The organism is Bradyrhizobium sp. STM 3561, assembly GCF_045571455.1.
Lineage (GTDB): Bacteria > Pseudomonadota > Alphaproteobacteria > Rhizobiales > Xanthobacteraceae > Bradyrhizobium > Bradyrhizobium vignae.
Window position 1 is genome coordinate 284,682 of the sequence record NZ_CP120696.1, and the last position, 41,548, is coordinate 326,229.

Here is a 41,548-nt window from a genome sequence, read left to right on the forward strand (position 1 = left end):
AGGAAGGAGTCGCCGCGCCAATAGTCTTCGGTCAAATATTGCGACAGCTGGCGATGAGACGTGTCCGTGCCGTCACGGCTGACGGCGACCACCAGTGACGCAGATTCCTTGGTGATGCTGGACAACGAGCAGTGTTGCGCATCGCATGCCACGGCAAGCAGCCCGAGCAGCTCCTGCCCGAATTGCGCCTTACCGATCGCGGAGATCACGTGGGGCAGCTGGTTCAAGGTTACGGTCAACAGTTCCTGGTGCGCCAGGGTAGCATCGCGCCGGACCATCGCATCTCCATCCCGACGGGTCGCAATCTAAATCACGTCCCCCCAGATGGGGACATGGCGTCGGACTCCGCCCTGGTATCCTAGCCAAGCCGCCGGTTTCGCTCAAGCGGGCGACAGGTTTTGGCGCTGTGCACCCCCTAGCGGCAACGGGGACGCTCCTGACATGCCGAACGGTCGCTCCATCGTGCTGGAACGTCGACAGGGAGGGGCCGCAGCGGAGGGCTTTTGGTTCGAATCTCAGCGGCTTCTCGAGATCGAAAAAGGCGATAGGACGATCGTGGATTGAGCGAGTTTTCCCGAGCAGCCCAATGGGGCGGCCCGAACTTGAACCCGGCACGCCGTGCCGGGTTCACTTTTTTACGCTGATGGACGCGGGGGGATCGATCTCTTGCTCGCAAGCCCGGCCCTTTAGGGACCGCTTTAGGCCATCACCGATGCCGGCCATACAAGCGCGTGATTAACCGAACGCGCCTCGTGGGCCGTATTAGATGTTATCCCATCGGATCTTAGGAAGGGTTTTGGTGATCGGGCGCCACGGGTAGATTAGGCGCAGGTCTCGCCACGATATTTTAATGAACCAGCCAGCTCAGGTGTCTCAACCGGAGCAGATCAGATGTGGCGATAGGCGACGATCCAGATCAGGGAATCCAAGACGGCCGGCCCGCTGCCGACGAGACCGCTACAATTCGTGTCTAGTTCCTCGCGAAACCCGTTAGCGAAGCTTGGCTGCAAACGTCCATCAAAGTTTGGCTCCCGAGTTTCACCGCGATGCCGATCATGGTGATCGGACCGGACCACGTCGCGACGGTGCTCTTCCCGCGATCCTGGCGCACAAATTTCCATTGAAACTATTGCGGGCAGCGGTGCGGATCCCGGGATACCGAGAGAGCCTGCATGGCCTGCGTCGTTTCACTTGGACCCTGTTTGCGGGAGATAGTCTCGGAAGTCCGAGATCGATCGCACGCAGCCCTCGCGGATGATGTTTGAGTAGCGCGGCCATCCCGGGACGGGACGGCTTTACGCCATTGCCAATGGCGCCCGCAGAGATCAGCCGTCGTGGCCGATCACCGCAAGGATTTCGCACTCGATTAGCTTTCCCTGTTCAAGAGGGCGGTTGAGTGTCAGGCGTGCCGGCCTTGCATCGGGATCGGGGAACATCGCAACCCACACCTTGTTGATCTTTTCGCGGAGCATGCGATCCTCGACCCAAATCGTAATCCTCACGATGTCGCCGAGATGCCCGCCGGCCGCTTCGACGACCGCCTTGACGCCCGCAAACATGATGTTGCATTGCGCATCGAAAGATGGGGGGAAAGAGCCGGTCGCCGGATCACGCCCCGTGATCAGACTGGATGCCAGCAAATTTCCCACGATGCTTGCGGAAGGGATAGGGTTGGTGTGCGCGGCGTCCGGAGCGTGAATGCTTCGACTCATGAAAGTACTCCTTGTCTTCTACTGAGGCATAATTAACCTGTTAACAAACTGAGACCAAGAGGACTGGTGCCACAGGCGATGTTTGTAAGGATGGCGATCGATCCGGAGGCCGCCAAGACAGGTGTCGGTAGAGTAGAGCTTGCACAGCAAGTGTTAGGTCTTTTCCTCGTCGGGGGGCACAAGGTCTTCTAGAAGATTGAGGAGCAGCTCGACTTTCTGACGTCCCAGTCGGCGGTCGAGCTCTCGATCGGTGGCGCGGCCCTCGGTTGAACCTGGTGGATAAGATCGTGTCACTTTTTTGGGGTGATCGAGCGTAGCGAGACTCTGCATTATACGGGGCAGACTAGGAGCGGGAGCAGAACCGCCGAATCCACTGAAGGCTTCTTCCTGCTGGTCCCTGGTCCCGATAAGGCCCGCGATACACCGCAGCGTAAGCTCGGTGGGAGCCGGGCGAGTTATATTTGATGGTTGAGATGCTCGGGGAAGCCCTAATAGTCGCGGACCATCCCGGGAAGGCGCCGAAAATTCCCTCGTCTGCGGTGAGGCGTTGCTAAGGCGATCCGACGTCGGCCAGAAGGCCGCCGCTGACACAGCGAACTATGCGTTGGGGGACTAACCCTTTTTCATTGCGCCCGCTCCAAGCGACAGTGCTTCCATAAGCGCTTGAGCATAGATTGCCTCCTGCGTGCTTCCGCCAAGCATTTGGCGCGACGCGGCGGCTTGGTGACACTTTCGTAGCGATCAATAGCAAAATTGGCGGACGGCGGCCGCTCGGCTATGTTTGATCGCGCGCCGGCTGCTCGGAACTGACCCAACTCCGCAGACCCTGCACAGTACGAAATCCATCGGCTGCGTAGCAGCGGAGGTCCGGAAGAAAGGCCTGCGTCATCTCGGCGAGCGCATGTCCCGGACCGAGGTCCAGGACCCTGCTGACGCCCAGCTCCGCCAGGGTCTCCAGCGTCGCCGACCAGTCGATGGGGTGCGCGACCTGGCGGGCGAGCTTCGCTGTTGCACCGTTCGCGGAGAAGATGCGCTCGCCGTCACCTCCGGCGAGCAGGACTCGCTGGCTTCCGACCGGAAAGCGCCTGCTGGCGTCGAGCGCGTGTTGCAACGGTTTGCAGGCGCCCGCAAGCCGTGAGGTGTGCGAGGCGATTTTCACGGCGAGAAGGCCGCTGCGCGCGGCGCCTTGTCGCATGGCCTCCTGGCAGAGGTCGATCACGTCCTGCTCCGAGCCTCCGAGCACGACAAGACGTTCGGGGTTCCTGATCGCGATCTCGCAGCGGTATGTTTCGAGCAGGCGTTCGAGGGTGCTCTGATCGAGGCCGCGGACATAGCCGAGGCGACCATCCGGTCCCGCGGCGTCTTCCATCAGGCGGGCGCGCACATCCGTGAGACGCAAGGCTTCATCGGCTGCCCATATTCCTGCAACGCTCCAGGCCGCCATCTCGCCGACGCTGTAGCCCGCGACGGCGGTTTGCTCCGTCAGCAGGTCGGCAATGCAGGCGTGAATCGCGAGGGCCGATGTGACGGTCAGGATCTGGCTGGAATGATTCGCGGTCAGTTCGTCCGCACTGCGAGACCTGACGAACTCCCGGGGATCTTCACCGAGACAAGCCGTCGCCGCTACGAAAACCGGCTCTGCGGCCGGCTGGTCCGCGACAACATCAAAAATCTTGTCCGACAGCGTACCTTGTCCGCCGCAGAGCAGGGCAAGCATCAGAAATCCAGTCGATCGATGAACAGGGTCATGGCAAGCAGGTCAGCCGAGCCGCCGGGGCTCAGATTGCGCGCCACGAACGCGTGATGAATGTCCGCCGCGCGCCTGCGCCATTCCGGATGCCCGACGCTGCCCGCAGCGAGGAAGGCTGCCGCGCTGTCTTGCGCAAAGCGCAAGCCCTCCGCGCCGCCCCGGTGCAGCAGGTTGGTGTCGGTGACCTCAGTGATCAGCCTCATGCAGGTCTGAACGCGCACGGCTTCCTCGTCATGGGAGGCAAGCTTGCGCGCCGCATGTAGCGCGGGCAGGGCGATGTCATAGACCGACCGAAAGCCATCGGCAGCTTCCGCCCTGGCGCCGCCGGCGCCATAGCGCCGCGCGGCCACGGCGCCGTGGCTGCGAAGTGATGCCGGGCCGGAAAGGATGTCTTCGCCCCAACGTTCCGAAACCAGCCTGCCCAGCGGTTTGCTGATGCCGACGACGTTGCGATATCCGGCCGCGGCGCAGAGCAAACCCAGTCCGAAGATCGCGCCGCGATGGGTGTTCACACCTGAGGTCGCCGCCAGCATCGCGCGCTCCGCCGCAACCCCGATCGCGCGCAACCGCTCCATGCCGGCGCCCTCCGCGCCCGCGGCGGCGAGCTCGCCGAAGAACGGCGCCAGCGTTTCGGCGCTCCGGCGGAGGAGGGGGGCGTCCATGTCGCGATGCGAGCCGTTATCGACATGGCTGACCAGCCCCGGCTTCGGATAGGTCTCGACTTCGAGCTTGAGACAAAGCGATGCAAGATGACCGAGCTGCTCCGCACGGAGCGCGCGTTGCCGCGGCGCCTGCCATCTCAGCGCAAGGTTCATGATGCGGCGCCCGACAGAAACGCCGCGCGCGTGATGTTCGCGACGCCGGCCGGACTCTTTACAAGGACTTCGTCCTCGTCGGCGCCGGTCAGCTCCCGCCATTGCACGCCGCCGGCGGGCCCGGTGATCTCGCCGTCCACCCGCATCGGCGCCTGCTTGGCAATCCCGGCAATGTCGAACGGCAGAGCGTTCGCTTCTCTCGCTGATGACAGCGGCCACAGCAGGTCGAGGTCCGACCCCTCAGTCAGATAGGGAAGGCCGGTGAGGTGCTGCCAGGCCAGGCTGCCGAACGTGCGCGTCTCCGGCATAAGCTGAAGCAGCAGGTCGATCGTTGTGCGCCAGTGCGCAGGCGCTGCCGCGGCGGCGTCGGCCAACAAGGGGGGCGGGGCGGATGCGACGATGTCGGTTGCGGCGAGCGAGACCGCAATGCGTCGTTTGCCGTGGCTGGGCGGCAGTGGCAGGCCGAGCGGAATTAGTCCGGCGACGTCGCTGCATCCAGGCCGGCGCACGATGAGGGGACGGCCGGCGTGAACCCAGCCTGCGACCATCGGCTCGCCGGCAAGCTCAGGATAGCGGTTCATCACCGCGGTCCATCCGGATGCCGAAGCCTTCACCATGCTGTGGCGCGCGAGGGTTTTATCCATGTTGCGCGTCCTGATGTGCGGCCGCCGCGAGAGCGACCACGCGATCGGCGATCTCGGCTGCCTTGCGCCGGCCGCCACGCGCGGCGCCGAGACGGCTGCGATCGTCCTGTCTCTGCGGCCGACGCAGCACGGCGGCAAGCTGCGGCGCCAAGGGAGCGCTGTCGTCCCAGACGACATGAATGCCGCCCGTCATCACCATGTTGTCGAGCCCGGGCGCGAACACCGGCGTCGCTTCGGCCTTAGCCTTCAGCACATCGATCGACAGCTTGGTGACCCGCGCCATCGACGGCAGATCCATCACCGCGGGATGCGCGCCGGGAAGGGCCACCAGCGTGCCGGTGGCAAGCGCGGTGGCGATAAACGCGCCGGCCGCGCTGCCGCCATAGAGCAGGCCGACGGTGCGGTGTCCTTCGGCTTCCGCCAGCAGCAGCGCCTTGGCGAGATGCGACAGATACTCGCTGAGGCCAAGCAACTCATCGCGCTTGCTCATGCGCTGACTGGCGGAATCGACCAGAACCAGGATCGGCGCCCGATCGCCTGATTTCACGATCTCGATCACACGGCCCGCGAGCACGATCGCTTCGTCCACGCCGAGCGGCTCCCCTTGCGTGATGCCGAGCACATGGATCGGACCGCCGTCAGGCAGCGTCGCCTGTCCCGCGATCAGCACGCCCGTGGTTTCGATCTTGCGACCGTTCGGGAACAGGCTCGCCAGGATGTCATCGAGCGTCATCGGCGTTCTCCCTGTCGTTGGCGGCGCGAAGAAAGGCGCCGGTCGGAAGTGCGGGAACATCGGTCGGATCGTCGATGCCGAGCGTCTGCCAGATCTCGACGGCGTCCTCGGCCTCGCCGAAGCGCTGCAACCGTCGCTCGAGGCGCTTCTGTTCTGCTTCGAGAGTCGCCGCGTTGCAGCTTCGCTTGGTCCCAAGCGCTTCGATCGCGGCTTGCCGAAACGCCAGCGCCTCGTCGTCGACGAAAATGTCGGCGCCGCCGATCAAATAGCGGTGCTTGCCGCCCATGGTGCGCCAGACCAGCGCGCGGTCGCGCGAGTCGAATTCCTCGATACCCCTGTTGGTCTCGATCACTTCGGGGCCGCTGACGCTGAGCCGGCCCTGTTCGGAGATGATCAGGCGCGAGCAGGTGCCGGCGATCAGGCTGCCGCCGCCATAGCAGCCGGCGCGGCCGCCAATCAGGCCGACGACGTTAACCCCGGCGCGGCGCGCCTCGATCACGGCGCGCATGATCTCCGCGATCGCGAGCTCGCCCGCATTGGCTTCCTGAAGCCGCACGCCCCCGGTGTCGAACAGGATCACCACGTCCTGCCTGAGCGCGCGCGCCGCGCGCAACAGCCCGGTGAGCTTGGCGCCGTGGACTTCGCCGAAAGCGCCGCCCATGAAGCGTCCCTCCTGCGCGGCGACGAGCACCGGCGCGCCGTCCAGGCGCCCGCATCCGACGACGATGCCGTCATCGAACTGCTCCGGCAGGTCGAAGATCGCCAGATGCGGGCTGATCTCGCGTAGCTCAGGGCCGATGAATTCGGCAAAGCTGCCGGTGTCGACCAGCGCGTCGATGCGCTGCCGGGCGCTCGCCTCGTACCAGCTCAGCGCGACAGTGTTGGCTGTAACGGCTGTCATCGTTCCGGCTCCTCGATCTTGCGGACGCCTTGTGCGAGGCGGAGCGCAACCGTGTCGGGCCGGGCCCCGCCGTCATTGACGGAGATGCGCAAGCCGCCGGCCGAGCGGCGCGCGACGAAGTCGCGGACCACGGCGTCCCACACCGTGCCGAAGCCATGGGCCGCCGTTGCGATGTCGATGGTACAGACATCCGCCGGGAGGCTGCGCTCCAGCAGGACTTCGAGATTGCCTGACGCGACCACGCCTACGATCGCCTGCGTGCGGCTGCCGGCGGCGCGACTGGGCGCAGACAGTTTGAAGCTGAGCTTTTCCATGCAAACCTCACCAATTGCGGAAACGGCTGGGCGGGCGGTAGAGGCCGCCGGAGGCCAGCATGAGATCCTTGATCGAGCGGGCCGCGAGCAGATTGCGGTCGGCGTCGAGCGGATCGATGCCGAGATCTTCGGGACGCTGGATCACGCCGCGTTGCCTGAGCTGCTCGACCAGCTTCGTATCGCGCGCGCGGCCGATCTCGGTGTAGCCGGCAACGCCGCGGATGGCCTGCTCGCGCTCGTCCTTGCTGCGGCACATCAGGAGGTTGGCGATGCCTTCCTCGGTCACGAGGTGGGTGACGTCGTCCGAGTAGACCATCACCGGTGCCAGATCGAGCTTGAGCTCTCGCGCCAGATCGAGCGCATCGAGCCGCTCGACGAACAAAGGCGTGTTGCGCTCGCCAAAAGTCTCGCCGATCTGCACGACCAGCTTGCGGCCGCGGCGCAGCGCGGCGTTGGTATCAGGATCAGCTTCTGCGCCGGCCTTGAGCCAGGGCTCGCTCGGATGGCGGCGGCCGCGCGGATCGGATCCCATGTTGGGCGCACCACCGAAGCCGGCGATGCGGCTGGTCGTCACGGTCGAGCTGTGGCCTTCGAGATCGATCTGCAGCGTCGATCCGATGAACATGTCGCAGGCATAGAGACCGGCGGTCTGGCAGAACGCGCGGTTCGAGCGCAGCGATCCGTCGGGTCCGGTGAAGAAGACGTCGGAGCGCGCCGCGACGTAGTCCTCCATGCCGACCTCCGATCCAAAGCAATGGATCTGCTCGACCCAGCCGGCTTCGATCGCCGGAATCATCGTGGGATGCGGGTTGAGCGCGAAATGGGTGCAGACCTTGCCCTTGAGGCCGAGCTTCTCGCCATAGGTCGGCAGCAGCAGCTCGATCGCGGCGGTGTTGAAGCCGATGCCGTGATTGAGCCGGCGCACGCCGTAGGGCGCATAGATGCCCTTGATCGCGAGCATCGCCGTCAGGATCTGGGTTTCGGTGATGGCGGCGGGATCGCGGGTGAACAGCGGCTCGACATAGAAGGGCCTGTTAGCCTCGACCACGAAATGCACGAGGTCGCCGGGAATGTCGACGCGCGGCACCTTGTCGACGATCTCGGTGACCTGCGCCACGACCAGACCGTTCTTGTAGCTGGTCGCCTCGACCACCGTCGGCGTGTCCTCGGTGTTCGGCCCCGTGTAGAGATTGCCGTCCTTGTCGGCGCTGACCGCCGCGATCAGCGCGACGTTCGGCGTGAGATCGATGAAGTAGCGCGCGAACAGCTCGAGATAGGTATGGACGGCACCGAGCTCGATCTTGCCGCCGAACAGCATGCGCGCGATGCGCGCCGATTGTGGGCCCGAATACGAGAAGTCAAGTCGCCGCGCGATGCCCTTCTCAAAGATATCGAGATGAGTGGGCAGCACCACGCCCGACTGAACCATGTGCAGGTCATGAACATCCGCCTGATCGAGGCTGGCGAGCGCCGAGGCGAGGATGTCGGCCTGCTTCTGGTTGTCACCCTCCAGGCACACCCGGTCGCCTGACCGGATCACTGCCTTCAGAAATGCGGGGAGGCGGGGGATTGGGACGACCTTCCCCTCTGCGAACTGTCGGCCGGCCACAAGGCGCTCGCCGAGCGCGGCCTTTTGCATACCCCAATCGCTCATCCTGGCTCCTTGGCATGCCAAATTGGCTTTTACGCCTCCAAATGTATGCGTATTGCCTTCTGATGTCAATTAGTGTATGCATTTCCTACAAAGCGATCGAAATTCGCATACACAGGAGGGAATTTGACATGCGAATGCATACAGCTCGCCCACGCTTAGAAAGCCTTGGCCTCTCCCTTCTCGGGAGGCGCCCGTGACCGTTTCCGGCGTAGCGCTGCTCTCGATCTGCACGCTGTTGGGTGTCTTCCTGGGTGACCTGCTGGGCGTCGCCTTAGGCGTGAAGGCCAATGTCGGCGGCGTCGGCATTGCGATGATCTTTCTGATCGCGGCCCGGCTCTGGCTGGTGCGATGGAAGCTGCTTAGTCATGGTCTTAAGACCGGTGTTGAGTTTTGGGGCAGCTTCTACATCCCGATCGTCGTCGCCATGGCCGCACAGCAGAACGTAGTGGCTGCAGCAAAAGGCGGCCCAATCGTGATCATCGCAGGGATCGGTGCAGTTGCGGTGTGTTTTGCCCAGGTAGCCTTGATTGGCCGGCTCAGCGGCCGTGTCGAGACCATGGACGAAATCGAGGCGCGAGAGGCGCTCGAGGCAAATGAGCCCCATTTCAAGTCCGGGAGGATCGGATGACCATGTTATCTCACGTGCTCGCCGCAAACGCGCTGATCACCGCATTCGCCGCCGTCGGCATCCTGATGTGGATCTCCGGGGCGATCTCGAAATACCTCACCTTCGGCCGCATCCACGGCTCGGCGATCGCGATCATGCTGGGTCTCGTGCTGGCTTTTTTTGGAGGAGTTGTCACCGGCGGCGAAAAGGGCGTCGCCGACCTGCCGGCGCTGACCGGGATCGCTTTAATGGGAGGCGCGATGCTGCGGGACTTCGCCATCGTCGCCACCGCGTTCGAGGTCGACGTTGTTCACGCGCGCAAGGCCGGATTGATTGGTGCGGTCGCGCTCGGACTGGGAACGGTCGTTCCGTTCATTCTGGGCGTTTTCGTCGCGGCCGCCTTTGGCTACACCGACGCCGAATCGCTGACCACGATTGGCGCCGGAGCGGTCACCTACATCGTCGGGCCGGTCACTGGGGCCGCGATCGGCGCATCGTCGCCTGTCATTGCACTCTCGATCGCCACCGGTGTATTCAAGGCAGTGATCGTGATGATTGGCACCCCCTTCGTCGCGAAGATGATCGGCCTCAACAATCCGCGCAGCGCAATGGTCTTCGGCGGCTTGATGGGAACGGTCAGCGGCGTCTCCGGAGGGCTTGCGGCGACCGATCGGCGCCTGGTGCCATACGGCGCGCTGACTGCGACGTTTCACACGGGCCTTGGATGCCTGGTCGCGCCGTCCATCCTCTACTTCACGGTGCGCGCAATCATAGGAAGCTGAATGACAGGTCTGTTCAAAGTCGCAGCCGAAGCCGAAGACGATGGCGGCCTCCTCTCCGATCGCATCCGCAATGCGCTCACCGACGAGATTACGTCCGGTGCGCTCGTTGCCGGTTCGGCCTTGGAAGAGCAGCAGCTTGCCGACCGCTTCGGAGCTTCCCGCACGCCGGTGCGGGAGGCTCTACGGCAGCTCTCCGTTAGCGGATTGGTGGAGGTTCGGGGGCGTCGCGGGGTCGTGGTGGCTCGGATGACCCCCGAACGGATCATGGACATGTTCGAAACGAGCGCTGAGGTAGAGGCCATGTGTGTCCGCCTCGCGACCTATCGCATGACGCCGCTGGAGCGCAGCCGCCTGATCGAGCTGCACGAAGGTTCGCGGGCCATGGTCGAGGCTGGTGACGTCGATGCCTATGATGCCTTCAACCGAGTGTTCCACGAATGCATCTATAGCGCGACGCACAATTCGTTCATGGCCGAGCAGGCCCAGGACGTCCGTGCGCGGCTAAGCGCCTTCCGCCGCACGCAGTTGCGGCAGGGTGATCGCATCCGGAAGTCTCGCGACGAGCATGATGCCATCATGCAGGCAATCGCCGAAGGCGACGGCGAGACGGCCTCACGTCGGATGCGTGCGCATATGCTAAACGCCGCCGCAGCGCTGCGGCGTTATATCGAAGATCGCATCAGACCCGTTGAAGGGCCTGAGCCCGACAATCCCTAACAGTGGCAGTCTCGCGCATCGCTTGAAGCAATCAGGGCAGGTGCACGCCAAGGCGCATTTTCTCAATTCTACAATCTTAAGGAGATACAGATGGCTGATAGCAATTCCGCCGTGGCTGTCTATGACGTCCCGACCGAGTGGTCAAAGCGCGCTCCCGATTCCGGAAGAGATAATTGCACTTCTAAGGCGGGCGGTTTAGACGTGAGATGCGCAGGCAACTCCGTGAGCGCTGCCACGCGCGCCCCAGCGGGCTTGCATCAGCTCCGCCGATCCCTCCTTCGCATTTGGCCAGACTCGCGAATACGACCAGGTGACTTTTCGCCCGAGTCCGCATTTCTCAGCTTCAGGAAATCGATTAAGGCACGCAGTGCCCCAGACATGTGCCGCTGTCTCGGGTAGTAGAGGAAGAATCCGGAGAGTGGCTGGCACCACTCGCCTAGTACGCGCACCAGGCGCCGGTTGCCGATATACTTCATCACCAAGCTCTCTGGAAGACAGGCGAGGCCCGCGCCCGCCAGACATGCCTTGAGCATCAGGTCGGTGTCGTTCAACGTAAGGGAACTCGCCACATCAACGTCAAACGGGCCCTGAGGCCCGTCAAAATGCCAGCGGTGAAGGGCCCCACTATTACTCCAGCGGTAGTTTATACACGAGTGATGTCGGTGGTCCTGCGGACTCTGCGGCCGCTCGCGGCCGGCGAAATATGAAGGCGCACCGACCACCGCGAAACGCAGGTGCGGCGTCAGCGGTACAGCAATCATGTCCCGCTGAACGTGTTCGCCGATACGCACTCCGGCGTCATAACCTGCCGCAACTACATCCGTCAGCGCGTCGTCGGTTCGAGATGAATATCTGGGTAGGCTTTGACTAAGCGCCCGAATACCGGCGCCAGCACGATCTCCGCCGCGAATCGGGACAGGTTCAGGCGAACCCTTCCTGAGGGTCTGGAGTGGAAGGCCCCGACTTCGGTGACCGCAGTCTCGATCTCCCCAACCGCCGGAAACAGCCGATCGAAAAGGGCCTGCCCGGCTTGGGTCGGTGAAACGCTGCGCGTCGTGCGATTGAGGAGTCGTGCTCCGAGCCGGTGCTCCAATTCGCGAATGGTGTGGCTAAGGGCGGACGGTGACAGGCCGAGCCGCCTGGCGGCGCGCCGAAAGCTGCGTTCCTGCGCAACGGCCATGAAAGCGGTCAACTCTTGCCGTCCCGAACATGGCCTGCCAGATCGTCGACGGGCGATTCAGGCCCATGGCGGCGGAGGCACCAGTAACGATTTCGGGCTAGCGGCGGCCTATGCGACGGCGCGTCTGCTGCGGTTGGCAGACGGCCCCGACGAAGTTCATCGTAATCAGATTGCTAGGCTGGAACTACGCAAGTAGAGCGCCGTTCGATAGACGAGTGGTCCGATCCATAAAACGCCGCGCCGCTCGACGTGAAGAGAGAATGTGTGATGTGAAGAGAGAATGTGTGGAGACACCTCATCTCATGCGTTCGGCACGGACCTGAAAATCGGACTCTCAGGCGCCTTGTGTTCGCATGCGTTTCGCTTCTTCGAGCACGACCTTCCGCAGCCAGATGCTGCCGGGATCACTGTTGTGTAGCGCCGGACATTGGATCGCTTCGGTGAAGGCGGGAAGTGACATTGGCAATCCGACAATGCGCAGCGCCGTTGTCTTGGCGAAATATTGCGCCAAACGTCTGTGCATAGTTGCGATACGCTCGGTTCCCAGCAGGATCTGCGGGATCATGCTGAAGTTCTGCACGCCGACCTCTATCCAGCGTTTAATGCCGTGCTCGAGCAACAGCCGCTGCGAGGATCACAATAGGTGCCTGGCTCACGTCTGCCGCTCAGGTACGTTAATCACGATCTGGTCTAGATCGGCGCTCATTCTGATCTGACAGGAAAGGCGGCTGTTGGGCTTCCTTTCTGTCGCGGTGCATTCGAGCATCTCGTCCTCCACCGCGTCAACCGGAGGTAATCGATGAACGAAATCCTCGGCGACGTACACGTGGCAAGTTGCACACATGGCCGAACCACCACACTCGGCAACGATGCCATCGACGCCATTTGCTTTCGCGGCATGCATGACGCTCATACCCACAGGGGCCTCCACGTCGACAACTGAGCCATCGTAGGCATGATAGATGATTTTCGGCATGATCCCTCAAGCAGGAATGATACGTACTGGCAGACTGGAAAGGGAGCGGAGAGTGTTGTTGAGACGGCGAACTGGTTCGCCAATGATTTCGATCGCCTTGATGCGTTTGATCATCGCCGTCAGGACGACCTCGGCCTCCATTCGAGCGACCATCTGCCCGACACAGCCGTGGATGCCCGTTCCGAAACCCACATGGCCCGCCGTGGAGCGGGTGATGTCAAAATGCTCCGGTTTCTCCCATTTACGCGGATCCCGATTGGCCGAACCGAGGAAGAGCAGCACCTTGGATCCGTCTGGGATTGTGGTCCCTCCGATTTGCACGTCCCGAGTCGTCGTGCGGAAAAATGTTTGAACGGGAGATGCCCAACGCAGCAATTCGTCGAACGAAGGACGAATGAGTGTTGGGTTCGCTCGCAACTTTTGCCATTGCTCTGGATAGAGCGCGAAACCGTGAATGGATGAGCCGATACCAATGACCGTGGTGTCCAACCCTGCCGTTAGCATGGCGCGCACGAGCACTGGCGCCTCGTCAGGCTGAATCTCGCCGCGATCGAGGGCTTCATAGACTTGGGCGCCGAAGCTGCCTGGAGCCAGCAGATCGCGTGCACATTGAGCGTATATCCAGGAGACGACCGGTTCCGCCTCTTTGATCGACTCCAAAAATATCTCGTTGCGCGGTCCGAACGAGTTGAAGACCATGTTGCCGAAGGGCAGGAGGTTTTCACGCCCTTCCTGACCGATCCCAATGGCGTCCGGGAACGCCCAGACCGGGAATACACTCGCCAAGTCCTTGACAGCGTCGAACGTCTCTCGCTCCACGAGCTTGTCGACCAGCGTATCCGCTCTCTTCTGCCAGTCCTCACGAAGACGCCGCATGTTCGCGGGACTAAGTATCTTGCTCATCACTGCGCGGGTGCGCGTGTGGAGAGGGGGATCGACCTCGAGGAGCAGGCTGGGGGGACGCCAGGCCTTCTTCTTCCGAAAGTCATCTATGCCTACGCCCGCGGCGGACGAATAGGTCTGCCAGTCCTGCATGGCAGCGTACACCTCGGCGTAGCGTGCCATACCCCAGACTTGGTAGCGCTCGAGCCAGACTACTGGTCCGGCATCGCGAAGCTCTTCATGGAAGGGATACGGGTCGGTCAAAAACTCGCGCTCGAACGGGTCCACCCGAGAGACTGGGCACCTGACGCCTTGTTCTGAGCTGAGTTCGGCTTGCAACTGGGCCGTCGACATGCTCGTCCTCCCTTTTTCCTTCATCTTCATTAGGGAGGTGGCGCGGACAGCAGACGGCGAGAGCCGTTCCAGCTCGATGGCACTTCCTTCCCCGTCGCTGGCTTCTTGCCCAGCTGACGAGCAAATGCTACTGTCAGTCAGTTGGCATGTCAACTCACTTTGAGTGCACGTATGAAGAATGGCGTGGTTGACAGGGGACAGGGGAGTTGTCGCAGCCGTCCGGGGGCTCAGGATTCGGGCGGGATTTCGACATCCCCGTTCACGATGTCGATGCGCATAAGCATTTTCTTGAGCGCCCGGATGAGCACTTCGCGCTCTTCGGGGACGAGGTCAGCAGTCAGCCGTCTTTCTCTTTCAAATGCGACTTGAACCATCCTATCGTGCAGTGCGGATCCCTTATCCGTGAGAGCGACTTCCAAAAAGCGGCTGCGCAGTTTGCTGGAGCGAACGCGTAGCAATCCGCTGTCCTCGAGTGTTCGGATCGCGCGGCTGACGGCCGCCTTGTCGATCGCGATGACTTGGCAAATACGGTTCGGCGAGATCCAGGGCTGAACTGCGAGAAGAGCCATGCAACGCCATTCAATCACTCCGACTCCGAAGTGCTTCCGATAGATCTGCGACGAACCATTTGTGAATTTGTTCGAAAGCCACACCAGCAGGACCGGTATGTGTCGATCGAGGTCCAGCGTCAGCCGTCCGTCCACTCGACGGGATCCCTCCGGATCGCGAAGCTTCCTCACTTGTCCGCTCAGCCTCTTTTCAGGCCTTTCGATCTGCATTGCTGGTTTTCTTGCCATCTGGCCGCCTCGTCGAACGTCGACGCAATATTGCACGCCAGGTCGTAAGTCTCCCTGCGTTGTTTGACAACTCCCGGCATTGAGTTGATAATTCAACTCACAATCACGAGCACCGTAGAGTGCGCAGGAGGAAACAGATGTTGCAGTTCACCGGATTCGTTAGACCGATACTACCTTTGTGCATAGCGTTTGGATTGATTTCGCTACCTCACGTTGCGCCGGCCGCGGAAACTACAGTCAAGATTGGGGCGTTTTTGACGACTACAGGGCCCGCCGCCTACCTCGGCGAGCCTGCAAAAAAGACGATGGAGGCCGAGATCGCCCGCATCAATTCAGGCGGGGGGCTTCTCGGAAAGCAGCTCGAACTCGTTCTCTATGATGATGGAGGAGCTGCCGACAAGGCGGTCGGTCTCGCCAAGCGTCTTATCGACAACGATAAGGTAGATGCTTTGATTGCGGGAAGCACGACCGCAACCACCATGGCAGTCGCACCGCTCGCGGAAAAGATGGGGATGCCCTTTATTTCATTCGCGGGTGCCAGCGTAATCGTCAATCCCGTGCGAAAATGGGTATTCAAAGTCTCTCACACTGACAGAATGGCGGCCGAGAAGATCTTCGCCGATCTCAAGCGGCGTGGCCTGACCAAGGTCGCGCTTCTCTCGGAGGATTCAGGTTTCGGCAAAGCCGGACGCGATCAAATACTGGATGCAGCTTCAAAGTCCGGAATTCAGATCGTTGCCGACGAGATCTATGGAGCCAAGGATACGGACACCACGGTCCAGCTCACCAAGATCCGGGGCAATCCCGAAGCGCAAGCCTTATTGATCTGGGGGTTTGGTTCGGGAGCCGTAATCGCCGTCCGCAATTACAGGCAGCTCGATCTGCGGCTGCCAATGTATCAGTCGCACGGCGTCGCCTCTAAGGAGTTCATAACTATGACTGGCGCTGCTGGCGAAGGCATTCGCATTCCCGCAGCCGCCGGCATTGTAGCCGACAAGGTGGCTGCCACCGATCGTCAGAAATCCGTGGTAATGGATTATCAGCAGCGGTACGAAGCGCAATACAAGGAGCCCGTATCTGCGTTCGGCGTCAATGCGCTCGATGGGGTTCTTTTGTATGTCGATGCGGTTAAGCGTGCTGGGAGCTTCGATAAGGAAAAGGTCCGGGACGCGCTTGAGCAGACGCACGATCTTGTGGGAGCAAATGGCATCTTCAATATGAGCGAGAAAGACCACAATGGTCTGTCGTACAATTCTCTCAGACTTCTCGAAATCGAGAAGGGCGACTGGAAGATCGTCGATTGAGGCGCCGACCAACCCACACATAAATTCCTCCCGAGCGACCCAGTAGGGCCGCCGGAACTTAAACCCGGCACACACTGTGCCGGGTTTTCTTTTCCCGCAAGAGACCTTCAGATTTCAAATGAGCGACTTGCTCGGGAGCTCTCTGGCCTCTTTGACTATTTATGCAATCGCGGCATGACCGGCGCGGCCGGTTCGTCGGGGGCCCATATCCGGTAGTTCAGCTGAGCGAAAATCGAAAATCCTTTAGGCGCCATGGCGGAGTCAAATCCAGGAGGGCCCGCTGTGCCGCCTGACGCGGTCGACGAAGGCTCCTGAGTGCCCCAGACGTTTACGCTAACGGGCCCGAAGTCGTGGCCAACCAAACCGCCGACGGCCCAAACATTGTACCGGCTCACATTTGTAGCGAAGTTGTAGAACGAACTTGACCGATCGTTGGTCACCTGCTCGACGTAATAGGCGACAGGACCAATTGTCCATTTTCCGATTCTCTTCGTTGCAGTGAACTCCGCATGGAAAACGTCGCCGCTGCGATAATTTGTAATGCTGTTTGCCGTGTTGATTTCTTGGAATACGTTTGGCGGTTAGGTTCCAGCCATCCTTCAGGTAGGAGAAAACCAGATTGGGTTGGAAGGTCCACCATTGATTGCCGACGTTGGTGAGCCCGGCAGGTCCCTGTTGCGTACCCGTTGGCGCGTAAATTCCGAGACCTGCTTTGACGAAGAACCCGCTATCGCCGAGCCGCCAACTCATTCGCAAAGAATGCGTTATGCATTCCGGCAGGCGCGGCATTGAATGGGCTTCCAACGCTTTCCGATAAGAACGGAATAACGGCGACGGCATCGTACGTTGCGCCAAGAAACGTCATCCAGCCACGTACAGGAAGCCCTGCGCGGCAAGGTCGGCCTTTAAGCCCGTCTGCGCGCCGCCAATATTGGGCGCACCCGGACCACCCAGCTTCGATTGGTAGGTCAGCAGTTGCGTAAAGCCGTACAAACCTGGCGGAGGTGCCGCTGCGGCAGCTCCCACTGCTCCGGGATCTCCGAATTCATGTGCATGCGAACTGCTCGTGATTGCCGAAGCCTTCAGCAAGCCTGCGACTACCGACTTTGTATTTTGCGTTCATGTATTTCCATCCCCTCTATGACCGCGTGGTCGGTAGGTCCGCCAACGCTACGTGGTTGTTTGTTGAAGCAATTGGATTGGAGAGCAATTCAGTTCACGTATCAACTCGCTGGGGCAGAGCTATTCTTTAAAACTCTGCGAAGAGTTAGAAAAGAAACATGGATACAAGAATTTGTATTCTAGATACTACTTTGCATTAACTTAGAATTACATGAGTCAGTTCGAGCGTGCGCTTGCGACGGCCGTAGACACACACCAGGTCCAGGCTCGCTCATGAACTCACAATGCCGGCGCTCTCAAATGCCTTGCGGATTTTTTCGACCGTATCGAAGTGTGCACAAATCGGTCCGCCTAATCCCTCGAGGCGCCTTATGGTCGAGATCGCTACACCAGCGTTGCATGCGTCTTCGGCGGCTTCTCGCCGGACTCGCTTGCGGGCCGTATCGAAGGCTGCGGGTCGAAGGTCGTCATCACGGCGGATGAGGGACTGCGCGGCGGTCGCAAAGTTGCATTGAAGTCCAATGTGGACGAAGCCATCGAAAAGTCCGGCGACGCCGTCAAGTCGCTGATCGTCGTCAAGCGCACCGGCGGAAACGTTGCGTGGAACGCCGGCCGCGACGTCTGGTATCACGAGGAGACAGCCAAGGCGTCCGCGCATTGCCTGCCCGCGGAGATGAAGGCGGAGGACCCGCTGTTCATCCTCTACACCTCGGGCTCGACCGGCGCTCCCAAGGGAGTTGTGCATGCGACGGGCGGCTATCTCGTGTTCGCCTCGATGACGCATCAATACGTCTTCGATTATCACGACGGCGACATCTACTGGTGCACCGCCGATGTCGGCTGGGTCACCGGCCACAGCTATATTTTCTACGGGCCGCTGGCGAAGGCGCGACCACGCTGATGTTCGAGGGCGTGCCGAACTACCCGGATAACTCCCGCTTCTGGAACGTCATCGACAAGCACAAGGTCAACATCTTCTACACCGCGCCGACCGCGATCCGCGCGCTGATGCAGTCGGGCGACGAGCCCGTGAAGAAAGACATCGCGCGCAAGCTTGCGCCTGCTCGGCTCGGTCGGCGAGCCCATCAATCCCGAAGCCTGGGAATGGTATCACCGCGTCGTCGGCGAGGGGCGATGCCCCATTGTCGACACCTGGTGGCAGACCGAGACCGGCGGCATCCTGATCACGCCCTTGCCCGGCGCGACCAAGCTCAAGCCGGGCTCGGCGACGCGGCCGTTCTTCGGCGTGGTCCCCGAGATCGTCGATGCCGAGGGCAAGACGCTGGACGGCGCGACCGAAGGCAATCTGTGCATCGCCAAATCCTGGCCGGGCCAGATGCGCACGGTCTATGGCGACCACGCCCGTTTCGAGCAGACCTATTTCTCGACCTACAAGGGCAAGTACTTCACCGGCAACGGCTGCCGGCGCGACGCCGACGGCTATTACTGGATCACCGGCCGCGTCGACGACGTCATCAACGTCTCCGGCCACCGCATGGGCACCGCCGAAGTCGAGAGCGCGCTGGTGGCACATGAGAAGGTGTCGGAAGCGGCCGCCGTCGGCTTCCCGCACGACATCAAGGGTCAGGGCATCTACGCCTATGTCACTTTGATGCAGGGCCAGGGGCGAGCGAAGCGTTGCGCAAGGAGCTCGTCGCCTGGGTGCGCAAGGACATAGGCCCGATCGCCTCGCCCGACCTGATCCAGTTCGCGCCGGGCCTGCCGAAAACCCGCTCCGGCAAGATCATGCGCCGCATCTTGCGCAAGATCGCCGAAGACGAGCCGGGCAGCCTCGGCGATACCTCGACGCTCGCCGATCCCGCTGTCGTCGACGATCTCGTCAAGAACCGGCAGAACAGGAAGAGCGGGCCGGCTTAATCGGCGACGAACATCGGTGCGATTGTGATCCGGCATGCGCCACTGACCCGCGCAGCCATTCGAAGCCGACTTGACGGAGGAATGATGAGGCTTGTTGTCCTAGGACCACCTGGCGCCGGTAAGGGAACGCAGGCGGGCAGGCTGTCTCAAACACTCGGGATCCCACAGCTCTCCACTGGTGACATGCTGCGCGCAGCCGTATCTGAGGGAACCGCGATCGGGCGACACGTGGCGGAGATCATGGAGCGGCGACCTCGTCCCGGATGGTCTCGTGGTCCGGCTGATCGCCGAGCGCATTACAAAGCCTGACGCGCAGCGTGGTTTCGTCCTGGACGGATTTCCGCGCACGGTGCCCAAGCTGAAAGTCTTGACCATCTCCTAAAGGGTCAGGAATTGAGCCACGTCCTCGAGTTGAAGGTCTGCGAGAAGCACTTGCTGGATCGGATCCTGGGACGAGCCATGCAGGCCCGCGAAAGTGGGAAGGCGGTGCGGGCCGACGACAATGAAGAGGCGCTCAGCGCGCGTCTGACAGCGTACGCGAACGAGATCAGGCTGCTGACCGACTATTACGCTGCCAAGGGATTGCTCAGAACGGTCGACGCGTCGCAGCCAGTTGATCATGTTACGGCGGCGCTTGTTCGAGTAATTGAGTGAGCGAAGTTGCCGCAACCCGGGGCGACAAATCTCCGGATAAGTTCAAGCAGGTCGGGCGCGGAGCTCTCTCACAGGCGCCGACCATCTGGTGTTGACGGCGGACGGGAGCGGGGTGAATTTCCAGGTGACGGTGCCGAAGATCCTGGTGAGCAACCCGGACGGACTTGCCGCGATGGCCTATCTCAAACGCGACATGGCGATCCTGGCGATAGCGGTCGAGAGTGGTCCGATCATACCAAGCGGTTGGCTGCGCGCGTTCCGGACCTTGACATCTTTTCGCATGGTCTGGTCGAGCGTGAAAACGGTAGCTGGGAGATCACTGCGAAGGGGCGAGCCGTGTCATAGAGGCCCGTCCTGGCATCGATCCGGCGGAGCCCGTTCAAGACTGTCGGATCCACTGCCGTAGCTTATACGGCAAACGGGACGATTCAGCTGCTCGCTATGGTTTTATTTCCGTTTGCAACGCTTGAACAAGGCATGCGCTCATTCCGCGGAACGCGTGTTATCCTCAAGCTGCGCAATGACCCAATCTGCAAAGGCTCGTACCGCAGATCTCTGTCGACTGGCGCGCGGGTAGATTAGACGGTGACCGACGTAGCGGATGTCGTTTGCGCGCCCTGCCAAAGGAGCGACCAATCGTCCGCTCGCCAGCTCGCGTTCAGCAAGAAGCGTTGATTCCAGCGCCACTCCCAATCCCTCTGCAGCCGTCGCGATCGCGAGAAAGCTGCGATCGAACCTCATGCCGTGGAGCGCAGGTGCTTCCAATCCGTTCGCAGTGAACCATTGGTGCCACTGAACCTGCTTCACGTCAGAGCGGATCAGCGTCTGATCGAGGAGATCGGCAGGCTTCCTGATCGATTTCGCGAGGGTAGGCGAGCAGAGCGGGGTGACCGTCTCCTCCGGGAGCGGAACAACCTCCACACCCTCCGCGCGCGGCGGACCGTAAACAATGTCGATATCAAAATCATCGTTGCTGAAGCGAGCGTAATCCGTGCTCGCAGCTAGGCGGACTTCGAGCTTCGGATAAGCGGCGAGAAACTGTGCAAGTCGCGGGGCAAGCCATTGCGCGGCAAAGCTCGGCGCGGAATGGACGCGCACCAATTGCGGCCCGCGCGCGGCGACTTCCTCGAGACCGCGGCGGAGCTGATCGAACGCCGCTCCGGTATGGCGCATCAGGTTTTCGCCGGCCGGCGTGAGCCGTACGGATCGCGCGCTCCGCTCAAACAATACCGTCCGAAGCGTGTCCTCCAGCTTGCGGATGGCATGACTGACCGCACTCGGTGTCAGGTGAAGCTCATTCGCCGCATCGCGAAACGATCCTGTGCGAGCAGCAGCTTCAAAGGCGCGAATTGCCGATATCGGGACGTTTGACAGCATCCCATAAGTGAACCAGATTCATCCATCCGTGACAACTGTGCGTTTGTCTGTTGCCCGTCCGCGGTGCATTCCTAGCCTTGCCAAGGAAAAACAAGGAGTGGAGGGAACTGATGCTGCTCAGCGGTAAGACGGCTATCATTTCGGGCGCAGCCTCGCCCCGCGGCATCGGGCTTGCCACGGCGCGCCGGTTCGCTACCGAGGGCGCGCGGGTTGCCATTCTCGATATCGATGCTGCAGCTGCAGCGGGTGCAGCGAGCACTCTTGGTACAGAGCATATCGGGCTGCCGTGCGACGTCGCTGACAAGTCATCATGCGAGCGGGCGGTCGCTCGCGTAGTGGAAGCATTCGGCGGCATTGACATCTTGATCAACAATGCCGGCATCACCCAGCCCGTCAAGCTTTTGGAGATTTCGGCGGCCGACTGGGATCGCATTCAGGACGTCAATCTGAAAGGGGTTCTTTTCCTCTCCCAGGCCGTGATCCCGCATATGCGTGCACGGAAGTCTGGATCAATCGCGTGTATGTCGTCCGTCTCGGCTCAGCGCGGCGGCGGAATCTTTGGAGGACCGCACTATTCGGCTGCGAAGGCAGGCGTGCTGGGTCTCGCCAAGGCGATGGCGCGCGAGTTCGGCCCCGACGGCATCCGCGTCAATTGCGTCACGCCCGGTCTGATCGGCACCGATATCACCGCCGGGAAGCTGACGGACGAAATGAGGGCGAAAATCCTGGAAGGCATTCCGCTCAATCGTCTCGGCACGGCAGAAGATGTCGCCGGCATCTACACTTTCCTGGCTTCGGATCTCTCCGCCTACGTCACTGGCGCCGTGATCGACGTCAATGGCGGCATGCTGATCCACTGAGGCGGAACAAGGTCCAGATCGATGGAAACCTCTACCAAGACGCTAACTAATACGCCGACGCTCGCGGATCGGGCCTACAACGTTCGACGCAATGCGTTGCGCATGGGGGAGGTTCAGGGCCAGGGCTATATCGCACAGGCGCTGGACATCTCTGACGTTCTCGCCGTGGCTTACTTTCACGCGATGCGCTACCGTCCTGAAGATCCATCATGGGAGGGGCGGGACCGCTTTCTGCTCTCCAACGGGCATTATGCCATTGCGCTCTATGCGGCTTTGATCGAGGCAGGAATCGTCCCCGAGGAAGAACTCGAAACCTATGGCAGCGATGAAAGCCGTCTGCCGATGTCGGGCATGGCCTCCTATACGCCGGGAATGGAAATCTCGGGCGGCTCGCTCGGGCTTGGGCTCAGCATCGCTGTCGGCATGGGCCTCGGCCTCAAGCGCAAGAAATCCGACGCGCGGGTTTATACGCTGTTCTCGGACGGCGAGTTGGACGAAGGCTCCGTCTGGGAAGCCATCCAGTCGGCGGGCCACTACAAGCTCGACAATCTGATCGGCATTGTCGATGTCAATAACCAGCAGGCGGACGGCCCGTCGACGCAGGTGATGGCGTTCGAACCGCTGGTCGACAAGCTTGAGGCCTTCGGCTGGTTCGTGCAGCGGATCGACGGCAACGATCTCGATGCCGTGATTGCCGCATTCGATGCCGCCAAGTCCCATCCTGAGCCCAAGCCGCGGATGATCATCGCCGACACGCTGATGGGCAAGGGCGTTCCCTTCCTCGAGCAGCGCGAAAAGAACCATTTCATCCGCGTCGAGCAGCACGAATGGCAGCTCGCGCTGGCCGCGCTGGAAGCCGGGAGGCAGGCATGAAGACCGTCAGATCAGCGCCCCTGCCGGGCAAGCCGCGCCTGACCACCTCAGCCATGATCGCCTCGATCGCGGCCGAGGGACAGAAAACGAAGCCAGCGCCGTTTGGCCATGCGCTGGTCGAGCTCGCGCGCAGCCGTCCCGATGTGGTCGGCATGACGGCCGATCTCGGCAAATACACCGACCTGCACATCTTTGCGAAGGAATTTCCGGACCGCTATTACCAGATGGGCATGGCGGAGCAGCTTCTGTTCGGCGCCGCTTCAGGCCTTGCTGCCGAAGGTTTCATGCCGTTCGCGACCACTTACGCCGTGTTCGCATCCCGCCGTGCCTACGATTTCATACATCAGACGATTGCGGAGGAAGACCGCAACGTGAAGATCGTGTGCGCATTGCCCGGCCTGACCTCTGGCTATGGCCCGAGCCATCAAGCCGCGGAGGATCTCGCGCTCTTTCGCGCCATGCCGAACATGACTGTCATCGACCCATGCGATGCGCATGAAATCGAGCAGCTGGTGCCTGCGATCGCGGCGCATGAGGGGCCCGTCTACATGCGCCTTCTGCGTGGCCAGGTGCCGGTGGTGCTGGACGAGTACGACTACAAGTTCGAGCTTGGCAAAGCCAAGCTGATCCGTGACGGGAAGGACGTTCTGATCATCTCATCCGGCATCATGACCATGCGTGCGCTCGAGGCATTGCAAACTCTGAAGAACGACTGTGTCGATGCTGCGGTACTCCACGTTCCGACCATCAAGCCGCTCGACGCCGAGACGATATTGCGTGAAGCCGGCAAGTCAGGCCGCCTGGCCGTCGTTGCCGAAAACCACACGATGATTGGCGGTCTCGGCGAGGCGGTCGCCGCACTCCTGATGCGTTCAGGCGTCCATCCGCCTTTCCGCCAGATTGGATTGCCGGACGAATTTCTTGACGCCGGCGCACTTCCGACACTGCACGACCGCTACGGCATTTCCACTGCCGAAGTCGCAAGGCAGATCAAGCAGTGGCTTTAGCGCACAGGCACTAAGCACCAGTCAGGCCAAATCCGAGTGAAAAGTTGCGACCGCTGCATGTTGCGGCGGACGAGCGATCGCTGTTGCGCAAACGCGGGCGGTCGAAGAGCCCGGACAGCTGAAAACCAGCAGCGGCTCATGCAGCCGGCACAACGTTAATACAGGATCAGGAGGAAAACATGACTGTTTCGAAGCCCGGAAGCATCAGCCGCCGTTCGCTCTTGATGGCGGCTACGGCCGTACCTCTCTGCGGGATTCTGACCCGCCCGGCATCCGCCGCAGAGTTCGTGTACAAGTTCGCGACAGGACAGGATCCGACGCATCCGGTGAATATCCGGGCGCAGGAAGCGATCGACCGCATCAAGGAAGCGACCAGCGGCCGGTTGGAAATCAGGTTGTTTCCAGCCAACCAGCTCGGCTCCGACACCGAGCTCATGACGCAAGTCCGCAGCGGCGGCGTCGAGTTCTTCAATCAATCCTCTTCGATCCTTGCCACCCTGGTGCCTAGCGCCGGCATCGTGAACACGGGCTTCGCTTTTGCCGACTACGGCAGCGTGTGGAAGGCGATGGACGGCGATCTCGGCACTTACATTCGGGCGCAGATTGCGAAGACGCCGATCATGGCGGTCTCGAAGGCCTGGGACAACGGCTTCCGCCAGGTGACGTCGTCGGGTCGCGAGGTGCGGGCGCCGGATGATCTGAAGAATTTCCAGATCCGCGTTCCGCCCGCGCCGCTGCTGACCTCGCTTTTCAAGGCGCTCGGCGCCGGGCCGACGCCGATCAATTTCAACGAGGTCTATTCCGCGTTGCAGACCAAGGTCGTCGACGGCCAGGAGAATCCGTTGCCGATCATCGCAACCGCGCGTCTCTATGAAGTGCAGAGCACGTGCAGTCTGACCGGACATGTCTGGGACGGCTACTGGATCCTCGGCAACAAGCGGGCCTTCGAGCGCCTGCCCAAGGACGTGCAGGAGATCGTGACACGCGAGCTCGACCGCTCTGCCCTTGATCAGCGCGCCGACATCGCCAAGCTCAGCCAGTCCCTGCGCACCGATCTCGCGGCCAAGGGCCTCAAATTCATCGACGTCGATCGTGCCGCCTTCCGCCAGGCCTTGTCCAAAACTAGCTTTTATGCCGACTGGAAGGGCAAGTTTGGCGAGGAGGCATGGTCGCAGCTCGAAAAAGCCGCGGGCCAGCTATCATGACCAGCATGAGTCATACGCCGCATGTCGATGCCGGTGCGGCGGCCGGCAAGTCTCAAGCGGCCTCGCGGAGCTGGGTGGTGACGGCGAACACCGTGCTCGGCCATGTCGTCGCCGTCCCGGCGGCACTGCTCGTGCTGGCGGAGATCGCGGTGTTGTCCGCGGCGATCGTGGGCAGATACGTATTCCGCTCGCCGATCGTCTGGTCCGACGAACTCGCCGGCATTCTCTTCCTATGGCTTGCGATGCTCGGATCGGTGATTGCGTTCCAGCGCGGCGAGCACATGCGGATGACCGCGGTCGTCGGCGTTCTCAGTATGGAAGCTCGTGCATTCCTGGATGTCGTCGCGGCCGCGGCATCGCTGGCGTTCCTCGTCCTCGTCGTCTGGCCGGCCTATGAGTTCGCCGCCGACGAGGCATTCGTCACGACGCCGGCACTCGAGATCGTCAACAGTTGGCGTGCGGCGGCCTTGCCAATCGGGATCGCGCTGATGCTGATCGCAGCGGTCCTCCGGCTTATTCGAATCGCGAGCCTGCGCAGCTTGCTGGGTTCCCTGGCGATCGTCGCCGGCATTATCGGGACTTTCGTTCTGCTGGGGCCGGTCTTGAAGCCGCTCGGCAATCTGAACCTTTTGATCTTCTTCGTCTTCGTGGTCGGCGCGATGGTCTTTGCGGCCGTACCGATCGCGTTCGCATTCGGCCTTGCTACCGTCGGCTATCTCGCCCTGACAACCAGCACGCCCGACGTGGTGATGATCGGGCGCATGGACGAAGGCATGAGCCACTTGATCCTGCTCGCCGTGCCGCTGTTCGTCTTTCTCGGTCTGCTGATCGAAATGACGGGAATGGCGCGCGCAATGGTCAGCTTCCTGGCTAGCCTGCTCGGCCACGTTCGGGGCGGACTGCACTATGTGCTGGTGGGAGCGATGTATCTGGTCTCGGGCATCTCGGGCTCCAAGGCTGCGGATATGGCGGCGGTAGCTCCGGTATTATTTCCCGAGATGCGGCAGCGCGGGGCCAAGCCGGGCGATCTCGTGGCGCTCCTGGCCGCGACCGGCGCCCAGACCGAAACAATCCCACCCTCACTCGTCCTGATTACGATTGGCTCGGTGACAGGTGTGTCGATCTCAGCGCTGTTCACCGGCGGGTTGCTTCCGGGTGTGGTGCTCGCAGTCATGCTCGCGGCCGTAGTGTGGGGGCGATACCGCCGCGAGGACCTGTCTCACGTCAGAAGAGCGACAGGGCGGGAGATCGGCCGCGCCTTCGTCATCGCGATGCCGGCCCTCGCCCTGCCATTCGTGATCCGGACGGCTGTCGTCGAGGGCGTCGCGACCGCAACGGAGGTTTCGACGATTGGCATCCTATATTCGACCTGCGCGGGCCTCTTCATCTACCGCCAGTTCGACTGGCGCCGCATCTATCCGATGTTGGTCGAAACGGCTTCGCTGTCGGGAGCAATCCTGCTCATCATTGGCGCCGCCACCGGGATGGCCTGGGCGCTGACCCAGTCGGGATTTTCTGCCTCTCTTGCCAAGTTCATGACTAGCCTTCCCGGCGGCGTCCCCGTCTTCCTGGCTGTCACGATCGCGACGTTCGTAATCCTGGGCAGCGTCTTGGAAGGTATTCCGGCCATCGTTCTGTTTGGCCCGCTGCTGTTCCCGATCGCGCGGCAGGTCGGGGTGCACGATGTCCACTACGCAATGGTGGTCGTCCTCGCCATGGGCATCGGTCTGTTCGCGCCGCCATTCGGGGTCGGTTACTACGCAGCCTGTGCCATCAGCCGCATCAACCCGGATGAGGGCATGAAGCCCATCGTCGGCTACATGATCGCGCTTCTGATTGGAACACTTGTCGTCGCCGCCGTGCCCTGGCTATCGATAGGTTATATTTAATGAATAGGCGACAATCCTCCGGAGCCCACTCGCGCCTCGGCCCTGCAGCTTCTCACGGTGCGGCTTCTCTGCAATCGTAACTCTCTGCCACGCTGCTATTGCCTCCGACATAATGTGGGTAGTTGGGATAGCGGCACATCGGACGGGAGGCCTTCAGCGCAAAGGGCGGCGTAGCCCCCTTAACGGTTTGGATCAACGCGTCGGCCGGAGCGATGCCGTCGCTGGCCCAATGGTCGAGTGGCTCAAGCAAATCGACCATGGTGGGGATCGCGACGCCATCCGGTACGGTGGCGCCATTGCCGGTGTGGGTCGAGCCAGGCGAAAGATAAAGGCGCGCCGAGGCATCGACTGTGGTCCGACCGAGTTTAGTCACGACTGACTGGAAATAGTTGATACCCGCAAGTGGGCTCTGCGCGAGGTCGGCCAAGTTCTCTCGCATGATCAGCTTGCCGCCATGGGCAAAGAACGCAGACAGATCAGGATCGGTGGAATCGAGCAACTTCGAGACCTCCTCGAGGCGGGCGCGAAACTTTTCCGGGCGATAGCTTCGCACATCGAATTTTTCGTCCCGCGCGACCACGAAACGCAGAGCGTTCGCGGCATAGATCCACTGTTGCGAAGCCGTGACCACGTCAAGTGGCTCGGTTGGCGGCGCAGTGCCGACCACCCAGCGCGCCATGGTCGATCGGTCGGGGTCGGGTGTTGTCTCGTTGCCATAGAGCCATTGCGGATAGATGGTGATGCTGTTCGCCATCGCGAACGGGAAGCGGTGCGGTGTATGAACCGCCTGGATGGAGGCGATCTGCGGGTCCGACAGGCAGTTGTCGCCCTTATCCATTCCATCAGGGCAGCGCAATGCCACGAGATTCACCTTGGGCTGGCAGGCGAATGCATTGCTGACGATACCATCGCGAAGGCCGTCAAGCTCGTCGCAAGCCTTCATCACGAACTTTGCCAGCATGTCGGTCTTCGCTGGATTGAGCCAGCCCCCCTCGAACTGCGGCAGCACGTGCGGGATGTAGGACTGGAAGAGCATCGACAACTGCACCACCGGCACGACACTGACGACGCCGTCATAGTCGGCCGGGAAGCGCTGAGCCATGGTGAGTCCTTCGCGGCCACCCTCGGATCCGCCGAAATAGTAGATCCGCACCGGCCGCCTGCGATAAAGCGCTTGGCTCAGCACGACGGCCACATCGCGCACCTTCTTGTAGGATGCATAAGCATAGTTGGTTAGCATTTCGTCGTTGAGCGCGAACTTGCCGATCGAGTCGCGAGGAAAGCTCGAAGATTGATGGCCGGAATCGGTGCCGACCGTCGCATAGCCACGCGCAAGCGGCAGGATGTCGTCGGGCGCAGCATCGCGGAGGGGCGCCAGACCGGTGATGAGGCTGCCATTGTAGCCGCCGCCCCCATATTGCACCAACTTACCGTTCCAGGCTGCCGGCAGGTTAAGCTCGAAGTTGATCAATTGGGCCGTCGGGTCAACCGGGGCTATGGTGCCCAGTACTTTGCAGAAATCGGGTGTCTTCGCCTGCGCTGCTGCTGGCACGAAGCTTACAGAGGCGACGACGGCATTCCCGCTGGGAAGCCCGATCAATGTGGCAGGAATGGTCCGATCGGCAAGTCCTTTGCAGCCGTCCTGAAAGGACTCGCCGGCGACCGAGCGTCCGCCGGCCAGGAGCACAATCATCGCGCCAAGCGCCAGACCGAAAGCGGGGGGCGATCGGAGCCGCCTTGCTTGAGCAGAGAGGCCATTGTTTCTGCAGATCATGATTTCACTTCCTAGCGATGTTTCTGTTGCGCAGAGCCGGGACGCACGCATGACTTGTCCCGCGAAGACACCGAGCTGTCAAATGTCTGATACGGACGCAGGATGGTTTTTGTCGAAACGCTCAACGCTTGGCAGCCACGGCGAATCAAACTCTTGACACCGCACCGTGACGATCGTGCTGCAGGCGCTGGCACGGCGCGTGGCTCGCATCAAGCCCGCAGGTGAGGCTACACCACATCTGAACAATACCTTGAGAGGATGGAAGACGCTGCCCGCCCGGCTCATCGCGCGTAACCGATTAGCCGTCACATCAGGACATAACTTCCGCGTGCTTTCGTGAATATCACTTCCTCGCAACTGTAGCGACGGACTGATCGACTTTGCTAGCGGCCGCTGCCCCCGCACACGTCGAGCGGTATTCCGGATATCAAGTCGATCGGGCGCCGGCGTATGGTGTTGGTGTCAGCCGCGCACGCGCCCGATCTGTGTCAGACGTCGCTCAGAGAGCGCCTTTTCTGCTGCCTGGCAAATGCGATTGCTCAGCGTTCCGATGCCCTCGATTTCGACTTTGCATATGTCACCGGCTTCGAGAAACAGGGGTGGATTGCGTGTGGCGCCAATGCCAGCGGGGGTGCCGGTTGCAATCAGATCACCAGGTTCAAGCGTCATCGTGGACGACAGATCTGCAATGATGCGAGCGACGTCAAATATGAGGTCTCCAGGGCTTCGATCTTGCACGACTTCACCATTGACGCGGGTAGCGATCCGCAAATCCTTGGCCCCCAACTCATCCGCAGTCGCAACGACCGGGCCGACCGGGCCGGTCCCACCGAAATTCGATAGTCCACTGAGGGGTACGCAACTGGAAGTCCCGGTAGCTCAGGTCGTGGAACGCCGAGTAGCCGAATACGTAATCGAGTGCCGTCTCTCTACAGAGGCATTTCGGACTTGCCTGCCGACGACAACGATCAGTTCGCCTTCGTGGCGGAGCTTGCTCGAGAGTGGACTGAGGGGAAACGCCTGGTTGTGCGAGGCTAAGGAAGCGGCGGTCGGCAGAAATACCACTGGATGCTCCGGTACGGGAGCGCCGGTCTCCTTCGCGCGACCATGAGTAATTCAAGCCAAGACACAAGATTTTAGAAGGCCTTTCAATGGGCAGCCGATAGATCTGCTAAAAGGAAAGACGGGCAGCGCGCCGCCCACTGCGGCCGCGACGACCATGGGCGAACTCATCAAAAAGGGTGATCGAGCCGGCGCTGTGGCGGTCTCGAAGTTGCGGTTCGACGTCAATGCACAGCGCCTTCCGCAGCCGACGATATCTGGGCCGAACGAGGTGCCGAGGGAGCCAGGGCCAACAGTGTTTGCCGGTTCAGACCGGGACGTTGCGGACTTCGCGGCGAACAGCAATGGAGCGCACAAGGCAATCGCGGTCGAGGATCTGGATCGATGCAGCGAAATAGGCCAAATACATTCTCGAATTCAGACCGCTTCCCGAAGGGCATTTACATTGAAAACCAGGACATCAGGAACAGCGTGGCGGCATGCCAATGTTGGCCGCCTGCTCAACAACGCCGTGCGGCGCTTCGAAGGCCGCGTGCTCGAATTGATGGGCGAGCGGGGCCATGGCGAGACGCGCATCGCTCACGTCAGCCTGACCCGCAATCTCGACGTGGAGGGGACACGCCTCACCGAACTTGCCCGCCGCGCCTCCATGAGCAAGCAGGCGATGGGCGAACTGGTGGATCAGTGCGCCGAGCTCGGTCTCGTCGATCGTATCGCCGACCCCACGGACCGGCGCGCGCGCATCGTCATGTTTACACCGGCCGGGCGCAAATGGCTGGATGCCTTTCGCGATGCCGTCGATATTGCCGAGCAGGAGATGCGCGCCGAGCTTGGCAAGGCCGCAATGGACGCGATCCTGAAGGGCTTGGCGGCCTATGGCGAAAGCTTCGATACGCTCGATGAGCCCGATTAGTCAGGCTGCTTGACGACTTAGTCAGGTTACCTTACCATGCAGGATAATGCTGGTAGGGAGAAGCGTCTTGGAAACACGTCTGACGGCCGCGGTGCTCATCGTCGGCGGAGGGCCATGCGGGCTGATGCTGGCCAACGAGCTTGGCCGGCGCGGCGTCACCGCGATCCTGATCGATGAAAAGCCGGGGACCGCGTTCAATCCGCAAGCCAATGCGACGCAGGCGCGCTCGATGGAGCACTACCGGCGGCTGGGTTTTGCCGAGGAGGTCAGGCGCGAAGGGTTGCCGGCCGATTATCCGACGGACGTCGCGTATTTCACGCGCTACACAGGCTACGAGCTGGCGCGCTTTGCATTGCCGTCATCCTCGCGCGCGGGCGAGCTTATCAAGGGCATGTCGGGCTCCTGGAGCGCAGCGGAGCTGCCGCACCGGGTCTCGCAGAAATATGTCGAGGCGGTGCTGAGGCGTCACGCTGAACGGCTTCCCGGCATCAAGCTCAACTACGGCCACCGGCTGGTCAGCTACGTCGAAAGCGATGACGGCATCGTCGGCGATATCGAGTGTCTCGACGACGGCGGCCGCTTTCAGGTTCGCGCCGACTTCCTCGTCGGCGCCGACGGACCGCGCTCAATGGTGCGGCAGTCGCTCGGCATCGTCTACGGCGGCGAGACCGGCACGCAGCGCGATTTCATGGGCGGCCGCATGTTGGCCGTCTATCTCCGCTCGCCGGAGTTCTACGCAAGCGTCCCCCATGCCAAGGCGTGGATGTACAATTGCTTCAACGGCGACCGCCGCGCCTTCATGGCGTCCGTGAACGGGCAGGACGAATTCGCCTTTCACACCCAGCTCCGGCCGGGCGAAGACGAGAGCGCGATCACGGGCAACGAGGCCAAAGCCGCGTTCCAGCGCGCCTGCGGCGCGCCGATCCCGTGCGAGGTCCTGTCCTTCTTGACCTGGACCGCAGGTCACGCGCTGGTCGCGAACGGGATGCAGCGGGGCAGGGTGTTCCTCGGCGGCGACGCCGCGCATCTGTTCACGCCGACCGGCGGGCTCGGGTACAACACCGCGATCGAGGATGCAGTCAATCTCGGCTGGAAGCTTGCCAGCGTGGTGAAGGGCGCGAGCCCTGTCTCGCTGCTCGACAGCTACGAAATCGAGCGGCGCCCGGTGGCGCTGCGCAATACCGACTATGCCCGGCGCTTTGCGGACTCGCTCGGTCTCTTCGCACCTGCGCCGGAGATCGAGGATGCCACGGACGAGGGCAGCGAGGCGCGACGGATCGCCGGCGCTTATCTCGAGCAGCATGCCCGTGCCGAGTTCAACATCCCTGGCGTCACCTTCGGCGGGCGCTACGATGGCTCGCCGATCATCGTCTCGGATGGTAGCCGGCCGCCGGCGGATGCCGCGAATGTCTACGTGCCCAGCGCTTGTCCCGGCGGTCGCGCGCCGCACGCCTGGCTGGACGACGGCGTGTCTCTGTACGACCTGTTCGGATTCGAATGGACGCTGCTCCAATTCGGCGAAGGCGCCTCGGCGCGCGCGGCGGTCGCGGATGCCGTCCGCAACCTCGGCATCGACGTGAAGCTCGTCACGCTGCCGGCGTCCTTGCGCGACCTCTATGAGGCGGACCTCGTCCTGATACGTCCGGATCAGATCGTTGCGTGGCGCGGTAGCGCGTCTCAAGCGGGAACGATCGGACACGTCCTTGCCCGCGCGCTCGGGCGTAGAGCAAGCAAGGTCGCCCGACTGGCAAGCTGATCGGTTTTGCGCATCCAATCTGCGGACGCGCGGCAATAACAACAAGACGACAATAACACCGGAGGAGGAAACATGACCACTGGAGCATTCGAGGACTACGACGACGATCGTGCAGCCGCCCTCCGCGCCGGGCAGACGGCCGGCAGCCGCCGGCGCATCCTGATCGCTGGCACCATCGGCACCGCCATCGAATGGTACGACTTCTTCATTTATGGCCTTATCGCGCCGCTGGTGTTTGACCAGCTGTTCTTTCCGAAGTTCGACCAGCTCACGGCGAGCATTGCAGTCTTCGCGACGTTCGCCGTCGGATTTCTGGCGCGTCCGCTCGGCGGGCTGGTGTTCGGCCATTTCGGAGATCGCCTGGGCCGCAAATCGGTCCTCTTGTGTACGCTGCTCCTGATGGGGATCGCGACGATGTCGATCGGGCTGCTGCCGACCTACGCCGTCGCCGGCGTGGCCGCGACCATCGCGCTGGTCTTGCTGCGCTTCCTCCAGGGCTTTGCGCTCGGCGGCGAGTCGACCGCGGCGATCCTGATGGCGATCGAGACCGCGCCCGGCCACCGACGCGGCCTCTCCGCCGCTGTGATCCAGGCCGCAGGCCCTGTCGGCGTTGTGCTCGCCTCGTTTGCGGCACTCGCGATCTCGCGGCTGCCGCAGGCAGACCTCTTGTCATGGGGCTGGCGCGTTCCGTTCCTGATCAGCGCAGTGTTGGTGGCGCTCGGCGTCTACATGCGCTGGCGCATCGAGGAAAGCACGACGTTCCGCGAGGCGGAGGAGACTGCATCGGTGCCGGCCGTCGAGGCGTTGCGCGGGCACTGGCGGCCGATCCTGATCGTGTTCTTCGCCGAGATGGCCCAGACCTCCTACTTTTACCTCACCGCCATCTTCACCATTTCCTTTGCGACGCGCCAGCTCGGCGTCCAGAAGGACGTGATCACGCAGGCCGTGCTGCTCGCCAATCTGGTCGGACTGGTTGCCATGCCACTCATCGGCGCCTGGTCCGATCGGATCGGACGCAAACGCCTGTTCCTGGCGGGCCTCGTGCTCGCGGCCGCCTCGATGTTCGCGTTCTACGGCGTCGTTGCAAGCCGCGAAACGCTGCTAGTGACGAGCGCGGTGATCCTTGCCGCGGGCATCATCCATCCGCTGATGTTCGGCACCGAAGGAAGCTATTTCCCCGAGCTGTTTCCGACCCGGATCCGCTTCACCGGCGTTTCGATCGGCAAGCAGCTCGGCACGGTGCTCGGCGGCGGCATCGCGCCGCTGGTCGCCACCAGCCTGTTCGCGCAGACGGGCTCCACTTACGCGATCACGGGCTACTACGTTGCTCTCGCATTCGCGGCGGTGATCGCGCTTGGTTTCGCGCAGGAAACCAGCAAATCGCGGCTACTCGGCTGAGCCGGGCCAACTTTCAGGGAGATTATCATGGACGTCAGTCTTCTCATCAACGGCCAGGATCGGGCCGCTTCCGGTGGCAAGGTGTTCGAGCGGCGCAACCCGCTGTCGCAGGAGGTTGCCAGCCGCGCGGCTGCCGCGGCGGTGATCGATGCCGACGCCGCAGTGGCCGCGGCCGCGGCCGCCTTCACGGCGTGGTCGGCGCTCGGCCCGAACGCGAGGCGCGCGCTGCTGTCGAAGGCGGCAGATGCGCTCGATGCAAAGCGTGATGCCTTCATCAAGATCATGATGGCGGAGATCGGCACGACGGAGGTCTGGTCGGCCTTCAATGTCAAACTTGCCTCCGGCATGCTGCGCGAGGCAGCGTCGTTGACGACGCAGATCGCAGGCGAGGTGATCCCGTCCGACAAGCCCGGCTGTCTCGCAATGTCCGTCCGCCAGCCGGCCGGCGTGTGCCTCGGCATCGCGCCATGGAACGCTCCGATCATCCTCGGCGTCCGCGCCGTCGCGACGCCGCTCGCCTGCGGCAACACGGTGGTGCTCAAAGCCTCCGAAATCTGCCCGGGAACGCACCGGCTGGTCGGCGAAGTGTTCAGGGATGCAGGCTTCCCGCCCGGCGTCGTCAACGTCGTGACCAATGCACCGACCGATGCTCCCGCCTTGGTCGAACGCCTCATTGCCAATCCTGCGGTGCGGCGGATCAACTTCACCGGCTCGAGCCGCGTCGGCCGTGTCATCGCTGAGCTCGGCGGACGCCATCTCAAGCCGGTGCTGCTCGAGCTCGGCGGCAAGGCGCCCTTGGTGGTGCTCGACGATGCCGATCTCGACGCGGCGGTCGCGGCTGTGGCGTTTGGCGCCTTCATCAACCAGGGCCAGGTCTGCATGTCGACCGAGCGCGTGATCGTGGACGAGGCAGTGGCCGCGTCCTTCGTCGAGAAACTTGCCAAGAAGGCGAGCGCGCTTCCCGCCGGCGATCCGCGCTCGGGTCCGGTCGTCGTCGGCTCGATGATCGACGAAGCGCCGGCCAAGCATGTCGTCGCGCTGATCGACGACGCCATCGGCAAGGGTGCCATCAAGCTCGCGGGCGGCGAGCGCAAAGGGACGGTCGTCCCGGCAACCGTGCTGGATCGTGTCGCGCCCGGCATGCGCATCTACACCGAGGAAAGCTTTGGCCCCGTCGTCTCGGTGATCCGCGCGAACGGCGTCGACGAGGCCGTGCGGCTCGCCAACGACACCGAATACGGCCTGTCGGCCGCCGTGTTCGGCCGCGACGTCGCCCGCGCGTTGACGGTGGCGCAGCGCATAGAAAGCGGGATTTGCCACGTCAATGGCCCGACCGTGCATGACGAGGCGCAGATGCCGTTCGGCGGCGTGAAGGGCTCCGGCTATGGCCGCTTTGGCGGCCAGGCCGGCATCGCCGAGTTCACCGACCTACGCTGGATCACCATCGAGACGCAGCCTCAGCACTATCCGTTCTAAGGGCTTGAGAAGCGAAGTACCCAAAGGAAACTCCCAATGAATTCCAAAGTCCTGACGGTTCGGGAAGCCACCCTCGGTGTGCTTCGCTCCTTCGGCGTCGATCGCGTCTTCGGCAATCCCGGCTCGACGGAGCTCGCTTTTCTCGGCGACTGGCCCGATGACATCGACTACGTGCTCGGCTTGCAGGAAGGCTGCGTCGTCGGCATGGCTGATGGCTACGCGCAGGCGACGGGCCGGCCGGCTTTCGTCAATCTGCACTCGGCGGCCGGGCTGGGCCATGCACTCGGCAATCTCTTCACGGCGTTCCGTAACAAGACCCCATTGGTCGTGACAGCGGGGCAGCAGGCGCGCAGCCTGCTGCGAATGCGGCCTTATCTGTTTGCCGAGGATGCCGAGCAGTTTCCAAAGCCCTACGTGAAATGGAGCGCGGAGCCAGCGCGCGCCGAGGATGTCCCCGCGGCGATTGCGCAGGCCTTTCTCGTCGCCATACAGCATCCGCGCGGTCCGACCTTCGTGTCCGTCCCGTCGGATGACTGGGCGGGGCCTGCTGTCGCTCCGCCGGTGCGCCACATCGCGACCGAATTTGCGCCCGACGCGGCGGCGATCGTTCGGCTCGGTGCTGCCATCGCCGCAGCCAAGAGACCTGTCTTCGTCGTCGGGCCCGACATCGACCGCAACGGCTGTGTCGAGGCGATGGTCGCGGTCGCCGAGCGGGCGAGGGCGGCTGTGTGGGCAAGCCCGATGTCGAGCCGCTCCAGCTTTCCGGAATTGCATCCGCAGTTCGCGGGCTTCCTTCCGGCGGCCCCGGGAGGGCTCGCCCGCGCCTTGCGCGGTGCCGACCTCATCGTCGTGGTCGGCGCACCCGTGTTCACCTTCCATATCGAAGGACAATGCGAATTGCTCGATGACGGAACGCCGGTCTGGCAGATCACCGACGATCCGACCGAAGCTGCGGCGGCGGCGGTCGGCGATACCATCATCAGCACGCTCCCAAATGCGCTCGCGGCACTTCAGTCGGCACTGCCCGAAGTCGCAGGGCGCGAGGCGCCGGCCGCGCGGGCATTGCCTGCCGTGCCTGCGGCGCAGAATCCGATTCCGCCGGCCTATGCGCTGAGCCGGTTGTCGGCGCTGATGCCGCCCGATGCGATCGTGGTCGAGGAGACGCCGTCGCATCGTCCCGCCATTCAACAATTTCTGCCTATGCGCGGCGCGGACAGCTTTTACACCATGGCGAGCGGCGGGCTTGGCTACGGCCTGCCGGCCTCCGTCGGCGTTGCCTTGGCGAAGCCGGGGCGCCGCATCGTCTGCCTGATTGGTGATGGATCGGCGATGTACTGCATCCAGGCGATCTGGACCGCTGCGCAACGCGGCCTGCCCATCACCTTCGTGGTGATGAACAATTCTGGCTATGGCGCAATGCGTGCATTCAGCCAGATCATGCAAGCCCATCGACCGCCTGGGATCGACCTGCCCGGGCTCGATTTCGTCGCTCTCGCTAGAGGACTTGGTTGTTCCGGAAAGCGCGTCACACTGGTCGAGCATCTTGAGGTGACGCTCAACGAGGCTCTCACGGCAAAGGGACCAACGCTCCTTGATATCGTCGTCCACGGTGCCACAATTGACCTCTTTAGCTATGGACCCGCAAACTGAACAGGAGTATCGCACCATCTTCGCCGAGGGGTTGATCCTACCGGGTGGCACCCTTGCGGATTGCCTTTGGCAAGTTATACTAAGATATTGAATTCGTTCGCGCATAACATAGATTATGGAATAAATTCCTATTACCCGAACGTCAGAAATTGCGTTGTTTTGCCTCGCTCCGGCCTGCCTCACTCCGCAGCTTCAGCGGGCGGACTCTTTAGCTCAGCAAATTTCGCCGCCATCGTCGGATTGCCCCGGGTCAGCTTCTTGATCGTCACGTCCTGCGCCTTGTCGTTCGCCAGGCGGAGATTGCGGTCTGCACCGATCAATGCATCCTTTGTTTTCTGGAGATGATCGATGGACTTATCGATCTCGGCGATCGCCGTCTGGAAGTGCCTGGAAGCAAGATCGTAGTTCTTCGAGAATGCGGTCTTGAACGTCTCTAGCTGGCTTTCAAACTGCGTGATGTCGATATTCTGCGCTCGCACAAGCGCAAGCTCGGCTTTATACTTGAGCGAGTTGACGGCCGCATTCCGCAAGAGCGTGATCATCGGCAGGAAGAACTGCGGTCGGATGACATACATTTTTGGGTAACGGTGGAAGACATCGACGATGCCGGTATTGTAAAGTTCGTTGTCCGGTTCAAGCAGTGAGACCAGGATGGCGTATTCGCAGCCCTTCTCGCTCCGGTCCCGGTCGAGCTCCTTCAGAAAATCTTCGTTCTTGCTTTTCGTCGCTGTTTTGTCGCTTTCGTTCTTCATCTCGAACATAATCGAGATGATCTCAGTGCCGGCCTCGTCCGCGTCCCGAAAGATGTAATCGCCCTTGCTGCCGGTCCGCGCGTCGTTGTCTTTCTCGAAGTACGCCCGCGGAAATGCCATCGACCGAACCCGGTTGAATTCGGTCTCGCAGTGCTGTTCAAGGGTCTCCCCGACCATCTTGGTCGAGAGACGGGCCTTCATATCCTTAAGGCGCTCGATCGCGTCCTCGCGATCCTTGATTTGCGTCTCGTACTTGTCCTTGAGCGACTGCTCAGAGAGCTGTTTTTCAAGCTGAACCTGCTTGATGCCGTTTTTCAGCTCATCGCGCTCTTTCTCGATCGCGCCGACCGCTTCACTGACGGCGAGTTTCTTCTCAAGTTCAACGGCCTGAAGCTTGGCCTTCAGCTCCTGGATTTCTTTTTCCTTGGCGGCAGTGATTTTGTGCTGCTCGCTGGCGAGGAGCGCTTCAGCAAGTTCCGAGGCCGCCTTCTTTTCGCGTTCGGACTCGGTCAGCGCGTTCGCGAGCCTGTCACGCTCTTTTTCCACGGTGCTGACCGCTTGGGTGATAGCCAGCTTCTGGGCGGCCTCCCTCCCCTCAAGCTTGGACTTCAACTGCAGGATTTCAGCGTCCTTGGCGGCCGTGGTCTTCTGCAGATCGTTGCTCGCTTGGGCCTTGGCCAGTTCAACAGCGCTCAGCTTGTCGCGCTCGGCCAATTCTAGCCGTTCATGGAGTTGCTGCGCGAAATCCGCGTCACGCACCTGCTTCAGAATCTCGGCATAGCCGGACTCATCGACTTTGAAGGCCTTCGCGCAGTGCGGACAAATGATCTCGTGCATGTTCCTGGCCGGCTGCGGGCCCGCAGAATCGGCATGGGCCCCTGAGAACAAAATTAGAACAAGCAATTTTGAAGGGTCAAGCTGAAAGGGGCCGCTTCGGGCATTTTGATGTGGCAAACCCCTACCCTGCAGGCGCAGGCCAGGTTTAGGCAACGGAGCGGAGCGCACCATCAGCGCATTCCTGCCAAGGCCGGCGTCTACTCGCGAGTCGGACGGCGAGCTGCGCTCTCGGCGCGGATCATCGCGGTCTCCAAAACGGCGCGGTTGATCTCAGCGGACCTGAACTTCCGATACATCCCTCCTGCCGCTGCCGCAACAGTCAGTAGCTGTCGTCAAGCGCGAGCATGGCGCGGGCAAAAAGCGGAGCCTTGCTCTCAAGCACCTGTCCCGGAAGGCAGGCCACCCTAGGCGACGCCAAGTCGATCAGCGCGATTTGAGAGCGATGCTCTCTCATGGATTCGAGCACTTTTTGGAAGTCGGGCAGCTGCTTCACGGGTTCGGATATGCCGTGACCCATCCTGTTTCAGCTTTCGATCAGAGCGATCTGCTTCGATACGATATCCGCTTTTGGCGATGTGACCCGTCAGCTTCGTTCAGCCGCTCGACTTACTTCTTCCGATCCATCATTACCGGCGGCCTAGCGGCCGAGCCGCTTCTCGACCCGCTTGCGGGAATTGCCGACCTTCTTGACGGCCTTCTTCACCGCCGATGCCGAGCGCCCGGTCTTCCTGGCTTCATACCGGACTTCGTAATCCTGCCCTTTCGCGACCCGGGCGCGATCCTGTTTGCGTCCACGCGCGGTCTTCTTCTTCGCTGCGGCCATCGGCTCCTCCTCTTTAGAAGTGGCGGCAATGCAACGCTGCAAGGATTCAAGGGTTCCGTTCGTTGCAGGCCGCAGCTCAGTGGCCACTGGGATGGCCATGGAGGATTGGCGCCCATCCATCAAGCAGCAGACCGTCCCAGGAAATAACGCCCTCATCCCATCTCGAGGCGTGCTCGCGGTACGTCGGAGCCCAATGAGGGCTCCATCCGATGATCTGGTCGTTGAGACCGTCGTGCACGCGACACAGCATATCGGGATCGAACGTGTTCATCGAGTTCATGCCGGGTGCCCGGGATCGACGTCCTTGGGCGTCTTCTTCTCCCGCTGAGGTGTCATCCGCGCCGGACTTTCCGTGCCGGGTACGCCGCGCGACCCAGCTGATCGCGCTGGATGTCGTCCTCGGAGCGTTGGGGCTCCGCGCCAATTGTGGGCTTCACAGGCATCATTCCATCCGAGCCTTGTCTTTCAGGTCACGGATCCGGGTCTCGGCCTCCTCCTTCGAGGTGACGATCTCCGATTCATCCGGCACCCGTGCGATCGCGCTGAGCCTCTTGAGCTCGGCGAGTTGTTCTGCAGTTGGTTTTTCCATCTTCGAATCCTTGAGCGCTTGCACGACGGCCTCGTCGTCGAGCACATCCAGCAGCTGGTTTATGGTTTGCTCGCAATCTCTGGGACCAGGCTCGACATACCGGGCCAGAATGCCCTGAGCGTCTTCCAACGCCTTCGCAATTCGCTGTTCCGGATCCATGACCGGTACTCCAGATACTCTGAGGCAAACGCCGCTATGAACGGCCCGTTCCTTTGCTTAGCCCCTTGAACGAGCTGGCTCGAAGGAGCCCTTCGGAGGTGATGTCGCGGTACTCTATGTCAGCATAGAACTTCGGTTCGACCCACGTGGCCTTCGGCTTTCTGATGGTCTTCGTCAACCTCTGCTTCGGGCTGACTACGGTATCGAGACCTTGCGGATCTGCGCCGAGGTGGTCCGGCTCCAGCCCGTGCCTACCTTACCCATGTAGACAAGGTCTTTGCCTTCCTTCTTGCCCAGATAGAGCGCGGCCACGCCAGATGGGTCCTTGATGAAGCCGACCACGGGAAACTTGCCCTTTTTGGACCACCCTTGATCTTCTGCCAGGCTTCGAACCGGTCCGATCGGTATGGCGCGTCGACGCGGTTGAGATGATGCCCTCGTAATTCAACTTGCTGGCGGCGACGAACAGCGAATGCCCGTCCTCTTCATGGTGTTCACTTAAGAAGCTGGGCTCGTCGAGCTTGTGCTCCTCGATCAGCTGCTAGAGGAGTCGCTTCCTTTCGATCGCGAACGAGTCGACTTTCATGGCCGGCCTTCGCAAGAACGGCCGAGCAACCAGCGGCCTGGGGCTGGCTTAGGCCGAAGGTGCTCGACCGCCTGGTCGCGGGGCAACCCGCGGCCAGGCACCACCATATGCGCCACGGTGGTGCCCTTCAGTGCGATACGGTGCACGGCCATCATTAAATTTCGGGCAAGGCGAACGGCCGGTCGGGCTGCGAAGCTGCTTTCGGCCCGGAGTTGCTTGAGGTAGCCTACCTCACCTCTCAGTCGCCGGCGAAGCTCATGCAAACCGGAGATCGGCGCATCGGCAGAACTGTCTCCTACAATGCCGGTTGGCGCCGGAGAATTCAGGCCAATTCTCGCAGCTGCGTGCCTATGCTGCGGACCATCACTTGCGGTGAGGCGCGTAGCGCTGGTCATCGGCAACTCGGCCCATAGGCATGTGCCGATCTTTCCGACCCCATTGCCGTCAAAGATATCGCTCCGGCTGGCGGTCCAGAGGGGTTGACTGCCAACCGCCAAGGTTGAAGGGTATTTGCATCACCGTCCGGATCGTAGCTTTTATCGGTGACAGAGAGACAGTTGTGCTCCTCGCCCACTGCCGAGACCATGGCTGTGCCGATTTCGCCCTTCATCCCGGCAGATCGGCTTGGGGGAGTTGCCCGCGCGGAGTTTTCTGGAGTGACTTGGTACGTGCGCCCTCTTCCATTTTGGTGATGAAATGCAGCCAGAGCTCGCGAACGTCTTGATAACTGACGAGCTTACGAAGAGGGGGCAGTTGCGGCCGAGGCTCTTTCAGGAGCGAATGCCG

General features: G+C 61.9%; 38 protein-coding genes and 7 pseudogenes (1 of these 45 running past the window's edge). 19 read left to right on the top strand and 26 right to left on the bottom strand.

Annotated elements, in window-relative coordinates; genetic code table 11:
- The 9 genes from P6U28_RS40740 to mdcA form a co-directional block, all read right to left on the bottom strand.
- A protein-coding gene (locus tag P6U28_RS40740; RefSeq protein ID WP_407123321.1) for a LuxR C-terminal-related transcriptional regulator crosses the window boundary here: on the bottom strand, nucleotides 1-278 show its 5' end (the start). It extends 601 nt beyond the left edge of the window; the window shows 278 of its 879 coding nt (coding positions 1-278); it begins with the start codon at nucleotides 276-278; the stop codon falls past the left edge of the window.
- 1,047 nt (nucleotides 279-1,325) lie between these two features.
- A complete protein-coding gene (locus P6U28_RS40745) occupies nucleotides 1,326-1,712 on the bottom strand; it encodes a RidA family protein (protein ID WP_407123322.1) in 387 nt (128 codons plus the stop codon).
- 775 nt (nucleotides 1,713-2,487) lie between these two features.
- Complete coding sequence (locus tag P6U28_RS40750; RefSeq protein ID WP_407123323.1) at nucleotides 2,488-3,429, bottom strand: acyltransferase domain-containing protein; 942 nt, start codon at nucleotides 3,427-3,429, stop codon at nucleotides 2,488-2,490.
- Nucleotides 3,429-4,277 carry a triphosphoribosyl-dephospho-CoA synthase MdcB gene (gene mdcB / locus P6U28_RS40755; RefSeq protein ID WP_407123324.1) on the bottom strand — a complete coding sequence of 283 codons (849 nt, stop codon included), beginning with the start codon at nucleotides 4,275-4,277 and terminating at the stop codon, nucleotides 3,429-3,431. Before mdcB ends, P6U28_RS40750 begins: the two co-directional genes overlap by 1 nt.
- A complete protein-coding gene (gene mdcG, locus P6U28_RS40760) occupies nucleotides 4,274-4,921 on the bottom strand; it encodes a malonate decarboxylase holo-[acyl-carrier-protein] synthase (protein ID WP_407123325.1) in 648 nt (215 codons plus the stop codon). Before mdcG ends, mdcB begins: the two co-directional genes overlap by 4 nt.
- Nucleotides 4,914-5,654, bottom strand: coding sequence for a biotin-independent malonate decarboxylase subunit gamma (mdcE, locus tag P6U28_RS40765; protein WP_407123326.1), 741 nt, complete (start codon nucleotides 5,652-5,654; stop codon nucleotides 4,914-4,916). Before mdcE ends, mdcG begins: the two co-directional genes overlap by 8 nt.
- The gene (locus P6U28_RS40770; protein ID WP_407123327.1) at nucleotides 5,641-6,555 is read right to left on the bottom strand and encodes a biotin-independent malonate decarboxylase subunit beta; all 915 of its coding nucleotides are present in this window, start codon (nucleotides 6,553-6,555) and stop codon (nucleotides 5,641-5,643) included. Before P6U28_RS40770 ends, mdcE begins: the two co-directional genes overlap by 14 nt.
- Nucleotides 6,552-6,869, bottom strand: a complete 318-nt coding sequence (gene mdcC, locus P6U28_RS40775) for a malonate decarboxylase acyl carrier protein (RefSeq protein ID WP_407123328.1) — start codon at nucleotides 6,867-6,869, stop codon at nucleotides 6,552-6,554. Before mdcC ends, P6U28_RS40770 begins: the two co-directional genes overlap by 4 nt.
- A gap of 7 nt (nucleotides 6,870-6,876) precedes the next feature.
- Nucleotides 6,877-8,523 carry a malonate decarboxylase subunit alpha gene (mdcA, locus tag P6U28_RS40780; RefSeq protein ID WP_407123329.1) on the bottom strand — a complete coding sequence of 549 codons (1,647 nt, stop codon included), beginning with the start codon at nucleotides 8,521-8,523 and terminating at the stop codon, nucleotides 6,877-6,879.
- A 193-nt stretch (nucleotides 8,524-8,716) separates the two neighbouring features.
- Between mdcA and madL the strand changes: the two genes are divergently transcribed.
- Genes madL through P6U28_RS40795 form a run of 3 tightly spaced genes read left to right on the top strand, consistent with a single transcriptional unit; the run spans nucleotide 8,717 to nucleotide 10,629 of the window.
- A complete protein-coding gene (gene madL, locus P6U28_RS40785) occupies nucleotides 8,717-9,151 on the top strand; it encodes a malonate transporter subunit MadL (protein WP_407123330.1) in 435 nt (144 codons plus the stop codon).
- On the top strand, nucleotides 9,148-9,912 hold the full coding sequence (gene madM, locus P6U28_RS40790; protein WP_407123331.1) for a malonate transporter subunit MadM: 765 nt from the start codon (nucleotides 9,148-9,150) through the stop codon (nucleotides 9,910-9,912). The genes madL and madM overlap by 4 nt, the downstream gene beginning before the upstream one ends.
- Nucleotides 9,913-10,629, top strand: coding sequence for a GntR family transcriptional regulator (locus P6U28_RS40795; RefSeq protein ID WP_407123332.1), 717 nt, complete (start codon nucleotides 9,913-9,915; stop codon nucleotides 10,627-10,629).
- A gap of 257 nt (nucleotides 10,630-10,886) precedes the next feature.
- On the opposite strand, the gene P6U28_RS40800 is transcribed toward P6U28_RS40795, so the two are convergent.
- A complete protein-coding gene (locus tag P6U28_RS40800; protein ID WP_407123333.1) occupies nucleotides 10,887-11,420 on the bottom strand; it encodes a LysR substrate-binding domain-containing protein in 534 nt (177 codons plus the stop codon).
- A 32-nt stretch (nucleotides 11,421-11,452) separates the two neighbouring features.
- Nucleotides 11,453-11,821 (bottom strand): LysR family transcriptional regulator, encoded by a 369-nt coding sequence (locus tag P6U28_RS40805; RefSeq protein WP_407123334.1) that lies wholly within the window; start codon nucleotides 11,819-11,821, stop codon nucleotides 11,453-11,455.
- Nucleotides 11,822-11,823: 2 nt separating this feature from the next.
- On the opposite strand from P6U28_RS40805, the pseudogene P6U28_RS40810 reads away from it, so the two are divergent.
- Nucleotides 11,824-12,005: pseudogene (locus P6U28_RS40810) on the top strand (acyl-CoA dehydrogenase family protein); the annotation flags it as partial.
- Between the two features lie 138 nt (nucleotides 12,006-12,143).
- Here P6U28_RS40810 and P6U28_RS40815 read toward each other — a convergent pair.
- The 4 genes and pseudogenes from P6U28_RS40815 to P6U28_RS40830 form a co-directional block, all read right to left on the bottom strand.
- Nucleotides 12,144-12,437, bottom strand: a pseudogene (locus tag P6U28_RS40815) (LysR family transcriptional regulator); the annotation flags it as partial.
- A gap of 24 nt (nucleotides 12,438-12,461) precedes the next feature.
- A complete protein-coding gene (locus P6U28_RS40820; protein ID WP_407123335.1) occupies nucleotides 12,462-12,785 on the bottom strand; it encodes a 2Fe-2S iron-sulfur cluster-binding protein in 324 nt (107 codons plus the stop codon).
- 6 nt (nucleotides 12,786-12,791) lie between these two features.
- Nucleotides 12,792-14,021, bottom strand: a complete 1,230-nt coding sequence (locus P6U28_RS40825) for a cytochrome P450 (RefSeq protein ID WP_407123336.1) — start codon at nucleotides 14,019-14,021, stop codon at nucleotides 12,792-12,794.
- A 227-nt stretch (nucleotides 14,022-14,248) separates the two neighbouring features.
- A complete protein-coding gene (locus P6U28_RS40830) occupies nucleotides 14,249-14,800 on the bottom strand; it encodes a MarR family winged helix-turn-helix transcriptional regulator (RefSeq protein ID WP_407123337.1) in 552 nt (183 codons plus the stop codon).
- 155 nt (nucleotides 14,801-14,955) lie between these two features.
- On the opposite strand from P6U28_RS40830, the gene P6U28_RS40835 reads away from it, so the two are divergent.
- Nucleotides 14,956-16,122 (top strand): ABC transporter substrate-binding protein, encoded by a 1,167-nt coding sequence (locus P6U28_RS40835; RefSeq protein WP_407123338.1) that lies wholly within the window; start codon nucleotides 14,956-14,958, stop codon nucleotides 16,120-16,122.
- 155 nt (nucleotides 16,123-16,277) lie between these two features.
- Here the strand turns inward: P6U28_RS40835 and P6U28_RS40840 are convergent, their stop codons facing one another.
- Together P6U28_RS40840 and P6U28_RS40845 are read right to left on the bottom strand one after the other, a co-directional pair.
- On the bottom strand, nucleotides 16,278-16,682 hold the full coding sequence (locus P6U28_RS40840; protein ID WP_407123517.1) for a transporter: 405 nt from the start codon (nucleotides 16,680-16,682) through the stop codon (nucleotides 16,278-16,280).
- 25 nt (nucleotides 16,683-16,707) lie between these two features.
- A pseudogene (locus tag P6U28_RS40845) lies at nucleotides 16,708-16,962 on the bottom strand (transporter); the annotation flags it as partial.
- A 685-nt stretch (nucleotides 16,963-17,647) separates the two neighbouring features.
- Between P6U28_RS40845 and acs the strand changes: the two are divergent.
- From acs to P6U28_RS40860, 3 pseudogenes are all read left to right on the top strand, one after another.
- Nucleotides 17,648-19,122: pseudogene (acs, locus tag P6U28_RS40850) on the top strand (acetate--CoA ligase); the annotation flags it as partial.
- 84 nt (nucleotides 19,123-19,206) lie between these two features.
- Nucleotides 19,207-19,776, top strand: a pseudogene (locus P6U28_RS40855) (adenylate kinase).
- A 112-nt stretch (nucleotides 19,777-19,888) separates the two neighbouring features.
- Nucleotides 19,889-20,115 (top strand): annotated as a pseudogene (locus P6U28_RS40860) (hypothetical protein); the annotation flags it as partial.
- 144 nt (nucleotides 20,116-20,259) lie between these two features.
- Here P6U28_RS40860 and P6U28_RS40865 read toward each other — a convergent pair.
- Nucleotides 20,260-21,153: a LysR substrate-binding domain-containing protein gene (locus tag P6U28_RS40865; RefSeq protein ID WP_407123339.1), complete on the bottom strand. Its 894-nt coding sequence runs from the start codon at nucleotides 21,151-21,153 to the stop codon at nucleotides 20,260-20,262.
- A gap of 110 nt (nucleotides 21,154-21,263) precedes the next feature.
- Between P6U28_RS40865 and P6U28_RS40870 the strand changes: the two genes are divergently transcribed.
- The 5 genes from P6U28_RS40870 to P6U28_RS40890 all read left to right on the top strand — a co-directional run bounded on the left by P6U28_RS40870 (nucleotide 21,264) and on the right by P6U28_RS40890 (nucleotide 26,987).
- The gene (locus tag P6U28_RS40870) at nucleotides 21,264-22,013 is read left to right on the top strand and encodes an SDR family NAD(P)-dependent oxidoreductase (protein ID WP_407123340.1); all 750 of its coding nucleotides are present in this window, start codon (nucleotides 21,264-21,266) and stop codon (nucleotides 22,011-22,013) included.
- A 21-nt stretch (nucleotides 22,014-22,034) separates the two neighbouring features.
- Nucleotides 22,035-22,886, top strand: coding sequence for a transketolase (locus P6U28_RS40875; protein WP_407123341.1), 852 nt, complete (start codon nucleotides 22,035-22,037; stop codon nucleotides 22,884-22,886).
- A complete protein-coding gene (locus P6U28_RS40880) occupies nucleotides 22,883-23,893 on the top strand; it encodes a transketolase family protein (protein ID WP_407123342.1) in 1,011 nt (336 codons plus the stop codon). Before P6U28_RS40875 ends, P6U28_RS40880 begins: the two co-directional genes overlap by 4 nt.
- Nucleotides 23,894-24,072: 179 nt before the next feature.
- The gene (locus P6U28_RS40885; protein ID WP_407123343.1) at nucleotides 24,073-25,098 is read left to right on the top strand and encodes a TRAP transporter substrate-binding protein; all 1,026 of its coding nucleotides are present in this window, start codon (nucleotides 24,073-24,075) and stop codon (nucleotides 25,096-25,098) included.
- Nucleotides 25,095-26,987, top strand: coding sequence for a TRAP transporter large permease subunit (locus tag P6U28_RS40890; protein WP_407123344.1), 1,893 nt, complete (start codon nucleotides 25,095-25,097; stop codon nucleotides 26,985-26,987). Before P6U28_RS40885 ends, P6U28_RS40890 begins: the two co-directional genes overlap by 4 nt.
- 52 nt (nucleotides 26,988-27,039) lie before the next feature.
- Here P6U28_RS40890 and P6U28_RS40895 read toward each other — a convergent pair whose 3' ends face one another.
- A complete protein-coding gene (locus P6U28_RS40895; protein ID WP_407123345.1) occupies nucleotides 27,040-28,812 on the bottom strand; it encodes a tannase/feruloyl esterase family alpha/beta hydrolase in 1,773 nt (590 codons plus the stop codon).
- 115 nt (nucleotides 28,813-28,927) lie between these two features.
- On the opposite strand from P6U28_RS40895, the gene P6U28_RS40900 reads away from it, so the two are divergent.
- Complete coding sequence (locus tag P6U28_RS40900; protein ID WP_407123346.1) at nucleotides 28,928-29,101, top strand: hypothetical protein; 174 nt, start codon at nucleotides 28,928-28,930, stop codon at nucleotides 29,099-29,101.
- A 122-nt stretch (nucleotides 29,102-29,223) separates the two neighbouring features.
- On the opposite strand, the pseudogene P6U28_RS40905 reads toward P6U28_RS40900, so the two are convergent.
- Nucleotides 29,224-29,877, bottom strand: a pseudogene (locus P6U28_RS40905) (fumarylacetoacetate hydrolase family protein).
- A 391-nt stretch (nucleotides 29,878-30,268) separates the two neighbouring features.
- Between P6U28_RS40905 and P6U28_RS40910 the strand changes: the two are divergent.
- From P6U28_RS40910 to mdlC, 5 genes are all read left to right on the top strand, one after another.
- Nucleotides 30,269-30,736 carry a MarR family winged helix-turn-helix transcriptional regulator gene (locus P6U28_RS40910; protein WP_407123519.1) on the top strand — a complete coding sequence of 156 codons (468 nt, stop codon included), beginning with the start codon at nucleotides 30,269-30,271 and terminating at the stop codon, nucleotides 30,734-30,736.
- A 46-nt stretch (nucleotides 30,737-30,782) separates the two neighbouring features.
- Complete coding sequence (locus P6U28_RS40915) at nucleotides 30,783-32,492, top strand: FAD-dependent oxidoreductase (protein ID WP_407123347.1); 1,710 nt, start codon at nucleotides 30,783-30,785, stop codon at nucleotides 32,490-32,492.
- A gap of 72 nt (nucleotides 32,493-32,564) precedes the next feature.
- On the top strand, nucleotides 32,565-33,890 hold the full coding sequence (locus P6U28_RS40920; protein WP_407123348.1) for an MFS transporter: 1,326 nt from the start codon (nucleotides 32,565-32,567) through the stop codon (nucleotides 33,888-33,890).
- Between the two features lie 27 nt (nucleotides 33,891-33,917).
- On the top strand, nucleotides 33,918-35,366 hold the full coding sequence (locus P6U28_RS40925; protein WP_407123349.1) for an aldehyde dehydrogenase: 1,449 nt from the start codon (nucleotides 33,918-33,920) through the stop codon (nucleotides 35,364-35,366).
- A gap of 36 nt (nucleotides 35,367-35,402) precedes the next feature.
- Entirely contained in the window at nucleotides 35,403-37,016 is a 1,614-nt protein-coding gene (gene mdlC / locus P6U28_RS40930) for a benzoylformate decarboxylase (RefSeq protein ID WP_407123350.1), read from the top strand.
- Between the two features lie 179 nt (nucleotides 37,017-37,195).
- On the opposite strand, the gene P6U28_RS40935 is transcribed toward mdlC, so the two are convergent.
- From P6U28_RS40935 to P6U28_RS40960, 6 genes are all read right to left on the bottom strand, one after another.
- Nucleotides 37,196-38,605, bottom strand: a complete 1,410-nt coding sequence (locus tag P6U28_RS40935; RefSeq protein ID WP_407123351.1) for a DUF2130 domain-containing protein — start codon at nucleotides 38,603-38,605, stop codon at nucleotides 37,196-37,198.
- A 319-nt stretch (nucleotides 38,606-38,924) separates the two neighbouring features.
- Nucleotides 38,925-39,098 (bottom strand): hypothetical protein, encoded by a 174-nt coding sequence (locus P6U28_RS40940; protein WP_407123352.1) that lies wholly within the window; start codon nucleotides 39,096-39,098, stop codon nucleotides 38,925-38,927.
- A 144-nt stretch (nucleotides 39,099-39,242) separates the two neighbouring features.
- Nucleotides 39,243-39,428 (bottom strand): DUF3606 domain-containing protein, encoded by a 186-nt coding sequence (locus tag P6U28_RS40945; protein WP_407123353.1) that lies wholly within the window; start codon nucleotides 39,426-39,428, stop codon nucleotides 39,243-39,245.
- A gap of 442 nt (nucleotides 39,429-39,870) precedes the next feature.
- A complete protein-coding gene (locus tag P6U28_RS40950; protein ID WP_407123354.1) occupies nucleotides 39,871-40,176 on the bottom strand; it encodes a hypothetical protein in 306 nt (101 codons plus the stop codon).
- Between the two features lie 34 nt (nucleotides 40,177-40,210).
- Nucleotides 40,211-40,420 carry a hypothetical protein gene (locus P6U28_RS40955; RefSeq protein ID WP_407123520.1) on the bottom strand — a complete coding sequence of 70 codons (210 nt, stop codon included), beginning with the start codon at nucleotides 40,418-40,420 and terminating at the stop codon, nucleotides 40,211-40,213.
- Nucleotides 40,372-40,518: a hypothetical protein gene (locus P6U28_RS40960; RefSeq protein ID WP_407123355.1), complete on the bottom strand. Its 147-nt coding sequence runs from the start codon at nucleotides 40,516-40,518 to the stop codon at nucleotides 40,372-40,374. Before P6U28_RS40960 ends, P6U28_RS40955 begins: the two co-directional genes overlap by 49 nt.
- Nucleotides 40,519-41,548: the final 1,030 nt, after the last annotated feature.

What these genes read in the sequence shown, in the direction of transcription:
- P6U28_RS40895 (WP_407123345.1), bottom strand. Translation starts at nt 28,812, where the DNA reads ATGCGTGCGTCCCGGCTCTGCGCAACAGAAACATCGCTAGGAAGTGAA.
- mdlC (WP_407123350.1), top strand. Translation starts at nt 35,403, where the DNA reads ATGAATTCCAAAGTCCTGACGGTTCGGGAAGCCACCCTCGGTGTGCTT.
- madM (WP_407123331.1), top strand. Translation starts at nt 9,148, where the DNA reads ATGACCATGTTATCTCACGTGCTCGCCGCAAACGCGCTGATCACCGCA.
- P6U28_RS40925 (WP_407123349.1), top strand. Translation starts at nt 33,918, where the DNA reads ATGGACGTCAGTCTTCTCATCAACGGCCAGGATCGGGCCGCTTCCGGT.
- mdcC (WP_407123328.1), bottom strand. Translation starts at nt 6,869, where the DNA reads ATGGAAAAGCTCAGCTTCAAACTGTCTGCGCCCAGTCGCGCCGCCGGC.
- P6U28_RS40770 (WP_407123327.1), bottom strand. Translation starts at nt 6,555, where the DNA reads ATGACAGCCGTTACAGCCAACACTGTCGCGCTGAGCTGGTACGAGGCG.
- P6U28_RS40835 (WP_407123338.1), top strand. Translation starts at nt 14,956, where the DNA reads ATGTTGCAGTTCACCGGATTCGTTAGACCGATACTACCTTTGTGCATA.
- mdcG (WP_407123325.1), bottom strand. Translation starts at nt 4,921, where the DNA reads ATGGATAAAACCCTCGCGCGCCACAGCATGGTGAAGGCTTCGGCATCC.
- P6U28_RS40885 (WP_407123343.1), top strand. Translation starts at nt 24,073, where the DNA reads ATGACTGTTTCGAAGCCCGGAAGCATCAGCCGCCGTTCGCTCTTGATG.
- P6U28_RS40745 (WP_407123322.1), bottom strand. Translation starts at nt 1,712, where the DNA reads ATGAGTCGAAGCATTCACGCTCCGGACGCCGCGCACACCAACCCTATC.
- P6U28_RS40825 (WP_407123336.1), bottom strand. Translation starts at nt 14,021, where the DNA reads ATGTCGACGGCCCAGTTGCAAGCCGAACTCAGCTCAGAACAAGGCGTC.
- P6U28_RS40935 (WP_407123351.1), bottom strand. Translation starts at nt 38,605, where the DNA reads ATGCACGAGATCATTTGTCCGCACTGCGCGAAGGCCTTCAAAGTCGAT.
- mdcA (WP_407123329.1), bottom strand. Translation starts at nt 8,523, where the DNA reads ATGAGCGATTGGGGTATGCAAAAGGCCGCGCTCGGCGAGCGCCTTGTG.
- P6U28_RS40830 (WP_407123337.1), bottom strand. Translation starts at nt 14,800, where the DNA reads ATGCAGATCGAAAGGCCTGAAAAGAGGCTGAGCGGACAAGTGAGGAAG.
- P6U28_RS40915 (WP_407123347.1), top strand. Translation starts at nt 30,783, where the DNA reads ATGCTGGTAGGGAGAAGCGTCTTGGAAACACGTCTGACGGCCGCGGTG.
- P6U28_RS40920 (WP_407123348.1), top strand. Translation starts at nt 32,565, where the DNA reads ATGACCACTGGAGCATTCGAGGACTACGACGACGATCGTGCAGCCGCC.
- P6U28_RS40890 (WP_407123344.1), top strand. Translation starts at nt 25,095, where the DNA reads ATGACCAGCATGAGTCATACGCCGCATGTCGATGCCGGTGCGGCGGCC.
- P6U28_RS40945 (WP_407123353.1), bottom strand. Translation starts at nt 39,428, where the DNA reads ATGGCCGCAGCGAAGAAGAAGACCGCGCGTGGACGCAAACAGGATCGC.
- mdcE (WP_407123326.1), bottom strand. Translation starts at nt 5,654, where the DNA reads ATGACGCTCGATGACATCCTGGCGAGCCTGTTCCCGAACGGTCGCAAG.
- P6U28_RS40950 (WP_407123354.1), bottom strand. Translation starts at nt 40,176, where the DNA reads ATGGATCCGGAACAGCGAATTGCGAAGGCGTTGGAAGACGCTCAGGGC.
- P6U28_RS40875 (WP_407123341.1), top strand. Translation starts at nt 22,035, where the DNA reads ATGGAAACCTCTACCAAGACGCTAACTAATACGCCGACGCTCGCGGAT.
- P6U28_RS40820 (WP_407123335.1), bottom strand. Translation starts at nt 12,785, where the DNA reads ATGCCGAAAATCATCTATCATGCCTACGATGGCTCAGTTGTCGACGTG.
- P6U28_RS40865 (WP_407123339.1), bottom strand. Translation starts at nt 21,153, where the DNA reads ATGCTGTCAAACGTCCCGATATCGGCAATTCGCGCCTTTGAAGCTGCT.
- P6U28_RS40870 (WP_407123340.1), top strand. Translation starts at nt 21,264, where the DNA reads ATGCTGCTCAGCGGTAAGACGGCTATCATTTCGGGCGCAGCCTCGCCC.
- mdcB (WP_407123324.1), bottom strand. Translation starts at nt 4,277, where the DNA reads ATGAACCTTGCGCTGAGATGGCAGGCGCCGCGGCAACGCGCGCTCCGT.
- P6U28_RS40795 (WP_407123332.1), top strand. Translation starts at nt 9,913, where the DNA reads ATGACAGGTCTGTTCAAAGTCGCAGCCGAAGCCGAAGACGATGGCGGC.
- P6U28_RS40880 (WP_407123342.1), top strand. Translation starts at nt 22,883, where the DNA reads ATGAAGACCGTCAGATCAGCGCCCCTGCCGGGCAAGCCGCGCCTGACC.
- P6U28_RS40750 (WP_407123323.1), bottom strand. Translation starts at nt 3,429, where the DNA reads ATGCTTGCCCTGCTCTGCGGCGGACAAGGTACGCTGTCGGACAAGATT.